Raw genomic sequence first — 57,671 nt, 5'->3', positions numbered from 1 at the left:
TATTTTTGTGGTCTATTGATGATATTTGCTTTTATATCTTCATGCTTTTCTAAGTTTTCATTAACACAAATATCGATTGTGGTACTAAGATCTATTCCCTACAACTGATAAAATAAGACATTCTCTTTTTCCGCCACCCCACTGCGCGATGCTCGAAGGGTCTGCTCAAGAGAGTTCTTGCCGATTAAAGAGAATACAAATTAAAATGGTGCTGCTCTCGTCGATTTCCTTTTCGCTATACCAGCCTACTCTTTTCTCTACTAGTCAACTTCATTGATGTTTCTCACTTTTACAGCAGGCATCGTCTTGAAAATGTCCTGCATGTATTTTCTATGATTGGCCCCAGCTAGGACTACGACTCTTTTCGCCCCTACCACCTTAGCCCTGTTGACAACATTATGGCACATGCCCTCATTTCTCATAATCCACCAATGTATTTTTGACAACATTTCTTCTTTGGGAAATCCATTCATATTATATAGAACAGGCAAGTAAAAATCTCCCGAGGCGGAAATCTCCGCGGCCTCATCCGTGTTCAACCATTCCGTTACCCTATTTGAAGACTTTTCGATATGAGCATATTTTTCAAACCCCTTGTTAATAGCAATCAAAGCTGATTTTAACTGGCTTTTAGAGGAATCGGCCATATCTTTCCTGAACAAGACAAATTTCGCGTCAAATACTCCCCACGATGCTTGCCAATTCAGATCATAGTCCTGGCAATCCATAGCCATCAGTTCCTCGATGCCTAGCTCCTGCATCATCGGGAAGGCGATATAGGCATACTCAGAAGTTTTTAGCCTTTTCATACTTCGTCCAGTGGTATCTACCCCAGGGCTAAGCAATTTTTCGATATAATGTTCTATTTCAGCATTAGGTTGATGCCGCAGGAAATTATAAACCTGCCAAAATTGATAATGCCCATTTGCCACATCCTGATCAAGATAATAGGCATGCGCTAAATCGGCTTTTACACGATAATCATTGGGTTGCTGATTGGATCGTTTCTTCAAGCTGTCAATAGTATGCTGCAGTAATACCTCTTTTATAGGTCGATTGCTCCTAAGTTTGTTTAGCCGGTTTATATTCGGTTGTTTGCACCAATAATCCATCAGCAACCGCTCGTCTTCGCTACTCAGGAACTCGCCAAAAAAGGCATCGGGCTTAAATTTTCTAATTTTATGATGGATGCTGGAAAAATCCTGGGTCGGATATTTACTATAATCATGGGAAACACCGATTAATAAAACCTCAATATCCTGTGCTTTTGCGTTGATCGAGATTAAGAAAAATAAATAAAAGATATACTTCATATTTTGTGCCTTCTTGTTTCGTTATTGGATGTTTCCTTATTCAGCTACACACTTGGCATTACGGTTTACAAATTAGCTTACAAGCACTTATACCATCTACAGGATTAAAAATACAAATAAATACGTATAGTTTAACCGCATCGGCCTATAATCCTTTTTTACCCGCTAACCAGTAGCCGTGTAAAAAAACATGGCCATTGGTTTTTTGGTTAGCTTCTTGCCAATCCGGGGTATTGACCATTAGTAGCTTGCTGATCCATTCCTCCATGCTGAACGAAAAGTTTTTGGGAAAATATCAGGCAATTTTCCAAGCCCAATAATTTTGGAACATTTTTGTTCTCTTCATCCAATTCATAAAGGAACACAAACTGACATAGAACCTGTTTTCTCCTCTCGGTTTATACGAGTCGGCCTACTGACACTTTTATAGACTTTATATCCAGTTCTCCCATTTCTGCAGGAACGACTTTATTCGGATCTGAAATTAATTGTCCGTCTTTCTTAAATTCTTCGAGTTGCCCTGAGTAACCTGCCCTTGGTATAAAAATGTCATGTTAAACGTATTTGATCGATAAATTACGCTTTAATCCTGACAATCCGCCATCTTCTGCGCCAAAGGGCTGACATAGCACAAAATGGAATGATCGCCAGGATAATTGAACATCAACGAAAAGACGAGAGTCGTGAAAAACAGAGAATATCAACTGTTTTTTGAAATGGAGACCTAAAAAAAAATCCGCCAAAAAAAATATTTGACTATACAACGCTCATTTTTTTTAATAACTTTGTTTAGGATGAAAAAATGGTTTGCTATATGCTTTTTGACGATCTATATCGCCTCGGCTACTGAAGTTGTTCAGTTGCTGCGATTTCCGTTGTTGATAGAGCATTATTTTGAGCATAAAACAAAAAATCCGCAGTTATCTGTCATCGAATTTCTAAAGATTCACTATAATGGAGATCACCTGGAAAACCATCCACATGATGACGACTATGACGAGGATCAGAAACTCCCGTTCATGATGCATACGGCTTCATACTATGCTATTTTTGTCTGCCCGCCAACTGTAGAAGTAGAAATTCACAACAGCTCCATACCAAGGAAAATTAATACTACCACCATACAGAACGATCAGTTTATAGACGATACTTTCCTTAATTCCATCTGGCAGCCGCCAAAATTCTGTTAATACATTCCTCCTTTTATTTTTAGGATAAAGACGTCCGCAGTGAAGCAGCTTTCTTGACAGAAAGTGCCTACAATTTCTGTATAGGAATACGGAAGCATTTTTCAATGTCAATATATTATTGGTCACTCGTGTCTTTGTCAAAACTTACGATTTAACAGAATCAAATTGATATGCTTACGAAAATTATTGAGTTCTCTGTAAAGAACAAACTCATTGTCGTGCTGTTGATGTTGGCTTTGATCGGTGTAGGTGCTTATCAGGTGACGAAATTGCCTATTGATGCCGTACCCGATATTACCAATAATCAAGTGCAGGTCATTACAATAGCTCCATCCTTTGGAGCAACAGATATTGAAAGGCTCGTGACCTTTCCGATCGAACAGGCTAACAGTAATATCGCTGGATTACAGGAAATCCGTAGCTTTTCGCGATTTGGACTATCCTTGGTAACCATTGTTTTTGATGACAATATCGATATCTATTGGGCCCGGCAACAGGTAGCTGAGCGTCTGCAACAGGTACAACAGGAAATCCCGACAGGTATAGGTTCTCCGCAATTAGGTCCTATTTCTACAGGTCTTGGCGAAATATATCAATATGTCGTTCGCCCGCAACAAGGATACGAGCGTACATATAATGTCACTGAGCTCCGTACGATCCAGGACTGGATTGTCAGAAGGCAGCTGCTGGGTGTTAAGGGGGTGGCTGAGGTCAGCAGTTTTGGCGGAAAACTCAAACAATATGAGATCGCTGTAAACCCCGACAGGCTAAATGCTTATGGGATTACCATTAACGACGTCTTTGATGCCCTCAATACCAACAATCAGAATACGGGTGGCGCTTACATCGAAAAAGGTCCAACAGTTCTTTATATCCGAAGTGAAGGATTAGTTGGCACGATTGAAGACATTCAGAATATAGCAATTACAGGAAAGCAAAATGACTTACCGATTTTCATTCGGGATGTAGCCGATGTACGTCCGGGTTTTGCAACGCGATATGGTGCCATGACCTACAATGACAATGGAGAGGTGGCTGGAGCCGTCGTCATGATGCTTAAAGGAGCCAACAGTAGCCAAGTGATTACAGATGTCAAGGCCAAGGTAGAGGAAATCAGAAAAACCCTGCCGAAAGGAGTCATCATCGAGCCCTTTCTAGACCGTACCAAAATGGTCAATAATGCGATCAGCACAGTGCAGACAAATCTTTTGGAAGGCGCACTCATTGTGGTATTTGTACTAGTTCTCTTTTTGGGGAATGTACGGGCCGGATTGCTCGTGGCCTCAGTCATTCCTCTGGCCATGCTTTTTGCGATCTGTATGATGAACCTTTTTGGGGTGAGTGGTAATCTGATGAGTCTTGGTGCACTCGATTTTGGATTAATCATTGATGGTGCAGTCATTATTGTTGAATCCGTCATGCATCAGCTTATGCAACAGCAACGATTCAAAGCCCTACTCAAAGTACCTGCTTCTGAAATGGACGATTTGGTAACTGCATCAGCCGGTCGCATGATGAACAGCGCTGTCTTTGGACAGATCATTATTCTGATCGTTTACCTTCCAATCTTAACGCTACAAGGAATCGAGGGCAAAATGTTCAAACCTATGGCAGAAACTGTTGCTTTTGCGCTATTGGGTGCATTCCTTCTATCGCTCACCTATATACCGATGATGAGTTCATTTGTACTTCGTTCAAAAAGTAACAAACCCTCGCCTTCGGATAAGCTGATGAAAAGACTGGAAAAGTTTTACCTGCACACACTGCTCAAAGTACTGCGGATTCCAAAGACAATTTTTACACTGGTTATTTTACTTTTTATAGGAGCTGTATTGATAATCAGCCAGCTAGGTGGTGAATTTATTCCTTCACTGGAGGAAGGTGATTTTGCAGTAGATACCCGTGTCCTCCCAGGAAGTAACCTGACTACGACCATTGAAAGCACACAGAAAGCTGCCCATATCTTAAAGAGCAGATTTCCGGAGGTAGAAAAAGTAGTCACCAAAATTGGTAGTGGCGAGGTGCCGACCGATCCTATGCCGATGGAGGCCTCGGATATGATGGTTATTTTAAAAGATAAAAAGCAATGGACTTCGGCGCATACCTTTCCTGAACTTGCTACAAAAATGAGCGCAGCATTAGCCGATGTCCCCGGCATTACGGCCGGTTTTCAGTACCCTGTACAAATGCGGTTCAACGAGCTGATGACAGGAGCACGTCAAGACGTTGTCCTCAAAATATTTGGAGACAACCTGGATTCCCTGACCTTACATGCTCAAAAAATAGGTAAAATAATCGAACAGGTCCAGGGAACCCAAAATCTCTACATCGAACCGATTGCCGGGCTTCCGCAAGTTGTCATATCTTATAATCGCCCTAGCATTGCACAGCATCATCTCTCGATTGATGAAATAAACAGAACCATCAATGCGGCTTTTGCCGGGCAGCGAACAGGCTTGGTATTCGAGGGTGAGAAACGCTTCGACATGGTTGTACGGCTTGCTGCCAGAGACCGAAATAATATTGCTGACATCCGTAACCTTTTGATTCCTAATTCCATGGGAAACCAAATTCCACTGTCCCAATTGGCCCGTGTAGAAATTGTACAAGGACCTAATCAGATCCAACGGGAAAATGCGCAACGGCGGATTGTCGTCGGATTTAATATCAACGGTCGGGATGTAGAAAGTATCGTTCATGACCTACAAGCTAGGATTGATAAGGAAATCAAACTTCCAACAGGATACTCCATTAAATATGGCGGTTCTTTTGAAAACCTCAACAACGCCAAGCAGCGCCTGTTGATTGCAGTGCCTATTGCGTTAGCGCTAATTTTCATACTCTTATTCCTTGCATTTAAATCCGTTAGGGAAAGTTTATTGATCTATACGGCCATACCATTATCGATTATCGGTGGAGTGTTCTTATTGGCGCTGCGGGGAATGCCTTTTAGTATTAGTGCCGGGGTTGGATTTATAGCGCTATTTGGTGTCGCTGTGCTCAATGGTATCGTATTGATTTCTGAATTTAACCGGCTTCAAAAAAGTGGCATTCGTAATATTGTGCGTATTGTTGTCGATGGTGGTGAAAATCGGTTGCGCCCCGTTTTGATGACCGCATCGGTGGCCTCACTGGGATTTATCCCTATGGCGCTGAGCAATGGAGCTGGGGCTGAAGTACAGCGCCCTTTAGCAACTGTGGTCATCGGTGGTCTGCTTATCGCGACGCTATTGACCTTATTTGTGCTTCCGCTCCTTTACGTAACCATGGAGCGCGGATTTAAACCTCATAAATTAAAAGGAAAGCATATTGTGCCTCTTTTGATTGCTCTTGCTGTTTTTGCAACAAAAAATTTGACAGCACAGACAAAGATTACTTTGGATCAATCCATTGAACTCGCGCTCCAAAACAACCGAAACATAAAAATTGAAAAACTGCGTGTGGCTTATGCCAAGGCTCTAATAGGGACATCCACTGCTGATATTCCGCAGACGGATATCGGCCTAGATTACGGGCAGATCAATAGCGCTTATCAGGATACTAAGGTTAGTATCAGTCAACGTTTTGGTTTTCCTACTGTCTACAGAAGGCAACGTATGCGCTATACCGAAGAATGGAAAAAAAGCCAGCTGAATGTCACCCTCAAAGAGTTTGAGCTGAAAAAGGCCGTCAGCCTTACCTACTATAACATACTATATTGGCAGCAAAAGGAAAAACTTTTGAGCGAGGCATTATCCCTTTATAGCAGCTTCCTTGACAAGACCATACTCCGTAAAAAGGCAGGAGAAAGCAATGCGTTGGAAAGCTCAACTGCGGCAAATCAAAAGGCCGCAATCACAATCCAATTGAGACAGGTAGCTGATGAAATAAATGTCCTTCAACTGCAATTCCAATGGTTGCTAAATACATCAGAAGCCTACATCCCTACCATTGTGGAAAAGGCTATTTTCGTTCAGTCATCGATGGCCGATCACCCTTTACTCAAAGTGCTTCAACAAGAAAAGATAGTCGCAGCGCACACAACTGCAATGGAAAAATCCCGACTACTTCCCCAATTGCTGCTAGGCTACAATCTGAATAGTTTTAAAGGCGCGGGGCCTGATAACAGAATCTACGACGCGAGTCCAAGATTTCATTCGGTGCAGTTAGGGCTCTCCATACCGTTATTTTCCAGCGGACAGCGTGCTCGGATCGAAACTGCACGTCTGGCAGAAACCATTGCAAGTGATGAGCTTCAAAATGCACAATCTGCGCTTGAAAGACGGGCCCAAGAATTCGCGCAACGCTATCAGACCAGTCTTGCTATTGTCGATCAATATGAATCCGAGGGACTCAAAAATGCAGCAATAGTTTTTGAAACAGCGCAGAAGCAATTTTCCAATGGAGCCATTGACTATCTCGAATTTGTCACTTTAATAAACCAGGCTATCGCGTTGAAAAGTAGCTATACAGATGCATTGTGGCAGCTCAATGAAAATGCCATTCAGCTTCATTACATCATGATAAATCAATAGAAATGAAAACGAAAAATATGATAGTCCAATATATCGTTCTTATGTTGGCAACAACTGGCATCTCTTGCCAGGGCAATAAAGGCGAGGCTTCACCGTCATCAGCAAAGCCAAAAGACGAAACTCTTGTTTCCTTAACGGAAGCGCAACTGCAAAATTCCCAAATAGAGACGGTAACGCTTTCGGACCAGCCGATAGCCAGCATATTAAAACTGAATGGAAAAATTGATGTACCGCCTCAGAATATGGTGTCTGTAAGTATTCCTTTGGGGGGATACCTAAAGAGTACCAGCCTGCTGCCAGGCATGAAAGTATCAAAAGGTGATATTATTGCCATCGTCGAAAATCCACAGTTTATCCAACTGCAGCAAGACTATCTTGCCGCCCAGTCGAAACTACAATTTGCCCAGCTCGACTACAGACGTCAAAAAGAACTCAACCAGAGTCAGGCAAGCAGCGACAAAGTAATGCAGCAAGCACAGGCCGAAATGAACAGTCAGCAGATAACAATGAATGCAATTGCCAGACAATTAGAACTTATTCTTATTCAACCTAGTACTGTTACCCCAGGAAATATCCGTAAAAGCGCACCCGTCTATAGCACGATCGATGGCTATGTAAGTAAAGTCAATGTCAATATCGGAAAATATGTAAATCCTTCGGATATCCTCTTTGAATTGATCAACCCAACGGACATCCATCTAAATCTGAAAGTCTATGAAAAGGACCTTGAACAGCTGCATCCAGGACAAACGCTATTAGCTTACTCCAATGCTAATCCCAATAAAAAGTACTCGGGTAAAATCCATTTGATCGGCAAGGATATCGATCCCACAGGTATGACAGATGTCCATTGCCATTTGGATAAATATGATCCGAATCTGGTACCTGGGGTATATATGAATGCTGAAATCCAAACGACAACGAGCTTGGGACAGGCTCTGCCGGAAGAATGTATCGTAGACTTTGAAGGAAAAAGTTATGTATTCGTCTCGGAAGGAAACAGAAATTATCGTCTGACAGCAATATCCGTTGAGGAGCCCCAAAAAGGCCTAGCAAAGGTTTTGAATGTCCGAGATTTTGTAGGTAAAAAAATAGTTAGTAAAAATGCCTATACCCTATTAATGCAATTAAAAAACAGCGGGGAAGATTAAAAAAATCGCTATGAAAACATTATTAAACACGTTGGTATTAACACTCTTGTGTTATACCATTCATGCGCAGAATCGACTGAATGTCGCAAAGCAGCAGGCGCTAACGCAACATAAACTTATACTGCTCAATTTTTCCGGTTCGGACTGGTGCATTCCCTGTATAAAGTTGCATAAAAACATCATTGATAGTGAGCAATTCAAACAGCTCATAAACGATCAGATCATTGTTTTTCTTAATGCCGACTTTCCAAGAAGCAAAAAAAATCAACTGCCGGTAGAACAAAAAAAAGAGAATGCGAATCTTGCAGATCAGTATAATCCTACGGGCATATTTCCTTATACGTTGTTACTGGATGCCAATGGGAAAATTTTAAAGAGTTGGGCCGGCTTACCTCCTGAAGACCCCGCCAATTTTTGTGATGAGATCAGAACAGTTTACAACCAAATAACACGGCCATGAAAAAAGAATATCGACGTGGACTCAAACTAATGGGCAATCATTTTGAGCTAACAGTGGTTGATGACAATGAGGTGAAAGCCAATGCCCATATCGATGCGGCTATCGCAGAGATACAACGGATAGAGCGATTACTGACCACTTTCAATGAAGACAGTCAAACCAACCTGATCAACCGTCATGCGGGCATCCGTCCTGTCAAAGTTGACCGGGAAATCTACGAAATTATCGAAAGGAGCTTACGAATTAGCCGCCTGACCGATGGTTATTTTGATATTTCCTACGGGAGCATTGATAAGGGCCTTTGGAATTTTGATCGCAGTATGCTATGTCTTCCTGACGCAGAAACTGTTGAACGCAATTTGAGTTTAGTGAACTACAACAATATAGTACTCGATGATGAGGCAGGTACTGTATTTTTAACAAAGCAGGGCATGCGTATCGGTTTTGGCGGTATCGGGAAAGGATATGCGGCCGAAATGGGGAAAAGATTATTGCAGCAGCGGGGCGTAGATTCGGGTGTGGTAAATGCCTCTGGCGACCTTACCGTCTGGGGAAATCAGGCTAATGGAAAACCATGGACCATCGGAATTGCCAATCCGGAACGGGCAGTCCTTCCCTTTTCCTATATGAACATCACGGATACTGCTATAGCAACATCGGGCAACTATGAAAAATTCGTCATGATCGATGGTAAAAAGTACTCTCATACCATCAACCCAAAAACAGGAATGCCCATAAGTGGAATAAAGAGTGTTACGATCATCTGCCCGAATGCTGAGATAGCAGATGCTCTTGCGACACCGGTCAGCATCATGGGCGTCCAAAATGGCATTGAGCTCATCAATCAGATTCAACAGGTTGAATGTATCATCATTGATGATGAAAACCATATTTATTCATCCCATAAAATCAACTTCAAATGAAAAACAAAAGCAATAAAATATACTGTAGCCTCGCTATGATCTTACTATTGGTAATAGCCTCATCCTGCAGTACGGTAAAGGAATACGAAAAAAATAAACTCAACGATGCTGAAATGAGATTGGGCAACCGCCATGTCGAAAAGACTGAACTCAGCTTTCAGTCTTACAGAGAAGGTTCTTCTGGCGCAAACGCCGGAAAGGTTGGCGGCGGCTGTGGTTGCAATTAAAATGACACCTGTTTTTTAACACGTTATTACATGAAAAAAGTATTTCTTAGTGTTGCGGCCCTTCTGGGCCTGCTGCACGCAAAAGCACAGGAAAGCAAACCCACGGAAAAATCTAGGAAGCTTACTTTCGAAGAGGCAAATCTTGTCTCAAGTTATTATCATCAGGACGGTAACAATTCGGCAGTAACAGGCGGTATCGGTTCAGAAAGACTAACAGATATCTCCAATAATATCGAGGTGGTTCTCTTAAAATATGACAAGAAAGACCGGAAAAATAAATTCACATTCAATATCGGACTGGACCATTACACTTCGGCATCATCTGATATGATCGATCTCAAAGCCAATTCCTCTGCTTCACATGCCGACAATCGAATCTACCCTTCAATTTCCTGGTCTCGGGAAAATGAAAAAAAAGGATCAACACTGATGGGCGGAATATCCCTTTCCTCTGAATTCGACTATCAATCCTATGGTGCCAATATTGGTTTTGCGCAGAAAACCAAAAACAGAATGGGCGAATTTACAGCACGATTCCAAACCTACCTCGACCAAGTAAAACTGGTCACCCCTATCGAGTTACGATCCAACACCAACCTTGGTTCAGGTGGAAGCGAACATGAGAACTATGGCTCAAGCGGCAGAAATACCTACGCGCTTTCACTGAGCTATTCACAGATTATCAACAGCAATTTTCAGGTGGAATTTTTGGCTGATGCCGTCCAGCAATCAGGTTTTTTGAGTTTGCCCTTCCATAGGGTCTACTTTACAGATGGTACAGTGCATCAGGAAGCCCTACCCGATAGACGATTTAAAATACCATTAGGTATGCGGGCAAATTATTTCTTCGGCGACCAGTTCATCATGCGTGCCTATTATCGTTATTACACAGATGACTGGGGAATAAAGTCCAACACGGCAAGTATTGAAATGCCGATAAAGCTTTCGCCATTTGTTTCGCTAAGTCCTTTTTATCGGTATTACCGCCAGACTGCTGCCAAATATTTTGCGGCATATCAGCAACACACCGGATTGGACGATTACTACACCAGTAACTATGATCTATCTCAATTCAGCAGTAATTTCTATGGTGCCGGCGTCCGTTTGAATCTCCCCAATGGACTTTTCGGTATCCGTAAATTGGATATGCTGGAACTGCGGTACGGACATTACAGCAAGTCAGTGGGGATGAAGTCGGATATTATTTCGCTAAATCTTAGATTTAAATAATCGTTAGGCTAACATCTTAATTCCAAAATGAGGGTGTCTTAATGGACGCCCTTTTTTAATGGTACCATTCAGAAAAGTAAAGTCAGCAATGGCTTTTCTTTTTATGATTTACCACTATAGATGTATTTATAAAGCTGAAATGCGGCAGTTATCAATATGACGATCAATATAATATACCGAAATGTTCTTTCTGATGTTTTTTGTAATATCAGTTTCCCAAGATAACTTCCTAAAATGCTTATGCCAATCAAAAATGGAATGTAAACTAGGTGTTTGCTGGTAAAATATCCATTGTTTATATATACAACTGCTCGGCTTAGATCAACACCTAGATCAATCAAGGCGGAAGTAGCGATAAAAACATCTTTTGGCAATTGAAAAGCTGCTAAGGTAATTCCCCGAATCGCTCCGCCTGTACCCGCGATCCCGGCTATGAATCCAGAGGTGACGCCACCGAAGTAGAGGTTCGAATTTGATGGTTTTAACGGCCTGTCTGACTTAAATATTAAAAATAAAGCTAGGAAGACTAAAATGATATTCATCCCCAACTCGATCTGTTGAACGGGTAAATACTTGGTGATGATAGCTCCTAATATGACAAATATAACGGCAGGAATGCCCAGCTTGATGGCAATATCCAAACGGATTCCCTTTCTGAATAATGCAATTTTTGACAAGTTGCTAAAAACATGAAATACAGCGGTAATACCCAATACTGTTTTAAAATTAAAGAACAGTGAGGCGATAGGAACAAATAAGATGGATGAACCAAAGCCGGAGACCGTCCCCAATATTTCTGCCACTAAAGCTAAAACGAAAAAAATCAGATACCTTTCCATAAAACTTGATTCTATCAATACCTTGGGATACATCAACCGATGTAAAGGAAATCTGTACTATATAATTGCAACCCGCTCATCTTTGATTAATATTTTAACTGGGAGGTTCAAATCTGTCTGGATCTTTACCCGTAGTGCCTCCAAGGCTGGAGGTTCGCCATGTACGAGCATGATTTGCTTTGGCGGTATTTTATATTTCCCAATCCATTCCATTAGCTCGGACTGATCAGCGTGTGCTGATAATCCCGTTAATTCTACAATATTAGCCCTTACAGGATAATACGAGCCGTGGATCTTCAACTCGTGCGAATGATTTAACAGTGCCCTTCCACGCGTGCCCTCTGCCTGAAAGCCTACAATAAGTATCGTATTCCGGCTGTTTCCTAGATCGTGTTTCAAATATTCAAGAACGCGACCGCCAGTCACCATTCCACTACCTGCAATAATGATTTTACTTCTTTGATCACGAATAATTTCCTGCGTATTTATATAATCTCTGTTAATTTCAACACCAGAGACAATCGAAGTCCATTCAATTTTGTCCACAGCAGTATATTCAGCATAATCGACCATGATGGTTGTCGCAGAAGCAGCCATTGGGCTATCCAATATAACTGGTAGATCTTGGGGGATTTTTTTCTGTTTCTTTAGGTGATAAATCATATAAAGAAGCTCCTGTGCTCTGCCCACGGCGAAACTTGGAATGATAATATTCCCGTGATTTTCAACTGTAAGGTTTATCCAATGCTGAAGGCTATCATACACATTTGTATTATCATGCAATCGGTCTCCATAAGTTGACTCCATAATTAGATAATCGGCTTTGTTAAAAAAATCGTTAATAGGTAAAACCTCACTTTTGTTCCTTCCGATATCTCCCGAAAAGATAATTGTTTTATCAAAGCATGTGATGGCTACTGAACAGGCGCCGATGATATGGCCGCAGGGTTTAAACTCACATTGAATGTGATCGCTCAAGTTGATCGCGGTGTTTTCCTGGACAGTATAAAAATGCTGAAAAGATCGTTCGGAATCGTCTCGCGTGTAAAGTGGCTTTGCGGGATGATGTTTGGAATAAAAGTGGTAATTCGCTTTTCTTGCGTCCTCTTCCTGTAATTTGGCACTATCGAGCAGGATCAATTTTGTGAGTTCAGCTGTAGGCTCCGTCATATAAATCTTACCTTTAAACCCATTTTTTATGAGCAGAGGTATATAACCGCAATGATCCAGATGAGCATGCGTAAGAAGCACTACATCAATGTCTTCTACAGGGACATCTAAAGGTTGCCAATTTTGCTCACGCAATATTTTAATACCCTGAAACAAACCACAATCAACCAATATCGTGAGTTCGGGAGTTTGTAGTAGATGTTTGGAGCCTGTGACTGTTCCGGCGCCGCCTAGAGATTTTAAATAAATGGTTTCCATCTTTTTAGGTTTAAAGGTACCTTCACTTCTTATTTTTGTAATGCGTTTTTTTGATAGCAATATGAAGCAGCCCGTCTTTATAATTGGCCTTTATCTGATTCAAAGCAATATTGTCCGGTAGGTTAAAGCTGCGTGTAAAAGAGCTTGTAGAAAATTCTTTTCTCAGATAATTTTCATTCTCTTCTTTTTTTTCTATACGATGTTCTGCAGTAATAACTAAATCGCCTGCCTGTACTGTTATGTTAAAATCCTTTTTTCTAAATCCTGGTGCCAGTACCTTAATTTTGTAAACACTTTTTTTTTCAATAATATTGACTGTAGGTAACAGTGTGTCCTGATGCTCGGACGATTTATCATTAGACCAAAAGCCATCTCCTGTAGGTACGAGTGGAGGTTGCTTGGCTTGGCCTTTAGGTTTTGTAATTTTCATCATAAATATATTTAATGGTTTTACTCCTAAAGTTAGGCTTATGCAAATTATTAGATCATGATTTCAGCAATATTAAAAAATGATGCTGGTCACTTTCCATATAGCTATTAAATCATATAATTTAGTGTTAATCGGATTCAATCACGTAAAAAGCGATATTTACCTCCGCTCGGTAAACATCGCTAGCAAATTATCAAGTCCGTCTTCAGCGTGCAATATTTCAGTGTTTTGCAACGTATCTTTTGTTACTGCTGCCGCCCTTGCCTGCATTTGTTTTTCGTAATTTGAAATTGCAGTCTGAATATCCGGAAAATGGTCGCATGTCAGATTCTCGGCCAATTCAAAAGCATCCTGCATCGCCTGGTTTACACCCTCACCGGCATATGGCGGCATACGATGAGCTGCGTCACCAAGCATGGTCAAGTTTGATAATGTTGTCCAAGTCTGGTCTAACGGAAAGTGGTATTGTGGTCGCGGCATAAACCAAATTTCATTACTTGCAAAAAGTTCATGCCATTTTTCGCTCCAGGAGGAGAACGCGACTTTAAACCAATCAAAAACCTGTTGCTTGTTATTAAAGTCAATTCCGCTTTCCTGCACCCAATTTTCGGGAACTTTACAACCGGTATAAAACGATAAACTGCCCTCTCCTTTTGCACTTAAAATAATGGATTGTCCGTTTCCAAGCGCAAAGACTTTTCCGCCTTTTGTTATTTCCCAAAGTTTCGGTGTGTTTTTTTCGGCCTCGTAGATATTCCCTTCAACAATTGTAACGCCAGAATAAATCGGCTTAATATCGGTTAGGTAAGGGCGAATTTTTGAGTTTGCACCGTCGGCTGCAATGACAAGGTCAGCGTAAAAAGATTTTCCGTTTTTGAAATGCAGAAGCCAGCCATGATCCTGTTTTACCATTGAAATAAACTGACTGTCCCAAACAATGGTATCTTCATGCAATGCGTTTATTAAAATATCACGCAATGGGGCACGATCAATTTCAGGGCGATCTTCCTGATCCTTATCTTGAAGCTCGTGCTCATCCATTTTGATGATGGCCTGCTCGTCCAACACCCTTAAACGTCCCGCGTCGGGTCGAAAGCTAGCTTTAAATTCGTTCATCAAATTTGCTCTTCGAAGAGCTTCCAAACCACTTTCTTCGTGCAGATCCAGTGTGGCTCCCTGCTGGCGAACTTCTTTATTGCTATCACGTTCATATACGGTTACATTTACTCCTTTTAATTGTAAGAGTTTGGCTAATGTGAGTCCGCCAGGACCACCGCCAACAACGGCAACTTTCTTGTCTTGTAATTTCATATCCAGTAAAATTTATTTTTTTTGACTGAACAAAATTACGTGGGCCTGAGCGTTGAAAATTGTATAAAACGCTCATTTTGGTTCTTCAACAGTTCTTTTGGGGAAACACCAGCAAGTTTCTTGACTTCTTTAATAAAATGGGATTGATCGGCAAAGTTTTGTTGTGGAAACAATTTGCCTTCTTTGATATGCTGAAAGGAAGCACGGAAGCGGATAATATTGCAATATGCTTTTGCCGTAAGTCCAAACTGCTGATCGAAATAACGGTTGATTTGTTGCCGACTCCAAAACGATTGCGCGGCAAGTTCTTTAATTGTAATCGCCCCGTTTGATGCATAAATGAGGTCGAACAGTGTCCGTTTCCTGTTGTCAACTTCAAGCGGCAAAAGCGACTGTATTTTTTTTGTCGCTTTCGCGCAGAACAAATCAAAGTTATTCAGGTCGTCGGCACTAAAGTTCCAAAAATTAGGAGGCAAGAGACTCGCCCTGTCCACCAAGTTGGCGATGCTGGTCTGAAAAACAGATTGGACTGCAAGCGGGTTAAAACTGATGGCGTAAGTCTGTCGCAAAGGCGCAATGGTCGCCTGCCCCGGCTGAGTTTGGATACCCAAAAGCGTCACGTGGAAAGGCTCTGTTGCAGATTGCGTGAAAAATAGATCAACTCTTCCGTCTGGCAATACAACAACCTCTCTATTACAATCCGATTGGTTTTGTAAAAGCCAAAAGCTTTCAACAAAATCCGCTAACGACTTGTCAGGTTTTATTGCCTGGTATTTTAATTCATTTTCCATTGTTTTAGTCCGTTTATAAGCCATGACCTTCCCCTCAAAATTTACTACGGCACGTCCGGTTAAAAGTCACACACCTCCAATCAAAATTAAGGATTATTGTATAACCAAATATGAAACAGATCAAATACTAAGCCTATTCGGATGAGGGTGGCGGCGATCCTCGTTTTTCAATGACAAATGCTTTAAGCTCTGCCATTTTTCCATCTTCGAATCGCCAAATGTCGCAATAATCGAAATGATCATATTTCCCTTCCTTATTTCTCAACCGGATTTCTCCGGTCACCATAACAAAATCACCTTCCTCGATAGATTTTTCAACATTAAAAACTGGCGGTTCCTGATAGAACTCTTTCATATAAGCGCGAACTTCTTCTTTCCCATGGAGAATACGCTCCCCTACAAAAAACCATTTCGTCTCTGCAGTACAATAAGCTAAGAAGCTTTCATAATCTCCTTTTGCAATAAATTCATTGGCTGTGTGTAAAATCGTTATATTTTTCATTTTCAGCAATTTGTTTTGAATCATTAATTTTTGTCGGTCCACACGCTTTAAATGTTATAGTGGATCAGTATGATACGCCGCTACGTTCATAAAACCACCCAGGGCAACAAGTTGTTTTAAACGATGAAATAAGATATATTTAATGCTACGACGAACTACGGAGATCAGGATTTAAGTAACTACTTCTCTTTCCTAAAAACAAATATCGAGCAAATCGCTGCCAGTAAAAGGCACCCGCCGAACACCTGGAATGCGCTTTCCAGACCGATATTGACAATCAGGCTCAGCAAAAGGCTCCCAAGGCCATAACCCGAGAAAAGAAAGAATGCAAAAAGCCCTGTCGCCGCTCCTTTTTGCGCACTGAATGTGGTGACAATAGCAGCAAACAAAGGATGCGAGAGGTCAAATCCGAGTGAAAGTAAAGCCACTAAAACACAGGATGCTGCAAGATTTAGATTTTGGCTGAGCAGCAATACGGTAAGTGCTCCCAAAAATAAACCTAAAGGTATTATTCTCTGTCTTCCATAGTGGTCCGCAAGCTTTCCGAGTAATGGACCTAGTAATAGGCCCGGAATACCATACCCCAACAAGGCTAGCCCAATCTGTAATTCGCCGAGGCCATAGTTTCTATAAAAAAAATAAGCCAGCCAGGCAAAAATACCACCATGGAACATACCGTTAAACAAAACATAGAAATAGGTAAACCTAGCTCTTCCGCTTGACAGTATATTGCAGAAGACGAGGAAAATGTTCTCCTTAACTCCATGGACCGTCTCATTTACTTTAAATATGTTCTTTTTATAAATAACAATCAGCAGCAAGATAAGCAGCGCAATGCTCGCAACGCCAATAAAAAGCCATTGCCAACCGACTAGTGATGTGATCAAAGCGCCTGCGCTGGATCCGAAAGCTGTGCCACCTGCCATGTTACCAAAGAATATCCCAAGCGCGTGCCCCCGTTTTTCGTACGGGTACCGATCGCTGATCCAGCTAATGGTTGTGGGGGCAATACCGGCGGCACCGATGCCGGTCAGCAAACGAAGGAAAATCATCTGGTTAATTCCATGGGCGTAAGCGGTCAGTAATGTCAATACGGAAAAGATAATTAGGCACAGCGTAATTATCCGGAACCTGCCAAAGCGATCACTTAGAGGCGCATATACCAATGTAAACAATCCATAGCCGAGTAGGTAAGATGGTTCAATAAAACTCACATGCCGGGTAGTCGTACCAAACTGTTCGGATAGCAGTGGAAGCAATGGCGCGACCATGAATCCCTGGAAAAAAACAATGAAAGTTGCCAATGAAAGAATATAAACCGGAAACATAGATACGTCTGTGGCCGTTCTGTCATTTGTAATTAATTTGTACATTTCTATTATTTGTTAAATGATACAAATTTCAAGAATGTTAGCCGCAGAAGACTTATACGGATTGAGGCGATAATTGGACTTTTTATCGATTTAAATAGTAAGTGGACTTTTCATAAGCTGCAAAGCGTCTTGACGGTATGCTGTAGGGGTTAGACCCGTCATCTTTTTAAAAAACCGGTTAAAATAATTTGCTTCATTAAATTGTAGTAGATCAGCTATTTCTGACACCTGCAGATCGGTGTGTGTTAAAAGACTTTTTGCTTCCAGCACTAGCTTTTCATTAATATGAAACAACGCCGTGTGCCCGGTATATTTTTTTACTAAAAAATTCAAATGGCTAGCTGTGAGATTCAGTTCATCTGCGATTTTTCGAACCGTTGGCCTTCCTTCTTTTCGTATATCGGGGGCGTCAATAGCATAAGCATCGAGCACTTTTCTAAACTTGACCATCAGGGAGGCCTGTTTTAACTGAAAAGGAGTTTTTACCTCCTTATCTTTATAATACAGACGACGGATTTGGATAAGTAATACCTTTAATAAAGTTTGCATCATTTCAAAATTATCCTCCTGTCCCGATTTCATTTCAAGAAGCAGCGTTTCGGCTGTATGCGATACCTTGTCCATATCTTGCTGCGAAAGCCTCAGAAGTGAATTGGCTCCACGCATAAAAAATGGGTAATCTTTTTCAAATTTGGGTTTTAGAGGGTCTATTCCAGCAAATTCAGACGTAAAACAAATGAGATAGCCATAAATCGTTTCCTCACGCTGCCAGCTTTCCATTTTACCGGGATATGCGAAGTAAATACTGTTAGCTGACGTATAGATGGTTTCGTCAGGAAGCAGGAATCTGGGTCCCTGTGTCTTGCAGATTAAAATACGAAAAAAATTACCTCGGAAAAGCGGCATGAAAAGCAATTTGCCTTTTGCCTGGTCTTCAATCCGCATGACGTTAAATAAATCATTCACAGCTGTGCCAATCCTAAAAGTATCGAAAAATTGACTAATGGTATCGAGCCATGGAATTAAATCCTGTGTTTTTTTGTTTTTCATGCATTAAAGAAATCTATCAAATTTAGCCAATAGCGCGCTATAAAATAAAGAAATTATCAACTTTGACTTAGCGACAAGTTTAAACCTCGTTAACCCGAATAGCCATTATTAACTAAATCATAAACAAGTCTTTCATACCTAGTTATTGCTGTCATTTATCAACCATTTTCTCAAAAGCTCCAGCAATGTTTCTTTAACAAAAGGCTTCACGGCAAAATCATCCATTCCACACGAAATGCACCTTTCCTTTTCGTCCTTAATATTACTGGCTGTCAATGCTATAATTGGCGTATGTATCCTCCCCTCTTCATTTCTTCTAATCAATCCAGTTAACTCATAACCATTCATTTCAGGCATCTGTATATCCATGAAGACCAAATCAGGCCTATTATCCTTGAACAATTCAAATCCCATTACCCCATCGACCGCCTCTATGATTTCCACATTGGGAAGAACATTCTGTACAATGGTTCTAGTAAGCAACATATTAAATTTGTTGTCTTCAATAATTAAAATCTTGTATTTTCTTTCCAAAAAGGCCGTTTCTTTTTCGGCATATTTGATCGTTTCTTCATCCTGCTGTAATGCAGCAACTAATGTTGAATACAGTTGATCTACTTTAACTGGTTTATTAATACAATGAATAATATGGCTGCTTTCAGCAATACGGGCTGGGTTGGTCTCAAGGACGGATAACATTAAAACTACGGGCTGTCCAACTCCTTTGTAGAGTAACTTTTCCCTAATTTTTTTTATCGTATCGATACCGTTCATTATAGGTAGATCATTATCAATAATAATCGCATCATACCGCTCACCTTTGGCCAACATTTGAAGAACTTCAAATCCGTTATCGGCCAATGAGACATTAACTTTCTTCATATGCAACATCAATGCAATATTAGCTCGATCGGCATCTTGTCGGGCAACTATCATAATCTTTAAGGATTCTAAAAGTTTCCATTCATACACATCACCTTTTTGCGACCTTAATGTAATTTCAAAATAAAATTGGCTCCCTTTCCCATATTCGCTTTCCAATTTTAGTTTACTATCCATCATTTTTAGCAATTGATTTGAAATACTAAGTCCAAGCCCTGTTCCGCCAAATCTCTTGCTTATTGAAGCATCTTCTTGAGAAAATGCTTCAAATATTTTTTGCTGTTTATCTGGTTTAATACCTATTCCGCTGTCCGTTACACTGAAGCGCAGCGTGGTGGAGTTTTCGTCCGAGGATAGTACATCGACATGTAGTGCAACACTTCCCTTGTCCGTAAATTTTATTGCATTACTTAAAAGATTCATGATCACCTGTTTGAGTCGAAGTGAGTCAACCCAAACATAATGCGGTAGCGATTCTGATAAATTTACCCGAAAATCCAATTTTTTGGCCTTCCATTGAAAGTCAATCAAACTTGTAACCTGAGCAAACATCTCATACAAATCATTTTTTTCGATCGAAAGCTCCAATTTGCCAGCTTCAATTTTAGAAAAATCAAGTATATCGTTTATGATGCTCAAAAGAAGATTAGCAGACTGATCGACAATAGAAACATATTCTTTTTGTGTATCGTCTAGTTTTGTTCGACTCATCAAATCCGTAAAACCTATAATTCCGTTAAGAGGTGTACGAATTTCATGACTCATATTGGCGAGAAACTCTGACTTCGCCACGCTACCCTGGTCAGCAAGCTTTTTAGCTTTCTCTAATTCTTCTCTTTGAAGAACAATCTTCGTGATGTCTGTGGCAATGCCAAGATAACCTATAATCTGACCAGAAATATCGCGCATTGCAGTAACAGCAAGAGATACGTAAAGTCGCGTAAAATCTTTTTTTATATAAATCCATTCTCTTTGCTCGGATCCGTAGCGCTCCGCCATCTCGACGAACACCCTAAATTCACTAATCGGATACCCAAATTTACTTTCAAGTTCCTTCGCTCGATCTTTAACTTCCCTACTGCTATGAAATAATGTCGGCGTAATTTTACCGATCACTTCATCACCTTTATACCCTAATAAATTTTCTGCGCCCCGGTTGAAAAGGGTTATCAACCCTTCTGCGTCAGTTGCAATGATAGCGACTGCAGTAGTGGCATTCAATACATCTTCGAGCATTTTCTTAGAACGAATCGATTCCGCCTCAGAGCGTTTACGTTTATCGATATCCTGAAAAGTGCCATATAGTCGAACGCACTTCCCTTTTTCAAAAGTTGCTTTCCCTAGTGCTCTAACCCACAAGCTTGTACCCTGATAGGTATCAATTTCTAATTCAAGGTCCCATGAAGCTCCTGTAGCGATTGCACTATTGATAGCCTGAACAATTTTAATCCTATGTTGAGGATCTTTGTAAAACTCAATTGCTGTTTTAATAGTTGGACGATAATCCTTTGGAACCCCATGAATAATCTTCGTCATTTCAGACCAATCGATATAATCATCAAGTAAATCATACTCCCAGCTCCCCACTCTGGCCACCTGACTGGTCATGTCTAGTGTAGATTTCGCATATTCCAATTTACTAGTTAACTGGAGGTGCTGGTTTTTCTCTTGAAGTAAGCCAAGAACTTCTGTGCACAATAATGAAAGAAGAGTCCGTTGATTATCAGAAAGCTTGTTTGAGCTACTATCCATAACGCTTAAAAAACCAACTATTTTTCCTTCGTGATTGATGAGTGGTGCTTCATAATAATACAGTATTCCAAAATTCTGGAAAATCACTGAATTGCGCTGCGAAGGAAGTTCATTGCTAAGGTCTGGAAACTCTAGCGTGCCGTTGTCATCAAACACATAGTCCAAAAATACTTTATCGATACTTATATTTCCATCGACATCATGAAAATAGGTCCGCACAAAATTTTGACTGTTGTCGAATAAAGTCAACACCGCCATTTCCGTATTACAAATCAATTTCGCTTTAAGGAGCACTCCAAAAAGATCTTTCTTAATCATGTCAGCGACTAACTTATAATCATTATCCAAGATGAGATGGTCACTGTTATCGTTTTTAGGGTACTTTTGATTATGCATAAAGTTGTAATATGCTATAGATATTTAACGTTTATAACAAAACAACAATTTTATTTGAATAGTTTTTTAATAAAAAAAGAATTAATTCAAATTAAAATATTTTGGAGAACTAGGCATACGCGGAATCACAATAACAAAATAGGCAATTGTGACCATTGAGAAAACTATTCCTAAAAGTATATATTGCATTTATGCGGTCGTTTTAAAATTTCAATACAATCTCCATCGGAAGGAATAAATATTTTTTAACTCAAGGTAGATCGTAGGACTTCGATGCAGCGGGAAACAAGTTATACTGGCCCGGACACTTAGCACTTATCTTACAATACCGCTGGCCAATAACTTTGCGATCAATTTAGTTACTGAACCACAGCCTAACATAGAAATGATTAACAGTGTGGCCAGTATGGCAGACGAACTCAGAAGGCCTATGATGCTGATTGTGTCAGCACAAAAAAGGCCGGAATAAACCAGCCCTGATATATATAGTTATGATCCCAATAATGGGATAGTCGGTTTCAAAAAATGCTGGCGTGACAAGTGCAAATCAAGCCAGCAAAAGCAATAGTCTCATTTTTCGTATAAAGGACAACCGAAATATAATACTCGTTTGAAAAAAATAAAAAAAACCTTGAGGAGGGGGATCTCAAGGTTTCACTACCTATTATTAACCTAATTTATGAAAAGTACCATTATAACAATGGTTAGTTCGCTTTCGTTTCATCTTTTAGAAAAAAGTTGAATTTTCTGAGGTTCAATTTTTTTACGACGTCGAATATAAGGATCACCATATTTCCCCCACCTTCCTTACGTGCTACTTTTCACAAATATTTTTTAGTCGAAACAGCATGGGTTTTGATATTGTTATCTCTTAAAGATTTATAAAATGTGGAAAGTTTGATATTCGAAGCTTATCAATAGCATGAATTACAAACAATAAAAAATATTACTATGTCATTATTTTCAAACGATTTGAGCAAAGACCCCGTATTTGACGGCATTGGTTATGAACCTTCTTTTTTTTCAAGAAAGACGATGGTTACGACCAAGACAAATTACAGCAAAAAAAAAGTACAGTGATATCAACAAGGACACCAGGAAAAAGATTCTTGTGCTTTGCACAGAAGAACGGTATATGACAATGAAAAATGGAAAGAAATTTTCAACGGGCAATCATCCGGTCGAAACACTGGTTCCCATTCTTCATTTCGAACGGGCTGGATTTGAGGTTGACTTCTACACGCCAACAGGTGCTCCTGTAAAATTTGAGATGTGGGCTATGCCGTATGAAGATGAAAACATCGGTAAAATCCTCGACAAGTATAATACTCAATTTTCAAACCCGCACAACTTGAGAGATTTTATAGCTGACACGAATAAGGGATATGTTGATTACGTTACCGTTTTTATCCCAGGCGGGCATGGCGCAATGCTCGGACTACCTGAAAATAATGATGTAAAAGAACTTATCAAATGGGTAGTAGCGGAAGATAAATATCTATTGGCAATCTGCCATGGTCCGGCAGCGCTCTTAAGCGTAGCAGATTGCGGAGCCACCGAGTTTCCCTTTAAGGGATATAAGATCAATTCGTTTCTTGATGAAATGGATAAGACTTTGCCAGAAAGTGGATACCAGCCCGGCGAGATGCCCTGGTTTTATGGCGAAAAACTCAAACAGCTTGGGATTGAAATTTTGAATAAAAAAATTGCCGGCGATTGTCATGTTGACAGAAAACTGATTACTGCTGATAGCCCATTAGCGGCCGATAAATTCGGGAAACTCTGCGCAGATGAACTTCTTGCCTATGAAAAATCAAAAGTGGAAAATGAATAGGTAGCGGAAGCCATGCGGATCAAAAAAGGCTCCCTTATTAACCGATAAGGGAACCTTTTTGGCTAGATGTCTGCTTGAGCCAAATATTAACTACATTTGGGCTTTGCTCTAATTTAACGTTAGGTATATTTTTGAATTTCAGCTTATTCTTTCGTTAATAAAAGGGCTATCTCCTGTTTTGCAAGCACACGGCCTTTATGGACAATTTTACTCTTGACACAAATTACCTCTGATCCAGGCACTCGGTAATCATCTTCGAAACCTTTCAATTATTATAGTGAAGTGTATTTACTTAAACTACTTGAAGATGAAAATTTATACCTCAAAAGACGGCTTAGAATATCGTGATCGCATATAAAAAAAGCCTCCATTGGAGACTCTTTCATCTTATTATCTGGTTTTTATTTTACCAATTGTCATTCGACTTACTCGTATTTATACTATTTGTAATCGCTCTAATATAATTATTGATAAACTTTTCCAATTCCTGCTTCGCTGCTTCTCGTCTAACTTTACCATCGGTATTGAAAAGGGCTGTTTTTACCCAAAGATTACTTTTTTTGACTAATGGATATTCAATTCCATTGTAGTTTTCAAGGTATTTATAATTTGGAGCAAACCTCAGCCGTCCATCCTTAAAATCCATGGTAATCTTATAAAAAAAATCAAGAGCATTACCTCTACCCCAAGCCGTTGCTTTTTGTTCCATCGCATCAATAACAATCTGCTCATCTTCGATCTTGGTCGCAACTTTCTCTGGGTTATTGTAATGCGAGTTTACAAATTTCAGCACTGCTTTGTACAAATCACTTTGCGATTTTCCTGCAAAATTCAGAACGATATAATTCTTCGATTCGTCTGCAGCATCTACAAAGTCATTCGGAGTCAATTTCATCGATTGCGCATTTGCAAATGTTGTTGCAACCAAAAACAGTAAAACAACCGAAAGGCTCTTTATCATTATTAAGTGTGTTATCTAAATAGAACTTATTACATCAATATACGCTGCTAAGGCAACAGATATTGTGCCAAAATTATATATTCGAATATTTAAATAAGTAAATCCCCAACGCTTATTGGATTTTTATAAACTCAAAAGGAATTTTCCCCTCTCATTCTCGAGAATCTGAAACAGAATTATTTAACTAGCAACCACGGACTTGACTGAACAACTGGACACGATCTTTTTACCTAAATCAAACTCCGGAGGTCGTTATCTTCAATCAAACGTTTCTGATCTGCCAAAACAAGAAATCGGTTATAGATATTTTCAAAATGTTCAGCAGGGAAATCTATTTTCATACTTTTTAACCGATCTTTTAATGCTGCACGTCCACTCCTTGCGGATAAAAACAATTCAGGCAACTTTCCTCCTATGATTTGGGGATCAATAATTTCGTAGTTTCTACGGTCTTTCAGCACGCCATCTTGGTGGATGCCAGAAGAATGCGCAAAAGCATTTTTCCCAACAATGGCCTTATTGGCCTGTACAGGATTTGACATTGCCCGTTCTACCATACTACTTAGTTCTACAATATATTTTGGATCAATTCCAGTCGCAATCCCTAGATTTTCCTTTACAATAAGTGTCAAAATAATTTCTTCTAAGGCAGCATTTCCCGCACGTTCTCCCACACCATTAATCGTTCCTTCAACCTGAAGTGCACCCGCCATTAGCCCAGCTATGCTATTCGCTGTAGCCATACCTAAATCATTATGACAGTGGACAGAAAGGATTGCGTTCTCTTTTTCCCTTCTATTTTGATTCACATAGGCTATCTTTTCAAAGTACTCAAAGGGTGTACAAAAACCGTTGGTATCAGGAAGATTCACAACTTTCGCCCCCGCTTCGACCACCGTATTGGTCATTTGAACCAAGAAATCATTGTCTGCGCGGCCAGCATCTTCGGCAAAAAATTGTACTTCATCACATTTATCCGACGCATAAGCCACCATTTCATAAGCTTTCGCCAAGATTACCTCACGAGTGGTATTAAACTTATGTTTAATATGAATGTCCGATGTTCCAATTCCGAGCTGAATCCGTGCCACCTTTGCCTTAACCAAGGCCGAAGAGGCTTGTTCAATATCTTTCCTATTGGCCCTAGCTAATGCACAGACTGTTGCCTTTTTCACCAGTTTACAAACCTCTGTTACAGCTTTAAAATCTCCAGGAGAACTTATTGGAAACCCCGCCTCTATCACATCTACCCCCATTGCATCGAGTTTTTCAGCAATTTCTAATTTATAATTAAGTGTCAGCTGGCAGCCCGGTCCCTGTTCTCCATCACGTAAAGTAGTATCGAAAATCTTAACTTGTTTCATATTCAACTTATTTTTATAGTTCAACAGTACTCGAACTACAGAATTTAATATATTTGAAAATAAAACAATTGTTATTCAATAATGCCAAAATCCAACATTCCCTTCGTTCAATGTGCCAAGAACTTCCGCGATGGCACAATTGAATTACGTAACTATGGACAGTTCAATACAGAAATGCACGCTCATGAACAAGTACAGGTACTTAGCCCAACAAATGGTACCCTCTTTATCTATACAGAAAAAGCCAGTTTCTGTGTACCAAGTACTTTCTATGTATATATCCCAGCACATGTCCCACACAAACTCATTTCCCGTTCCCAGCAACTGTCACTAAAAACCATTTTTGTGGATATGAACAATATGCATGAGGAAGTTAAGGTGTATCCATCAAATGAATTGTTGAATCATTTTTTGATTTTTGGCCAGCAACATTGGAAGCTGAAAGACCACGACACGCTTACGACATCTACTTTGGAGGCCTTCAAGTCTATGCTCCCCATACTATTGGCTAAACCGATCCTATTGCAAATCACGCCGGCAAAAAGTGAATTGATGATCCAGGTATGCACGTATATCCTTCAACACCTCGACAATAAATTGTCAATTGCTGAGATTAGCGCTAATTTTTTTCTTTCGGAGCGAACACTTTTCAGACAGTTTAAGGAAGAAATGCAGATCACCATATTCCAGTTCATAAAACAGCATCGACTTCTAAAGGCGCTTCAATTATTGGAAAATAAGGATATGCATATCGCTGAAATTGTCTATCAAATTGGGTATGAAAGCGTACCTAACTTTTCCAATCTATTCAAAGAATATTTTGGACTGTCACCTCAGCAGTATAGAGCAAGACTATAATAATAAATACTATATAATTATTAACTCTATTCTCGTCAAGACCGAACGAGTATGACCTGAAGATATGAATGAAGATAGATCCTACATTTTTCGATAGTTTTTAGTATTTTGTATCGTAATTTGTTAACCCTATCTAAATATGAAGAATCCTTTAGGCATCAAGGATATCGCCAAGATGCTCAAAATTTCGGTATCGACAGTTTCGCGGGCTTTTCGGGATACCCACGATGTCAATCCCGAAACCCGAAAAAAGGTGCTGGCACTCGCCAAGAAATTAAACTTTAAGCCTAATAAAAATGCTTCCGCCTTAGCTTCCGGTTCAACAAAAAATATAGGTGTGGTCATTCCCTTTATCACCAATTATTATTTTTCGATGGTGATTTCAGGTATTCAGGAAGAAGCTTATGAACGCGATTATAATGTGATTCTCTATGTCACCAACGATCATGTCGCACGGGAACAGAACCTATTGGAAAACCTATCAACGAGCAGTCTAGATGGACTTCTTATTTCGATCTCTTCCGATTCATCCACAAACGATCATTTTGAACAATTGATGGCGAAAGGAATGCCAATCGTATTCTTTGACCGTGTACCTAAAGATATAAATGCCTCCAAAGTTGTCCAAGATGATTTTGCGGGAGCCTTACAGGCGACCGAATACCTAATCCAACAAGGCTATACGCGCATTGCTCATATTGCCGGCCCCGAAAATCTGCAATTCACACAGCAACGGCTAAATGGTTATCTGCAAGCACTGGAGCAGCACAATATGGCTATCGATCAGCGTCTTATTGTATATTCAGGTTTTTCACAGGCTCACGGCGCCACTGATGCGTTGAAGTTACTTGCCCTCCCTGATCGTCCAGATGCGATCTTCGCTGCGAATGACCGCAAAGCCGTTGGTGCCATTCAGACAATCAAGCAGCAGGGGCTCCGTGTAGGCCAGGACATTGGCGTCATCGGATTTACCAATGATCCTATTGCTACTGTGGTAGAACCCAATTTAAGTACGATTGAAGAACCTGCCATGGAGATCGGCAAAAGGAGTTGTGCGCTACTCATCCGTCATATAAAAAATCGGGATTTTGAAATTCAGGATATGATATTGCCTGGAAAATTAATCGAACGGGATTCTACCAAACGATCCTCTTAGTCGTCTTTATTTACTGTACCGTAATTCACCAGCAACAAAACTGTGATGAATGACCACATTATCATCAAAAAGCACAATATCGGCTTCCATTCCTGTAGCTATTGCTCCAATCTTATGATCCAACCCAAGTAGTCTTGCGGGGTTGATCGTCATCATCTGCACGGCTTCTACCAAACTGACGCCTCCCTTGTTGACCATGGTGCGGACAAGGCGATCTGCCGTAGCCACACTACCTGCAAAAGAAGAACGATCGGTCAGCTTGGCTACCCCTTCCTCAACGATTACTTCAGTTCCGTTACGCAAGCTTCCCAACACGCTTTTACCCTCGGGCATACCAGCTGCACGCATTGCGTCAGTAATCAGGATCATTTTATCCGCGCCTTTCACTTTATGAATTAGCCGCAGAAAAGGCTCGGGCAAATGGACACCATCTGCTATAATCTCCACATCGATCTGGTCCAATAGAAAACAGCTCTCAATAACTCCGGCATAACGATGCGCGTGAATGCGCTTCATACCGGACATACCAGAGTAGAAATGGGTTGCCAGGCGATATCCAACTTCGACCGCAGGTAATATCTCCTCATACACTGCATCGGTGTGTGCCAGAGCCAATAAGATATCATGACTACGCACAGCCCGTCCAAAGTCCAGTGCTCCGGGCAACTCAGGAGCCGCACTCCATCGACTGATGAGATGGTGATAACGTTCAAGTATAGGCATGTATTCTTTTGGATCCGGATTACGGATATACTTGGGATCCTGCGCCCCCCGTTGATTCATCGCAAAATAGGGACCTTCGAGATGCAAACCCAAAAATCGGCTTCCTTTGATATTCTGCTCTCTGGCTGCTTCATAGACGGAGAAAAGTTCCAATAGCTCCTCGCTTTCACTGGTCAAGGTGGTCGGCAGCATGGCAGTGGTACCATGGCGTAGATGCGTTTCGGCAACAGTTAAAAATGCAGACACACTGTTATCCATAAAATCAGCGCCGCCACCGCCATGGACATGTATATCAATAAAACCCGGTGCAAGATACAGCCCCTCGGCATCCATCCATTGGGCAGCTGACCAACCTTCTTCGACAGCTTCTTTTGCCAAATAGCCTTCGCTAATATGCACAATTTTCCCCTCGGCAATCCATACTGTCCCATCCGCGATCACGCGGTAAGGTGTTATAATATTGGTATTTGTTATAATCCACATATCAATTCGTTGATTTTTTTGTTTGTCCTGTCCATGTCTGAATCCGATACCCTTTAAAGGCGTAAAATAACAGGTATAAAAAACATGGCGTCAATATCCAATAGGCTGATTTAGGATCGATCGTATCGGCCAGTACCCCATAGAGGAGCGGAAGTAAAGCATTGCCACATAGTCCCATAATTAATAGTGCTGATCCTTGTTTGGCCAATGGACCGAGCCCTTCAAGCGCCAATGGCCATATGCCTGCCCAGATAAGTGCATTAGGAAACCCAATTAATACAATAAACCAGATAGAAATATCCAGATCCATATTAAACAGGAAAACATGTCCATGAGTCGACACGACTAAGATAGACAAAATCAGACCAACAACTGTACTGAAGCGCAACATAGTGCGTTGACTGAACACTTTGGAAATCAAGACAATTCCCGACATGTAGCCTAGTATTGTAGCCGTTAGCGTATAGGAAGGTAGTGCTTTGGCTTCCAGTAGGGAGAGGCCCATCGCCCCTGCATAATTGATGATCGTATCTATCGCGATAACCTGTGTACCTACATGGAGGAATATTGCCACAGCCCCCAGAATAAGGTGTGGGTATTGAAAAATACTTTTCTTGATTTCCCTACTGTCATTCCCTACTCCATCTTGTTGTTGATCCAATTCGGGAAGAATAGAAAACTTAACAAACAGCCCAATCAATAGTAAGATAATTCCGACCACCGTATAGGGGCCAACCACGCGTAAGATCAATTCATCCAAAGCCAATGTACGAGCCGTTTCTGTCATCTGTGGAAGCTGCTTAAATAGCTCATTGTCCTGGGGGCGCAAAATAATATAGGAAAATAGTAAGGGTGCAAGTATACCTGCTCCCTTATTACAAATGCCCATCATACTAATCCGTTGCGCTGCTCGTTCCTTTTCACCGATCAGGGTAATGTATAGATTGGCGACTGTCTGTAACAGGGCTAATCCACTTCCCAACGTAAATAGACCAATCAAAAAGATCGGATAGGCCCTATTATAGGCCGCAGGGACAAATAAAAATGCCCCCAATGCCATAATCCAAAAGCCTACCATAATTCCATTTTTATATCCTATTTTTTTGAGCAAATACGAGGAAGGCATTGACATCAGCAAATAAGAGATATAAAATGCAAAAGCGACAAGGTATGATTGAAAATTGCTCAGTTCACAGGCTATTTTAAAATATGGAATGAGAATGGCATTGATCCAGGATACAAATCCAAAGATAAAAAACATTGTTCCAATAATGCCTATCGATACCCAGGTAGTTTTCCTATCGCGTGCTGATGCTGTCATAAGATACCGTCATTTTAAAAGCGATGCAGATCCCGCATCCAAGTAGCAGGTGCAGTCGTCATGCTGCTGCAGGATACTCGCTGGATTCAAATTGGAAACAGGTTGCGTGAGGCAATTTTTCACAGCAAGTGCTTTACGTTCATCCGGCACAGCGCAGATTATTTTCCGAGCTGATAGAATCTGTTGTATGGACATACTGATAGCTTGCAACGGCACTTCGGCGAGTGAGCCAAACCACCCTTCTCCCAACTGCTGCCGACGACACTGCTCGTCCAGATTGACAATTAGATAAGCATCTTTTACATCAAAATCAGCAGGAGGATCATTAAAAGCCAAATGACCGTTCTCTCCGATCCCCACAAAGGCAACATCGATGGGGTGTGCTTTAATCTTGTGGTGCAGACGTTCACATTCTGCAGCTGGATCCGCTTCACCATTAATCAGTACAACTTCCTTCAGTGTCGCCACCTGGGTGATAAAACGCTCGGTTAAGTATTTCCGAAAGCTGGCTTTATGGCTAATTGGCATGCCAATATATTCATCGAGGTGGAACATGCGCACCTTGCTCCAGTCGATATTGCCAGTAGCCACCAGCGTTTCTAGTGTTTCGAACTGGCTCTGTCCGGTTGCTAAAATAATGTTGGCTTCTCCCCTCGCCGCAATAGCAGCATTAATAGCTTCAATTCCTGCAGCTCCTGCATGTTGTCCCAGCTCTAACCGGGTGTTAAAAGTTTTAATGTTCACGTCTATTGATTTAATTATAATATTCTCGTTCTGTTTGTTTATGATAATACAGTGCTCTTTTCACCTGCCAGCTCAATATCATGTACCTGATTATTTTTCCAATGACCAGCAGTAAAATCAGGCACCTCGATTGGCTGGGAACCATTGGCGACCGACCATTCACTTAAAGGGCCAATGACACTCCAACTGGCGGCATCATAGACATCCATGTCCATCGGTAAACCATTGCGCAGACAATCGATCAGGCGCCAGTCCATCATAAAATCCATGCCACCATGACCTCCGATCTGCTTAGCCAGTTCTCCGATCTTTTTTACAATACCCGGTGTATATTGCTGTTCCAGTTTGGTCATCTCTTCAGCAGACAAGAAATCGGCATGGCCAATAGCGATTTTGCCGGGCAGAGGATATTTCTGCGCAAAGGCCTTGGTACCACTAATCAGATGGAGGCGTGAATAAGGCCTTGGCGAACTCACATCATGCTGTAACATTATCGTACTGCCGTTATTGGTGAGGATATTGGAAATATTCATATTGCCCCGGAAGGGTTTGTCTATATAAGATTCAAATTGCTTATCAGTCGCAGCCATTTCTTTGGCTTTCTGCCCGAGCATAAAATCTTTTGAAGACATCGAACTCATATACTCCATCTTATTACCGCGGTTGACCTTCAGAATCTGGCAGATCGGTCCCAGACCGTGAGTGGGATAAAGATTTCCGTTGCGCGTCGCATTTTCCTTTAAGCGCCAAAAATCAAAACGTTTTTCGGCATCAAAAAAACTCTCCAGAATGTCGTGGATATAAGCCCCTTCGCAGTGGACAATATCTCCAAAAAAACCTTGTCTAGCTAGGTTTAAGGTCAGCAGTTCAAAGTAATCGTAGCAACAATTTTCCAGCATGACACAATGTTTTTTGGTCTTCTCGGAGGTTTGTACCAGTCGCCAGCAGTCTTCCACCGTTATCGCTGCAGGAATCTCCAAAGCGACATGCTTCCCGTGTTCCATGGCATATATCGCCATCTCGGCATGCAACTTCCAATGGGTTGCAATATAGATCAGATCATAATCCTCCTGTTCACACATCTTTTTCCAGTGCTCGGCATTTTCTGTAAATAACTCCGCGCGGTGACCCGCTGATTTCATCCTTGCCTTTGCTTCAATCGCCTTTTCAGCCCGTACATCACAGATGCCGTTGATCGCAACACCTTCAATCTGGCTCATACGTTCCACTGCAGCAGATCCCCTATTGCCGACACCGATAAAACCGACCCTTACGGTTGGTATTTTGGGGGCCGCGTAGCCCGACATATTAAATGTAGCTGTATATTTCTTTGACGCTTCCAGCCGGATATGATCCAGATTTGTCTTTGCTGAAGCCTTATTTTCCTGTCCACAGCCAGCCATCAATCCAATTCCGGCTAGCCCGGACAGTTTTAAAAATGATCTTCGATTTGTTCCCATAATATTTAATTGATAAGGAGTGTTCCTTGGTTCTTTAATTGCTTCTTATAGTGCTGCACTTTGTTTTTTAATTGCTCTTTGTTCGCTATTTCGCAAGGCTTACCGTCCAACTGGTAGAGTCCATCGATCATGACTCGCTGCTCATTAAGCGCAAGCAGCATTGGAATATCGCCCCAATGGAGAATACCGGGAATATGGATCGCCATATTGTACCTATCCAGCGCTCCCGTTGCGCCCGGCAGATAACTGATGGGGAGCTCGCGTAGCAGTAATTCCTGTTCTAAGGGATTCAGCACATTGCTGATCAATGCTGCTATGGCCGTCTCACGGTCCGCAACCAAGGTCCGCTTGCTGGACTTATATTCTTGCTGCAGATAAGCATTGATAAGCCCAATTTCAGACGCCCAAATCCCCATCATGCTACGACCCATCCAGAGCAGTGAGCGCGAAAGTGTATGAAAGCGCGGTAACGCTCCATCGATTTTATCAGCAGTAGTTGAAGAGCGCTCTCCGAGCCCAAAGAGATCTATGAGCACCACCCCCTCACCTTTGTTGCGAAGGGCCTCAATTTCCTGCATAGCGACCTGTTGCTTACCCATCGAGGGGAAATAGACATGTAGTGTATTTGAGTCGGTAAGAGGCGGGCTAATCAATAACGGAATCAGCTGTCGCCTCGATGTCTCCAACATAACCCGTTGCCAGCCCTGCTGCGACTCCAACGTCTGAACACGCAGCAAACTATCGGTACCGCCTGTATAAAGTAATGCCCGCAGTTGTTTTTTATAGTCCATTTTATCCAGTGTGGATGTCGCAATCCGTGATTCAGTCCGACTAAATTCACGGCTGATAAAATCCGGTATACTGAGGATCAGCTCTTGCTTAACCCCATGTTTCAGTACTGCAAGCTCATTTGTATCCAAGAGAAGCACATTGTCCAACTGCAACCCTTTCTCGCGCGTCGCTCCAAATGCCCCATCAAACCATTTTATCATACTTATATTCATTTCTGTGGTATAGCTATGTGGTTCATCAAAAAGCTCATAATCGATCCGTTCTGGTACCCCTTGCCGCGCAAAAGCTTCCTTGGCAATACGAAAAGACTTGAGCATCTGATGGGCGTTGAAAGCAGCGTTACCATCTTTAAGTGCCGAAATAATCTTAATAGCCTTAGGAGCCATTGTCTGTAACAGTTGTCCTTCTTCAAAATGCAGGAGCCCATTGGGATGGAGTTCGCAGACACAATTGCTGTTCATGATATACGCGCGGAAAGTTCCGACGCTGACTACAGGAACGGCCGCTTTGATCCGCGGATCCATAGCCGCGAGCCACATCGTCTGATTGCCACCACCACTGGCTCCGGTAGCCCCAATCCTTTCGGGATCTACCTCAGGTAAACTACAGAGCAGGTCAATGGCACGACTGTTTTCAAGTAGCTGTATACCCATCAGAGGTGTCCCCAGATCGAGCAGTGCCGACCCAAGATTAGCTCCATGATACTCATGCTCATGCTCACGTCCGCGCTCGCCCGACCCCATGGCATCAATACAAAGACATACATAGCCGTTGGATGCCAACATATGGGCCGTACGCTGAACAATTTCACTTCGCCGCCCCGGTGGCCAATGCCCGTGGCTATTGAGTATCGCCGGAAATGGTCCGTTGCCTTTTGGCACATATAAACTTGCAGGAACATATAGCCCAGGCAAGCTCTGAAAGATCAGGCTGTGAACGGTATAGTTGTCCTGCTCAATTGACGAAATTAGCTGCATGTCCAGCGGCGGAATAGCATATCCGTCCAGTTTCAGGTTTTTTCTGACCAACTTGTTCATATCTTGCGGATTTGCAGCTTTCTCGCAATCCAAAGCCCCGATAAGCTGTTCCGCTTGATCTTCCACCATAACCTTTATCGGGTCTATCTCAGCAGGTATGGCCAATACGCTGGGCAACGCCGCTCGTCGTTGTTGTTGTTGTTGTGCTTGAATGCTCGAATTTAATCCCATAAGTATACCGAAAGAAACTAAACAGATCTTGAAGTCTATCATTGTAATTTACCCAATTTAGTCCACATCCCACCAGAGTTTGGTTGCCGCATTGTCTGTACCGCCAAGCAGTGCACGTCCTTTGCTCAGTTCAACAAGATTGTCTGTCGCCTCGGTCAGTGGATAAGGCAATCTTTTAATAAATGTCCCAATAGGCAGGTCTGGGTTGTCGGAGTGGATCAATGAATACATTTTTGGGAATCCTGTACGCCTATATTCTGCCCAAGCCTCCATACCATTGGGATAGATCGCTAACCACTTCTGTACGCCGATCTGTTCACGCTGTTCGGCCACGGTTGTTGCCCATTTGACGGGGATACTCGCTACAGCTGGCGAATTATGATAATCGCCGGGAGCGACAGGCTCATGGTTTGATGCGATATAATTACTGATCTGCGTCGCATCTGTAACGCCCCATTGTTCCATACTCGTTTTGATGCCTTCCTCGTACAGCTGCTTAGCCTCACCACCCATATTCCAGCCATTCAATGCCCCTTCGGCTCGTAAGAAAAAAGATTCTGCAGCACACATCACATGGAAATTCTGGGTAAAATTTCCTTCAATAGCCACGCCATTGTAACGTACCCAATAGGTGCCCACATTGGAATTGGAGCCTGACTGATTACGTACGTTCCCTAGATCCGTGGCCGTAGCACCATTTCGCACACTATTGAATGTTTTTCCAATATAACTGGGTTGAAAATAAATGCCTAAACGTGGATCGGCATAACCTTTTAGGTATGAAGCAATAGTGGAACTCATTGAAAATTCGTTCCATACGGCAACTTGTGCCAATCCATTGGTATCATTTCCAGAAAGGGATTTGAGCATACTGGCATTGTGCGTATTGCTAGACATCAGACCGGCAGCAACAGCTGCTTCTGCTTCGACTTTTGCTTGATTTGCATATACCTTAGCGATACGCAAGGCCAACCGCAAGCGGAGCGAATTAGCAAATCTGATCCAGTTTTCGGTGTTTCCATCGAAGATCAGGTCGTATCCCTGAAAGATTTTCGTTCCCGCTGGCAAGGCCTTCAGATTGGCTACCGCTGTAGTCAATTTTTCAAAGAAATCTGCATAGATCTTATCCATGGAGTCATAAGGAATAACATCGTTGGCCTCGGCAGCACCAAAATAAGGGATCGGTCCAAATTGATCTGTTAGCCGATGAAAGGCATATACCCACATGATATTGGCCAATGCGGCCTCACCTGATTTGGATTCTGTATTTTCGAGAATGCTTTTGAGCTGTGGTGCGGTATCAACATAAATAACTGTCCAAAACCGGCGCTGCCAATCTGGAGTAAGCAGATAACGGTCCGTACTAAAGGAATTCGTAGTAAGTGCAAAGTATTGGGCATATAGATCCGGCCCCAGGTTTTGCACTGTTTGATAAAAAGATCTATTCATTGCAGCCGAAGACTGTGCCTTGGCAAACATAAAGGGCAATTCACGCTGTGTGATCACCATGATATTGTTGGGATCGGTATTGATATCCTGAAAGTCCTTGGTACAGGACAACAAGCTTAGTACTAATAGCGAAGTAAATAGGGTACTTTTATTCATTGTTCAAGGATTTAAAAAGTTAACTTAACATTCAGTCCAAAGGAACGGACAGCAGGCGGCAACCCCACTTCAATTCCCTGAAAATTACCTGCTCCCAATGCCGCCTCAGGATCTATGGGGTTGTCTGTTTTGCCTATTCCCGGAATATCCAATTTGGATTTCCCTCGATAAAAGAAAAATAGGTTACGGCCTGTCAGCATGAGCTGTGCACTTTTGATCGCAGCGGTATTTTTTAAGTTAAATTTATAACTGACAGATAGTTCACGTAAGCGGACATTGGTCATATCATAGGTAAAGAATTCTCCCCAGGCATCGCGTCCGTTCTGCGATACACGGGTCCAAAGCTGCTGAGCAGTGATAGCCTTGGTATTAGCCGCGCCGCTCACGTCCACCGCATCCAGCACAAGCCCCCCTTCCCGGTAATCTGCGGTATAATCCGCTACTCCGAAAGCCGCTAGATAAGCTGAGGTACCCGATACGATCTCACCACCAATACGTGTATCAATCAAGGCATTGACCGTAAAATTCTTATAGCGGACCGAATTTGACCAACCCAATAAGGCCTTAGGGTTAAAATTTCCCAATTTTTGATTCGCTTCTACCACTGGCAACCCGCTGTCGTCAACCACATATTTCCCTGTCGCCGCATCCGTTTTCCATTTATAACCGTAAAGATCACCGTATTTCTCTCCTTCATTGACGACAACTGAGGCATATTTGGTATTTTCGGTAATCGTTGCTCGTTTTGTCCGTTCGTGCAGTTCAATCACTTTATTGGTATTGGCTGCAAAATTGAAAGTGGTCTGCCATTCTAGGTATTCTTTTTTTATAGGCGACGCAGTTAATTGGACCTCAATTCCCTTATTTGCTATATTTCCCGCATTGATGTATTGCCTGCTAAAACCGCTTGCCATTGGCAATCCAAGAAACAAAAGCTGATTAACTGTATTACTTTTGTACATCGTCAGATCAAATCCTAATCTGTTGGCAAAGAATTTCATATCCAGTCCCGCTTCATAGGATTTGGTCAACTCAGGTTTCAATTCTGGGATTGCCTTTATTGGTGAACGAGAGATAAATCCTTTTCCCGCACCTAGCCCAAAAGAATACAATTGTTGAAGCAGATAGGGATTCGCATCGTTACCGACCTGCGTATAGGAAGCCCTTAGTTTTCCATAACTGATCCAGCTTGGCAACTTGAGCCATTCATTGAAAATAGTAGATACACCGATTGAGGGATAGAAATAACTGTGTGGAGATTTTAAGGTTGAGGTCCAGTCGTTGCGTGCCGTCATATCGAGAAAGGTATGATCAAAAAAGGCCAGCTGTGCACTTCCATAGACCGAATTTAGACGTCGTTGGTAACCATTGATCAGTAGAAATTCTGGCGTGGTAGCCATCGTTAGGCTAAACTCATTCGGTACGGACAGGCCATTGGCCATATTCTGAAAGCTACTGTACTCCCGATTTAAGGAACTTGCACCAACATTATAGCTAATTTTGACCGCCTCGTTAAGTATATTATTTCCATTGAACAACAAATCAAAGTTGCGTTCCTGATAGCGCGCATGGGTTTCATAATATTTACCTCCAGGACGCACATCGCCAAGAGAAACAGTACCTGCGTAGAAGGCCCCTGTTGTCTTATCGATGTATTTATCATAACTTAACCTTCCCATTACATTTAGCCAATCCGTCAATTGATAGGTTGCCGAACCCAATGCGGTAATGCGATCGCGCACTTCATTGACCGAGGTGCGGTTGGTACTCCAATACGGATTGTCGTATACAGCAGAACCGGACCAGTACTTCCGCTGCGGCTCACCGGTAACCGGATCAATATCCTCAAAGTCTTTAAGTTCAGACTCATCCATATCCCGCGGCATCACGTACACTTCCACGGGGATTCCCATATCGCCTAAACGCGGACGATTGTCGATCTGCTGGTTAACGTAATTGAGTTTTACATCTGTTTTTAGTTTTGGGATCAGTTCCGTATTTACGCGAAGATTCAAGTTATTACGTTTCAAGTCATTGCCAGGAATAATGCCTCCGATTTTATTGTTTGTATAAGAAACATAACCCTGCACTTTTTCCGTCCCTCCATAGGTGCTAATGCTATTGTTGAAGGAGGTCGCATTTTCAAAGAAATCGCGGACATTATTTTTATAGGTTTGCCCTTGTGGTCCCCAGCTCTCACCGACATTCGTACCACTGACACCTCCATTTCCCCGCCCGTAGGTATTCTGGAATTTACTGAGCAAGTTGACCTGATCCAAGGATGCACTACCATTGTAATCAATATTATACCGACCAGCCTTACCTTGTTTAGTTGTAATCAATATGGCACCATTTGCGGCCCTGCTACCGTATAGCGCAGCAGCCGAAGGGCCTTTGAGCACATTGATGGATTCTATATCGTCCGGGTTGATATTCGCAGCGCCATCGCTCGTCCCATAATTGTAGGTTGTTCCGGTAGCTTGTTGTGCACTGGAATTATCATAAGGTATACCATCCACCACGATTAACGCATTGTTATTACCGGAGATGGACTTGTTGCCCCGCAAAACCACTTTGGCGGAGGCACCGGGTCCCGTAGCCGCTGTAGTCACGACAGCACCAGCGACTTTACCCGTCAGACTACTCATTACGTTGCCACTGTTGTCGCGGGCATCATTGACTGCACTTCCATCCAGCTGTTGTGTCGCATAGGTCAGCCCCCTGGTCTGACGTTTGATACCCAACGCGGTAACCACCACCTCATCAATCTGTTGACTTTCTTCCTTAAGAGCTATATGGAGATTACCTGTTGAGGGAACAGCAATTTCGAGTGTCTTAAAACCCAGCAACGAAACTTTGAGCCTATCCCCTGCATTCGCTCTGATATTAAAATTCCCCTGATTGTCTGTCCGTGCTGCAACAGGCATACTCAGATTAGTGATCGTTACACCTTCCAATGCGGCATGATCGGTAGCATTGGTGACACGTCCCTGTATTGTTGTAGTCTGTGCCGTAGCGAGACCTGTCCAAAGGAAAAGACAGCTCAGCATCGTGCCTACTGAAAATGTTGGATTACTGTGGATACGAACTATCATAATTTATCCATTTAGGGTTAAGATTTTTAGTTTATTCAATTGCGTTATAATCCAAAGAAAAACCTAAAAGCCTAAAAATCCAACACTTTCACCGGATAAAGTAGCGGTAACGTTATCGAAAATCACAGTCCCTGTAGCACCCAACATGGCACTTAATTAGGAACACATTTCCCATCAAAAAACTTACAATATAATTTTAGGAAGTTTGAAATTTCCGCTTAACGATCAACCAATTCCTTTACAGATTCTCCATTTTGGTCGGTAAATTTAGCCTCAATTTTAAACAACTGATACCATTTTCGGAACGTGCCTATAAAGACAAGCAGCATCAACAACATGGCCAAGATCGCTAAGAACGCTAATAGCAGCTGTCCTTTGGGCAAATAAATATCAATGACCTGTAGATAGCCCGCCCAAAAGGTAATTCCAGCCATAAATACGCCCGGAATTGCCGTAATTAAGGCATATTTCCCCCGATTCATCCGAATAAGCATCGTCGTACAAACAATAAGCCCACAGGCAGCTAACAGCTGGTTGCTGATTCCAAATAGCGGCCAGATACTGCTTACATTTCCCGTAAAAACAAGATAGCCTCATGAAAAAGTGAAAATAGCGCTACATAACCAAACGCCGGGTTTCCAATCCTTGTCTTTAAAAGCGGGAAAAACACCACCCAGCATTTCCTGCAAAAAGAATCGTCCAACTCGTGTACCAGCATCGATAGCTGTAAGGATAAACACGGCTTCAAACACTATGGCAAAATTATACCAATAAGCCATCACATTGTCCATAAAGGGAACCTTATCAAAAATATGGGCCATCCCGACAGCCAAGGACACGGCGCCCCCGGTACGGCCGTGGAGGTCTACTCCTATACGATCTGAAAAATGCTGCAAATCTACCGCTTTTAATTCGGGATGTTGTGCCAAAAATCCTGCGTAGTCACCGACTGGTGTGTTGATCGCAAAATAGTCGCCCGGCAGTAAGGTACAGGCAGCGATCAATGCCATTAAAGCGACAAATCCCTCCACCAGCATTGCACCATACCCTACAAAAAGAATCTCCCTTTCGGTGCCCAGCATCTTAGGCGTCGTTCCGGTCGCGATAATCGCATGGAAACCCGAAATTGCACCGCAAGCGATCACGATAAAGATAAATGGCAGCACAGGTCCGCCGATCACTGGCCCACCTCCATGGATAAAATCGGTCAGCGCTGGCATCTGTATGGTCGGATGCACAAAGACAATGCCTATGGCCAGCATCAGGATCGTACCGATCTTGAGATAGGTGGAAAGGTAATCACGTGGCACCAGAAGCAGCCAGATGGGTAAGACTGATGCTAAAAATCCGTAAACAGCAATCGCGATTGAAATGGTCTTGACATCCCAGTCGAACAGGTTATGTACGCCCGGAATCTCCATCAAACGATGCCCTGCTATGATGCCAACAATCAATAAAATACCCCCCAATACACTTGCCAACGTTACAGATCCTGTTTTATACCGCATCAAGAGTCCCATAAATATCGCAATTGGCATGGTCAGAATAATAGTAAACAGGGACCATGGGGCTTCGTGCATGGCACTGATGCAGGCCAGTGACAGTCCGGCCAAGGTCAGGATTAGAATAAACAGAACGGCTATACCGGCTATCCCACCAACAACGCGGCCGATCTCCTTGGACGCAATGGTAGCAAGACTTTGCCCTTTGTGCCGTACAGAAGCAAACAGGACAACCATATCATGAACACCACCGCCCAAGACACAGCCGATCAAAATCCAGAGTACCCCTGGAAGATAACCAAACTGTGCCGCCAGCACCGGGCCGACCAATGGTCCTGCCGCTGCTATTGCGGCAAAATGATGCCCAAACAAGACCTTACGATCCGTCTTAACGTAATCATGCCCATCAGCAAACTCGACCGCTGGAGTCGCTACCGCATCATTGAGCCGTAGCACTTTCTGCGCCATAAAAATTCCGTAAAAGCGGTATGCGAGCGCAAATATCAAAATCGACGCAAAAACCAGTGTGAGGGCATTCATATTAGCTAAATCCATCATATATCTAAGTCTAATGCTAGCACCATATATTATTTTTGCTCCAATACTTGTCCTACTTTCAACAGTTGCTTTTTTAATAGCCCGTAGTCGACATGCTGCACAACATGATCATTATCAATCGCTAGGACTGCAGCGGCACCAGCACTCTGCCCCAACACCATAAATACGGGTTCCATACGAATGGAACCAAAGGCAATATGTGAGCTGGATACGCAGACAGGGACTAGCAAATTTGTACATTCATCGCTCTTCGGGATGATTGATCCATAGGAAATGGCATAAGGCTTGGGTACCTGAACGCCAATATCGCCTTCATTTTGAACATACCCTTCTTTGGTCACATAGCGTTGTACATTGTGGGAGTCCAACGTATACGAACCCATGCCGATCGGATCTTCTACCCTGCACTTTCCTAGAATATTATGCTCAGTCGTCACATACTGCCCTATCATCCGCCTTGCTTCGCGGATATACAGCTGAAAAGGCCAGTTATCGTTATCCTTAAATTCGTCTTTTGCCACCCCCCATTCGGCCATCCTTGTCCTTATTGCGAAGGGAACAGTGGGATCATTTGCCATAAAGTAATATAGACCCTGCTGATAATGATGATGGGCCTCGATAATGGATTTTCGCTCGGCATAACTCGCTTCGGGATAGTTATAGTTCATCCCGATAAAATCGGTGCTGAACGGACCATGGTTGTTGGCATCGGTTTTATGGTTGGGCACCAGATCAAATTTTTGAAAGGCTTCGTCCCAACCGGCACGAAATAAACGTTGTAGTAAAACGTAATGTTGTGGATCGTAATCGCGAGGTTGGGCGAAGGGCTTCCGATTGCGGGCATCATTGGTCAGGCACATGCGGAAGCAATAGGCCTGCAGCTTCTGATCTGCTGTGCCATATTGCCCGGGATCTTCTGCAGAAACGCCGAATACCAGTCCACTGTTGGTGTCTCCCTCGCGTTTATAGGGGCTGATCTTCGCGATAAAGTGATGCCGGTGCTGAAAGACTCCGGTCTGCACACCGTTCCACCGCTCCCCATAAGTCTTATTGGCCTCCCGCCCGATCGTATAGCTTACTTTGGCCAGCGCCATCAGATCGCCTTCATAGGTGGCATCAATAAATATCTTCGCCTCGTACACTGTTCCGTCTAAGGTCTTAATCGATTTGATGGCTGTACCTTCTTTTTTAATGGCACTTTCCTGCCGATCTAAATAGGCCTCGCGCACCACATCAATCTGATAATCCCGCACCCATGTATCAAAAATACCCTCGGCGACATGGGGTTCGAAGATCCACATCGTCCCATGCTCACTATCCATTGCCACAGTGCCCTGCCCTCGATTGCCAAATGAAGCCCTCGATTGCCAATTCCAGCTCGATCCCTGCGAATAATGATCGTATACGTCCTGATAGAATTTTTTGGCAAAGCCACCGATAACGGCTTTATTGCCCGTGTCTGTAAAGCCGAGCCCTCCAGAACTCAGGCCTCCTAAATGTCGATCGGGCGATAAGACGACAACAGACTTGCCGGCCTGCTTTACCTCCAATGCAGCTGTAATCGCTGCCGGGGTACCGCCGTAAATCACGACATCTACCTTTTTGGCTACGTGCTGTGCTTCGACCTGCATAAAAGCGAAAACAAGTGCTAATTTTAAACCTATTTTTATCTTTTTCATACGTTTAATTTTGATCGGTGACCGGAACCCACAATAGCGCATTTGCCGCCATAACGCCTTTTCCGGATGACATAATCTCCACATAAGGTTTGTTACTTCCTTTCTCAAATTCGTATTCACCGAGCGCTACCCAGGTACTGGTTGTCTGTCCCAAAATATGGACTTCCTTGAAATTTATATCTTTTTCGATCCTTGTCTTTCCGGTATGGATAATGAACTTTCCAGATTCCGTGCTTTCGGCCGTTTTCGGAAAATAGCTGTAAAGCTTATATTTCCCCGCGGTAAAATCCTTTCCAGGAGCAAAACGTGCTACAGCAGAAAGATCATTATCCACTTCCTGATAACTCATACCATAACCCTTTTTTGACGATTTATGCCAAGCTCCCTTCAACATAACCTGATCCTTATCATCAACATGAATGATATAATCGGCCTTACGGCCATCCGCTTTCGGGTTGTCTCGCAGTATTTTCTCCACGCGTTTAATATCAACATCCTGAATAGCTATTTTGTTATCGATCGCTTCGCAGGCAGCCACCGCACCGGATTGCCCCAATACCATAAATACGGGCTCCATGCGAATGGAGCCAAAGGCAATGTGACTTGCCGACAGGCATACGGGAACAACAAGATTGTCGATTTCCTCTTTTTTGGGCACAATAGCCTTATAGGAAATCGGGAAGGGAGAAAATCCGCCAACCTCAACGTTCCCTTCATTTTTGACCATGCCATTGACGATCACACGGTCACAATTGTGCGAGTCCATGGTGTATGCAGCATAGCCTACGCCATCGGATACAAGCGCACGACCCTGACAGTGGTCTTGGGTCATAACGACATCTGCAATCATCCTGCGGGCCTCCCGAATATATAATTGTGGAGACCAATGGCTATTGTCGGGATATTCGTCTTTGGGGTATCCCCATTTTTTGAATTCGCTTCGTATCGCCTCCGGTACCGAAATATCGTTGGCAACAAAATATAAGAGACCCTTGGTGTAATCTTCGTGGGCCTTGATAATCTCCTTCCGCTCGAAATAATCGGCTTCGGGATAACGCCAGTTCATGCCGATCATATCTGTTGAAAATCCATTCCTATTATTGATATCGGTCTTTCCATTGGGCATAAGGCTCCAAATAAATACGTCCTGGATACTCTTCCAAGGCTGTATTTCTTTTTGGCGCTTTAAGAGTTCATAATTGGTTGCGTCGTAATTATCCGGTTTGGTGATTTCTATTCTGTTTTCAGGGACATTGGTCAATGTGATCCGATAATTATAAGCTTGAACCTTAGCATCTCCCGTTCCATTTTGTTTTAAAGGCTCCGTATTGATCCCCCATAAAATACCACTCTGAGGATCACCTTTTATCTTATAGGGATCTACACCCTCGGGAAACTGATGGCCATCAAGCAATTGAACACCATTAATCGTCTCTCCATAGGTACTGTTTGACTCTCGCCCAACGTGATAGGACACACCAGCTTTGGCCATGAGGTCACCCTCGTAGCTGCAGTCCATAAATATTTTGGCTGCTACAGTTATTTTTTTTCCATCCCCCTGCTCACTTGGAAGCAGTGAAATGGTTTTAATCGATCGATTGTCAGTCTTTACGGCTACCAAACGATGTCCCATTAACATTGGTGTGTTAGCATGTACCAGATAGTCCTTAAAAATAGATTCGGCTACCTTGGGTTCAAAAATCCATTGTTCAAAACTGCCATAGTGCTTGCCCATTTTGCGATAAAAATCAAGAGCGAGCCCTGTGACGACATATTTGTTTCCGATATCCGTTTGCCCTAATCCACCGGAGCTGAGCCCTCCTACCCGTGTACCAGGATCGATCAGTAAGACGGATTTTCCGGCCTGTGAAGCGGTGTAGGCGGCTATTACACCGGCTGAGGTTGCACCATAAATACATAGATCTACCTGTCTGTCTGTTTGCCCTTTGACTAAATGCCAAAACATCGTCAAAAGTCCAATGATCATTACGAGTGTCTTCTTCATCATCTTAGGATTTAATAGCCTGGATTTTGTTCCAGGTTTTTATTCGTTACAATTTCAATATTCGGGATCGGCCAAAGATAATTCTTGCTGGGATCGAACTTTCGGAGCTCGATAACCCGCATGTCTTTCTGATTAGCGACATTTTTATAATTCACGTAATTATCCCCATCGATCGTCGGCGCATTGGCCAGCAAACCTTTTGGAATACGGCCATAGAGCGTTGAATTCATAAATTTATCGGCCAGTTTCCACCGTCTCAAATCGACTAAGCGAAAGCCTTCATTGGCTAATTCGTAAAGTCTTTCTTTCCGTATGATCTCGCGCAGCTCAGCTTGCGTTTTATTACTCGCGATTGCCGGCATATCGACGGTAGGGCGCTGCCTGATGCTGTTGATTGCGTCATAGACGGTTTTGTCGATCGTATTGTTTTCGACCATCGCCTCGGCGTAAATCAACAACACTTCGGCATAGCGGCTCTGAATAATATTTAACTCCGATTCCATGGTAAAATCTTTGTCCTTTATATCGACATATTTTTTCCAACAATAACCAGAAAAGGTCGCATAAGCATTGATCGCATCCTGATTTTGGATACGTACTGCGGTAGATGTATTGTATGTATAGTTCCAACAGGTTATACTATCCTTATGGGTCTCAAACTGAAAACCAAAAAACGTGCTACCGGGAAGTGCAATGGTATATCCCAGACGCGGATCTCGATTGGAGAATGGTTTTTTAGGATCAAATCTGGAAGATTTGTCAATGGCAAATCCATCGGTGCAGAGATAGCTATCAACAATGGATTGCGATGGGATTTTGTTGGAAGTCCCTTGCGCGTTGCGCGACAGAAATCCGCGCGTAGCACTGTGGGTCTTTGTTTTTTGTAATCGCAGATATTGAAAAGCAAAAATAATCTCCTTGGAAGCCTGCCCATCGTACGTAAATAATTGGCCGAAATCGGCGTGTAAGGCATATACGTTTAGGTCCATGACTTCTTTGGCCGAATGGGCTGCTTCATCCCAAAGTCCGTTATTAAGTGCTGCCCGAGCACGTATGGCCAATGCTGCCCCTTTGGTCGCACGCCCAATATCTGCCGAACCATAGCTTACCGGTAAAATAGCGGCAGCTTCATCGAGTTCTTTGAGGATGAAGCTAGCAATTTCAGCCTTAGACGTCTTCGGAACATTGGCATCAGCAAGGCTTAGGCCGCTCGTAACCAAAGGTACTCCTCCAAAGTAATCGATCAGATATTGGTAAACATAAGCCCGGATAAACTGTGTCTCGCCTTTATAACGCTGTTGGAGTTTGGCATCCATCTTTCCATCCAACTTCTGGATATTGTCCAGGATGAAATTACATTTGCCAATGACCTTATAAGAATTGGTCCAGATATTCCGGATGTAGCCATTGTTGCTGTCGTGATCTCCCCTTCCCACAGCTTGTAAATCAGAGGTATTACGGTCCCACCCAATATCGGTGGCATCATCAAGGGTAAGGTTAATAGGCATGTCGTCCGTGGGATGAAATGCCAGGGCACTGTACAAACCATTGACAACCAATGTCAGCTCATCCTGATTTTTGAAATAATTTTCGTCCGAAGGGCCATCCAAGGGCGATCTGTCCAAGTATTTTTCGCATGCCCCCACCAAAAGGAGAACTGCAATCGATAGCATATATAACGCGAGTTTATTTAGAGTTTTCATACAAGCCAAGTTTATAATGTAATATCCAATCCAAAAGAATACACCTTTACCTGTGGGTAAAAGTTACCATAGCCTACTGGTGCTTCGACGTCATAACCGTCCCAAAATTTATCTACGCTGAATAAGTTTGAACCATTAACAAATACCCGAAGTTTATTCAGCCCGATGGACTTTAGTAGCTCAGCCTGAAAGGTATAGCCGAGCTGCAAATTTTTCAGGCGAAGATAGGCGGCATTTTTCATCCAAAATTGGGAAGACTGCTGGTTGTTATTCTGTCCGAAAGCCAATCGGGGATATTTCGCTGTAGTATTATCGGGTGTCCATCTATCTTTATTATCCTCACGAATTGTTCCACCAATTGCCCCGGTCGTCGTAAAGGGCTGAATACCGGCCCCGTATAGGTAGCCATCTGCTTTGCCTACACCTTGCAAAAGAAAACTGAGGTCGAACCCCTTGAAACTAAAATTGGAGTTGAGCGAATAGGTATATCGTGGAATGGTACTACCAATGATAACCTTATCGGACTCATTAATCACTCCGTCATCATTCTGATCACGGTATTTGAGATCACCTGGTGCTAAGGTACCAAACTGTGTGGCATGAGCTTTTACCTCCTCCACTGTTTGGAAATAGCCATCGGAAACATAGCCAAAGATCGAATTAATGGGATAGCCTTCCCGATTGACCGTTAGACCAGTCTGATTGATTCCGCGCATATCCAACACTTTGTTTTTGACATCAGAGAGGTTGAGTGTAAAATTATATTTAAAGTCTTTGGCCGGATCGCTTCGATAGCCCATGGAAAGCTCCCAACCTTTATTCTCGACGACGCCTGCATTTTGATAAGGCTTATTTAAACCAATGATGAGCGGGATATCCAGCTGTAATAATATATCACTGGTTCTTCTATTGTAAAAATCTGCTGTAATAATCCATCGTTTAAATAGGGTAAGATCAATACCGATATTTTTCTCCTCGGTAGACTCCCATGTAATATCAGGATTAGACATATCATTTAGCGCTGCCGTATTGACGATGCCATTGCCTAATGTGTACGAACCTAGGTTTAAAGATGCCACGGCTGGATAGGTCCCAATATTCTGATTTCCCAGTTTACCCCATGATGCCCTGATTTTCCCCTCAGTAAGCCATCCCTTGGATGCGGTTAGGAACCGCTCCTCGGAAAAACGCCATCCGGCGGATGCCGATGGAAAAAAACCATAGCGATTACCTTTGGCAAACCTGGACGAACCATCGTAGCGTGCATTGAGTTCTAAAAGATAACGATCTTTGAAAATATAATTGATCCGGGAAAATAAAGATTGTAATGCCCACTCTGAAGCACTTCCTGTCGCTGACTGATTTAATGCCGAACCCGCATTGAGCACTTCATAGTCAGGGAGAACGTAGGTGTCCCTAAACCCCTGGGAGTAATCAATCTTGTAGTCTTCCTGCGAACCACCAACCAATGCTTTCAACTGATGTGGACCAAAATCTTTGTTTAACGTAAGAGTCGCCCGCATATTATTAAAAAGTTCTTGGCTATTGTATTGAGTAAGTGCTGTACGCACAGGGACCGAGAAGCTCGGCGTACCATCTGGGAAATAGGACTGCACTGCTTTCCGGAAATTCTTATTTACCTGCGTCGCATATTTAGGTGCATAATTGACCTCAGCGGTCAACCATTCTTTGGGTCTATAGATCAATGATGCATTGATACTTCCAAATGGACTTTTGTTGGTAGAAACACCGCCATCAGCGGCGGCGGAGACAGGATTATTACCATTCCAGCCCAGTCCCCATGTACCATTGGAGTTTCTGAAGGATTGATTGGCAGGAATACTGCTCATCCACTGAAAAAGTTCTTCGATGCTCGCTGCTGGTGAGGTGACGATCGGATTGACGTATTGAAAGTCAAATTTAACGGCGAGCTGATCTGAGAATTTAACATCCACGTTGTTGCGGATGGTATAGCGCTTAAACGAGCTATTTAGTGTCAAGCCCTTCTGGTCGAAATAACCGACCGAGGTCAGCATTTTTACTTTGTTGGTGCCAGCATTGACCGTCAGAAAATGGCTTTGCTGAAATCCATTCCCCTGCAAGGACTCCTTTTGCCAATCGGTATTGGGATACTCGTCCGAACTGTCGTTGCCCTGATTACGATAGGCGGCAATGATATCTTCTGGATATAATGGACTCGCACCAACATTGGTATACGCTTCATTCGTCAGCAGCATATGATCCAGGGCATTGACGATTTTGGGCATATTAGTCGCAGACTGCCAGCCGAAATAATTATTGTAGGCAATAGCGACTTTATCAGAACTTCCTCTTTTGGTCGTGACTAAGATAACACCATTGGCAGCTCTCGAGCCATAGATCGATGCAGATGCGGCATCTTTTAATATTGAAATATTCTCTATTACATTGGGGTCGATATTATTGATAGAACCTTCGATCCCATCAATCAACACTAACGGCGCTGCGTTGCCAAGCGTACCGATACCGCGAATACGGATATCCGCACCGTCCGCTCCCGGCTTACCAGAACGCTGCGTCACGGTTACTCCAGAGGCCATGCCCTGAAGGGCCGACGAAGTTTGCCCAATGGGTCTATTGTTCAGATCTTCACCCGATACGGCGGAAACAGCACCCGTCAAATTGACCTTTTTCTGAACACCGTAACCGACGACAACAACTTCGTCTATTATTCCAGTGTGTGATTTCAGACGGATAAGCACTGTATTTTTGCTGGTAGCCGTTGCCACAAAATGCTTAACAGAATCTGTATCGTAGCCGAGATGGTGGGCATAGATCGTATAATTTTCGCCAGCAACAAGTGGAGTTAAAACAAATAATCCGTTGTTATCGGCCACAAAATGGTTTTTTTTACTGCTCTTCTCGTGGACAAGATCAATAGTTGCGCCGGGTAATGTATTACCTTCGTTGTCAACTATTTTACCATTTACTTTCAGGTTTGATTGCGCAAATCCTACAGAAAAGTATGGAAATAGCAATCCCACGAGCATTAATTTGATTAGAATATGCTTCATAATTGTTTACAGTTGGTTATTCTGATTTATATATTGGTTTATTTTTCTGCGTTGGGTTGATTCTCTCCTACTGTACGTCCTCCTTTCTTCCCGAATTACTGATGTTGACAATACCATTGTTCACTTGGAATGTACAACCGTTCAATTGACAGAAGCTGTTCAAAAAATTGGCTAGCGATTCTTTGCTATTTAAACTTCCTGTAAATGAACTGTTGAGCAAATCAGGATTATCACATATAATCGAAACATCATAAAGGCTTTCGATTACTCTTAAGAGTAGAACGTTTTTGGTTTGGTTAAATTTGACAGACTGATTGGTCCATTCGACATTGGCAGTTAGATGTGGAATGAGTTTTCTTAACTCCTTATCCACACGATCAGGCTGAGATTTTGTCAATTCAGGCTCCGAAAACTTAATCATCTGTTGCAGTTTTAAGTTGACCAATACTTCCTCTTTTGGTTTGAGGTATATTAAATCTCGACTTTCCGCTGTAACTGATCCGACCGAGATTTTGCCCTTCATTAGTTTTATCAGTACATGATCGGCATCCTTGGGATCTACGCTAAATATTGTCCCTAAGGCAGTGGTCAAATATCCTTTGTAATTGACTTGAAATGGTGCATTTTTGTTTTTGTGCACGTTATAAATAACTCGCCCTTGCACCTGATGTACATCGCGGTGGCCTCGGCCACTATATTCGAATCCAATTTTTGCATGTGGATAAAGGATAACGGTCGTGCTATCAGGAAGCTGAGCATTGATTGTATAAGCATTTTTATTTTCATACCAGGTAACCTGTTCTTTTGTTGAGGTCGAGAAATTTTTCAAAAAGAGAACCGACAGTACGCAAATTAGCACGGCGGCACAGGAAGCCCAGGCCCACGGGCTTATTCTCTGAATTAGCATAGGTTTGGGCGGATCTACGGCATAAATATGATCGAGTACTTTCCGATGAACCACGCTTAAATCTGGTAACGGAATTTGTTGTAATGCTTGTCCTTCATCCTGATCTAGCATCTCAGTGATCCATAACTCCAGAATTGCAGTATCCATCTCGGCCATTTCGTCAAAAAATGACTCATAATACTGCGCATCCAAGCGGTTGTGGATATACGCCAACAATTGATCTTTAAAGGATTGCTCTTTCAAAATTTACTATAATTAGTTCAATACATTGCTGTATTTGTTACTCTATACGTTTGACAAAGAGAATCACACTATTACTTTTTTTATTTTTTTTATAGCTTAAATAAAAAGGCCGCAAAAAGACTGATTATATACTCATCTCGGTAGTTTTCTTGAATATATTTTTTGATATCTTTGAGTGCACTCACCAATTGATTACTCACAGTAGATACTGAGATACCCAGTAAATCAGCTATTTCTTTATAACTTTTGTCTTCAAATTTATTGAGGATCAGAATCTCCTTTCGTTTGGGGCTCAAGGAGTCGATTGCATTGGTCAACATCTGTTGTTTATCTTTGAAAAACAGTTTTTCTTCGGTATGATAATACAATTCTATAGCTGAAGCCCATATTTCCAATTGAAGAGCCTTGTCTCTCTGCACTTTTCGAAAAAAATCCATAGCCAAATTATCCGCAATATGATTGAGAAATGAGACAAATCCCTTATTAGGGTCAATCTTTTCACGTTGGAGCCATATTTTGGTAAATACTTCTTGTAAGATTTCTTCTACAATAGTTTGATTTTTCACCAATTTGATCAATCTAACATAGATCTTTGGCGAATAATGGAAATAAATTTCATTAAACGAATTTAGGTCTCCATTTTTAAGTTTTTCCAGTGTAGCAGCTTCTTTAGGAGATTTCATTTGGCAAATTCTGATAATTGGTACGAACGACGAACTTAATATAGTGATAAATTTACTAAATCAAAATCATTGGTACCCACAATAAAATTTTATATTTCCTACTAATTGACCTCCCTCCGCAAAACAGGATATTTTAAAAGTAGAGAATTCGGGCCATATCTTCCCTAGTTTCCTTAATTAAAAATTGATTTACCATATCTTTCGTTTTTATGAGTAAAGCAAAAATATGAATGTAGAACTCGCTATCTATGGAAAACAATATCTATCTAAGCGATATGAAGGAGATATCGAAAAGTCTGTTAAAGGATGATGTTTTCTTTAATTGAGATGAGGCAACCGGTAAAAGACATTTTTAGTTAGTAGCAGGATTCTTTCCCTACCTGTAACGCATAAAAATCGAACATTTTAAAGGAGGAGCTATTATACTCTATTTTGAAATAAAGATAGAAGTTTCTGAAAAGGTGTTACCAATTCCTAAATTTCTTAATTTAGGAAAATAACTAAACAATGAAAATCTCCATTAAAATAAAGACCAAAAACGATGAAATACCTTATTTTACTTCCATTTCTATTAATTTTTAGCAATACTTTTTCACAGAAAAAAAATATCAAAAAAGAAAAATGGCATTGGAATAACAACAAAATGAAACAGGATACAACAGCAGGATATTGTCAAGTTTTAAAAGTTGATAACGTTCTTTATATATCTGGCGCCATAACGACGGATCTTTCTCCTAAAGGAATTCAAGCTGTTTACAATGATTTAAAAGCGTCTTTGGCCAGTTTTGGAGCAACATTTCAACATGTGGTAAAAGAGAATTTATACACGACAGACATTGAAGCAATGAAGAAATATAATGATGTAAGGAAACAGTTTTACAATAATGACTTTCCTGCCGCTACCTGGATACAAGTACAAAGATTGTATATGTCAGATGCTAAATTAGAAGTCGAATTGATTGCACACTTACCTAAATGAAAAATAGAGAAGCTGTAAATTTGCCTCTGACCTCTCCCCGAAAAACCGAAACATTTAAATATAGTTTTTGAATTTGGAAGGCTATGAAAAACAGTAAACTTTCAGAAGTTCAGATCATCAAGATTTTATCTGAACAAAATCAAGCCCTCAGCCCTCAACAAATCCCAAAATGTCTCAAGGCTGGCATTCCAATACTTTACAGATTGCTTCCAATATGCTAAGACCTTACGCCAATTGAAATGGTTCTTAAGCTATTTAATGCAGTAAATTACAGTGTTTATACCACGAATACCTTTATTGATGCTTAAAACTTTATACCTACTTATCTTTCCCCTAATATTGTACGAAATAAGAAATAAAACCACTCATACAGAATTAAACAAATGAAAAATTTATTGATCAAATCGGTTGCAATGATTGCCTTAGCCGCCACCTCTTGTTCTGCTCCATCTTACTTTGGGAAAAGTTATGCTCCAACCCAGCATGTGGATGTTTTTTTTGATGTAAATGACATTAAAAAAGGATACGAAGTAATGGGAACAACGGATATAGGCAAAGGTTTTGGCTCCATAGAGGCCGCGCAGCAAAAGGTAATAACACTCGGCCAATCTAAAGGTGCGGATGCTGTGGTCATGAAACTCACCGAGGAAGTGACGGGATCATCAAAATCAGACTTTGGAAATCTACAGAACGGCAAAAAGAATAATACTTATACAGGCGGTTCGATTACAAATAATATCAAGGTTAAAAAAATTGTAGCGACATTTGTCAAATATAAATAAATCGCATCCCTGTAATTTTATGCTCATCGTGCTAATACAGCTGTCAGGTCTTCAATTAATTTTATAGTTACTCAATTAATATCCGAGCGTGCAACAATTTAACAAATACATGATTTCCTAATGTATCAATTTCCGGTCCTTGTACTTGGGGCCGGAAACTATTATATTAATATCACCATTGAACGACATCTAGCCACCTGCCCGATATCGCTTGTCCGTTTTGATGTAACCAATAGTACCGTTCGTGCCTATAATCTTATTGTCAATAGATAAAACTTTCAATCATCATCCATTTCAACTAATTTTGTTTAAAAAAAGAACAGCAATAAGTTATTCGAGGTTTAAATGTCATTAGCATTCAGGATAAAGTGGAAGGAGTTTTTGGTTATTTTCCTGATTTATGGAATATGGAGTGTCGCCGTATTTCTCTTTCTGGTACAACTTCAGGGCTTTGATAAAACAGTTGATCAATTTGAAGGTGGAATTAATCTCTATGTAAGTTTTACTCATACAATCATAAAAGGCACGGTAGTTTTCTACGTGCTTATATATCATTTTGCTATACCCGCGATTATGGATCGACGCTGGGGAAAAGTATCAGTCCAGGTCATCGCCTTCTTCACCGTGCTAACTATTTATGAATATTACTGGACATTTTTCGTGCACAGAAGCGATCGAGAAAGCGCCGGAAACCTAAGTCCGGATTCATTTTTTATAACAACAACAATACTAAATATTGCCTCCACCGTTATATCCTATTTTGTGGCCGTTGCTATTTGTTCAAACGTGATTCGCAGGATTAAAGAACAGTTGGAGCGTGAAAAATTAAAAGCGGAATTGGCGGCAATAAAATATCAGATCAATCCTCACTTCCTTTTTAATTCATTGAGCTTAATTTACACAAAAACGTATAAGAGCAATCCTGAAGCGTCACAGGCAGTCCATCTGCTATCAGAAATAATGAGTTACGCATTGGAGGATTGGGGTGAACAGGGAATTGTACCGTTAGCTTTAGAAGCTGAGCAAATAAAAAAAGTTATTCAGATGAACCAAATCCGGTTCAATAACAACATAAAAATAAGCTACAGCGAAGATATTCAACTTAAGGACGCTAAAATCCCTACCTTAACTTTAGTCACGCTGGTTGAAAACGCATTTAAACATGGTGAACTTCATGATGCAAAAAATCAGGTCTCAATTGAAATTATGGCCCGAAACTCCAAAATAAACTTCTTGATAAGTAATAAAAAAAGAAATGGTCCAAAAGAATTATCAAAAGGTATCGGCGTAAATAATGTGCAACAACGCCTGAATCTGATGTATGGCAGCACACACACATTTACAATTAAGGAAGACGAAAATTATTACATAACCGAAATAGTTATAAATATCTAACATATGATAAATTGTATCGTAATTGACGACGAACCACACAATATCGAACTGCTGACACTACATATTGAACAGATTCCCTATTTAAATTTAGTGGGTACTGCAGCCGATCCAATAGCTGCATTACAGTTACTTAACAACACGGAGGTCAATCTGTTGTTTTTGGATATTCAAATGCCGGGAATAACTGGATTGGAATTTTTGAAGATGTTGAATGAAAGATATAAGGTAATTCTCACGACCGCATACAGAGAATATGCCCTTGAAGGATTTGACCTCAATGTTGTGGACTACCTATTAAAACCCATATTTTTTCCACGTTTTCTACTAGCGGTGGAAAGGGCGCAACAACAGCTTTCGATCGACGCTAAACAAGAGGAAGAATTTATATTTGTCAAAACAGAATATAAAGGGAAGCTGGTCAAAATTAAGCTTAACGAAATCGTATACATTGAAGCTAAAGCAAAATATGTCTGTTTTTACACCGCTGATGACAAAAGTATTATGGTCCAGCTCAACATAAGTGCTTTAAACAATATATTACTGCCTGATCGCTTTATGCGAATCCATAAGTCTTTTATCATTGCTACTCCATTTATTGTAATGATCAATGGGAATATGGTTCAATTAGAACATTATAAAAATGCCGTACCTATCGGACAGACCTATCGAGATTCGTTCATGAGCCGGATGACAAAAAAAGTTCTCAATAATATGGTAAAAGATCCGCTCAACTCAGCTATTTCAAAAGACTAGTGTGAACCTGATAAGAGCTGCAATACTTACACGATAGTTGTCCTTGTTCTGTCTGTCAGCAAGAATGTCTTCGTCAATGTGACTTAAATGTGAAATTAATCAATTCGACTTCTAATTTAGCATCTGACATATACAATCTTTGTAAAAAAGAATCCGATCAATATGAAGATAGAAATGCAAGCTTATATTAGTGTTCTGCTTGGCTCGAATATTGCAATTTTGCAGGAATAAAAACCTGAAATCTTACTTGTAAATTAGTTTTGATGGAAAAACACCAAATAATAGAGCAACTGAAGGAATTTTATCCGACTGATATTTCACTGGATGATATTGCTGCCTATGCTAATTCGGAACCTTATAAGAAAAAGAAGAGCTATATCGATAGCGCATGGTCCGACCGTAATCAATGGGATCTATTGAAGGCTTCCTTATCTGATCTATCAACTGAAATTTGGGACTACTCCTTTATGGGCGGAAGCCCCTGTTATCACTTTTCCTTTATCCAAGAAGAAAATAAAGAGATTTTGTACTCTTTATTTGTTAGTGTAATTTTACCATATTATGCAATCAGGATTATGAATATATCCAATCTTGATAAATCTTTTGATCCTATAAGTGCTATCGAATCTCGGGTATTTGAGAAACTGGAAAATAAAGTAAAAAATGTCTTCCCAAAACATCGGATTATAAGGGATAAAGCGTTGCTACAGACAAAGGTTGATATTTTCGAGGCTGATGGTGAATATCCGCCATCGATACAACATCTATTGTTCTCGACAATTGAAACGTAAGGATCTTCCTACTTCAGTCGGTGTCGGGGGCTATCTAGGACAAACAAGGTGTATGTAAGCGGTACGCGGGAGATACCGAAAAGTCTTCAAAGGTTAACAATAAACGTATTCAATAACTTAAAATAGCAGAATTAGTACTGAAGAACTAAAGATCACACAGCCCAATCATCGGATCGGGCTGTATAGATTACAAATTGAAAAAAAATTGATATAACAGTATTTAATCATCACTAAATTTTGAAATCAATTTTTCCTTGATATCGATAGAAAAATATAAGTGGTGTATTTTATAGCTGTTATTCTCATAATACTGCTTTTTAAACTCCTCATATTTATCATTTTTATAGATTACTATACTTTGATATCCGACTATGTTGACAGCTTTATCTTGACCCGAATATAGCACAAAATCAGAATTTGCATGTTGCTTGTCAATAACAATTGTTACCAAATTGTCATTGGTCGTTTCAATATATTTAGACGGCTTGAAAATTGAATAATGTTTATCAAGTGTGATGATGCATTTATTACCTAATCTTTTCCAAACGGTAATATAATGACTATCATCAAGCCTATATATAGACCTTGACTGATCAAATACTAGAAGTAAAAGAGCAATAAAACCAATGATTTTAATAATTGTTCTCATTTTTTATTTATCATACATAAAAGTTCTTTGTCTAAAAAGACTTATTCCTGGTTTGTGCCCAATAGATACCCTTTCTGCCTGCAATAAATCCCGCCGAGTAATTTCCAACATCTCTCGCACTAACAATATTCTCTAAAAAATCTATGCTGCGATAAAGATATGTAATTGTCATCTCCTAACTACCGCCGCCATATCGTTTAAAGTCATATTTTTCCCTCTTTTTGTCCCATTTACCATGGAAGAAAGGATGCTAGGAGCTTCATTCTTTATATATTGATCACACAATGCCCAAAGATCAAATCCGAGATGAGATAAAATCACTCAAACATCTTTTCAGCTTGAAAATAAAACCAGAATAGATACGTATTAATTATTACTTTTGACGACATTACTCCTACTGCACCATGATGAGCTATCTGCATAAAGTTAAACCAGTCGATCAAAGATTCCACGAATGGGTGGATAACATCAACAAAACTGAAAGGATTGATAAATCTATAATTGCGTTCAATTTCGGGCTTTTCGAATCAGAAGAAGGTTTCACCATGTATCTCACTGGCTCAAAAGTTTTCGATAAAGATGATGACGATTGGGCTACCAATAGGAACTTTGAGCCTAAACAG

At 41.5% G+C, this 57,671-nt stretch carries 44 protein-coding genes and 1 pseudogene; 18 read left to right on the top strand and 27 right to left on the bottom strand.

The window, feature by feature from the left end; translation table 11 throughout:
* Nucleotides 1-260: 260 nt before the first annotated feature.
* Entirely contained in the window at nucleotides 261-1,313 is a 1,053-nt protein-coding gene (locus tag GVK91_RS26120; RefSeq protein WP_153845585.1) for a DUF5694 domain-containing protein, read from the bottom strand.
* A 794-nt stretch (nucleotides 1,314-2,107) separates the two neighbouring features.
* Between GVK91_RS26120 and GVK91_RS26115 the strand changes: the two genes are divergently transcribed.
* The 7 genes from GVK91_RS26115 to GVK91_RS26085 all read left to right on the top strand — a co-directional run bounded on the left by GVK91_RS26115 (nucleotide 2,108) and on the right by GVK91_RS26085 (nucleotide 11,008).
* The gene (locus GVK91_RS26115; protein WP_153845584.1) at nucleotides 2,108-2,503 is read left to right on the top strand and encodes a hypothetical protein; all 396 of its coding nucleotides are present in this window, start codon (nucleotides 2,108-2,110) and stop codon (nucleotides 2,501-2,503) included.
* Nucleotides 2,504-2,673: 170 nt separating this feature from the next.
* The gene (locus tag GVK91_RS26110; RefSeq protein WP_153845583.1) at nucleotides 2,674-7,017 is read left to right on the top strand and encodes a CusA/CzcA family heavy metal efflux RND transporter; all 4,344 of its coding nucleotides are present in this window, start codon (nucleotides 2,674-2,676) and stop codon (nucleotides 7,015-7,017) included.
* 2 nt (nucleotides 7,018-7,019) lie between these two features.
* Nucleotides 7,020-8,168 carry an efflux RND transporter periplasmic adaptor subunit gene (locus GVK91_RS26105; protein WP_159732293.1) on the top strand — a complete coding sequence of 383 codons (1,149 nt, stop codon included), beginning with the start codon at nucleotides 7,020-7,022 and terminating at the stop codon, nucleotides 8,166-8,168.
* A gap of 10 nt (nucleotides 8,169-8,178) precedes the next feature.
* Entirely contained in the window at nucleotides 8,179-8,628 is a 450-nt protein-coding gene (locus tag GVK91_RS26100; RefSeq protein WP_153845581.1) for a thioredoxin family protein, read from the top strand.
* Nucleotides 8,625-9,551 (top strand): FAD:protein FMN transferase, encoded by a 927-nt coding sequence (locus tag GVK91_RS26095; RefSeq protein WP_153845580.1) that lies wholly within the window; start codon nucleotides 8,625-8,627, stop codon nucleotides 9,549-9,551. Before GVK91_RS26100 ends, GVK91_RS26095 begins: the two co-directional genes overlap by 4 nt.
* The gene (locus GVK91_RS26090) at nucleotides 9,548-9,778 is read left to right on the top strand and encodes a DUF4266 domain-containing protein (protein ID WP_200845710.1); all 231 of its coding nucleotides are present in this window, start codon (nucleotides 9,548-9,550) and stop codon (nucleotides 9,776-9,778) included. Before GVK91_RS26095 ends, GVK91_RS26090 begins: the two co-directional genes overlap by 4 nt.
* A gap of 30 nt (nucleotides 9,779-9,808) precedes the next feature.
* Nucleotides 9,809-11,008, top strand: coding sequence for a DUF3570 domain-containing protein (locus GVK91_RS26085; protein ID WP_153845579.1), 1,200 nt, complete (start codon nucleotides 9,809-9,811; stop codon nucleotides 11,006-11,008).
* 101 nt (nucleotides 11,009-11,109) lie between these two features.
* Here the strand turns inward: GVK91_RS26085 and GVK91_RS26080 are convergent, their stop codons facing one another.
* The 9 genes from GVK91_RS26080 to GVK91_RS26040 form a co-directional block, all read right to left on the bottom strand.
* Nucleotides 11,110-11,847 carry a sulfite exporter TauE/SafE family protein gene (locus GVK91_RS26080; protein ID WP_153845578.1) on the bottom strand — a complete coding sequence of 246 codons (738 nt, stop codon included), beginning with the start codon at nucleotides 11,845-11,847 and terminating at the stop codon, nucleotides 11,110-11,112.
* Between the two features lie 57 nt (nucleotides 11,848-11,904).
* On the bottom strand, nucleotides 11,905-13,275 hold the full coding sequence (locus GVK91_RS26075; protein ID WP_153845577.1) for an MBL fold metallo-hydrolase RNA specificity domain-containing protein: 1,371 nt from the start codon (nucleotides 13,273-13,275) through the stop codon (nucleotides 11,905-11,907).
* Nucleotides 13,276-13,297: 22 nt separating this feature from the next.
* The gene (locus GVK91_RS26070; protein ID WP_088161246.1) at nucleotides 13,298-13,708 is read right to left on the bottom strand and encodes an Hsp20/alpha crystallin family protein; all 411 of its coding nucleotides are present in this window, start codon (nucleotides 13,706-13,708) and stop codon (nucleotides 13,298-13,300) included.
* A 156-nt stretch (nucleotides 13,709-13,864) separates the two neighbouring features.
* Complete coding sequence (locus tag GVK91_RS26065; RefSeq protein ID WP_153845576.1) at nucleotides 13,865-15,016, bottom strand: NAD(P)/FAD-dependent oxidoreductase; 1,152 nt, start codon at nucleotides 15,014-15,016, stop codon at nucleotides 13,865-13,867.
* Between the two features lie 35 nt (nucleotides 15,017-15,051).
* A complete protein-coding gene (locus GVK91_RS26060; RefSeq protein WP_153845575.1) occupies nucleotides 15,052-15,807 on the bottom strand; it encodes an AraC family transcriptional regulator in 756 nt (251 codons plus the stop codon).
* A gap of 133 nt (nucleotides 15,808-15,940) precedes the next feature.
* Nucleotides 15,941-16,309: a nuclear transport factor 2 family protein gene (locus GVK91_RS26055; protein WP_153845574.1), complete on the bottom strand. Its 369-nt coding sequence runs from the start codon at nucleotides 16,307-16,309 to the stop codon at nucleotides 15,941-15,943.
* 179 nt (nucleotides 16,310-16,488) lie between these two features.
* A complete protein-coding gene (locus GVK91_RS26050; RefSeq protein WP_153845573.1) occupies nucleotides 16,489-17,682 on the bottom strand; it encodes an MFS transporter in 1,194 nt (397 codons plus the stop codon).
* A 90-nt stretch (nucleotides 17,683-17,772) separates the two neighbouring features.
* Complete coding sequence (locus GVK91_RS26045; protein ID WP_153845572.1) at nucleotides 17,773-18,732, bottom strand: AraC family transcriptional regulator; 960 nt, start codon at nucleotides 18,730-18,732, stop codon at nucleotides 17,773-17,775.
* Between the two features lie 138 nt (nucleotides 18,733-18,870).
* Nucleotides 18,871-21,762: a PAS domain-containing hybrid sensor histidine kinase/response regulator gene (locus GVK91_RS26040; protein WP_153845571.1), complete on the bottom strand. Its 2,892-nt coding sequence runs from the start codon at nucleotides 21,760-21,762 to the stop codon at nucleotides 18,871-18,873.
* Nucleotides 21,763-22,713: 951 nt separating this feature from the next.
* Between GVK91_RS26040 and GVK91_RS27680 the strand changes: the two genes are divergently transcribed.
* Nucleotides 22,714-22,842: a hypothetical protein gene (locus GVK91_RS27680; RefSeq protein WP_262886227.1), complete on the top strand. Its 129-nt coding sequence runs from the start codon at nucleotides 22,714-22,716 to the stop codon at nucleotides 22,840-22,842.
* 55 nt (nucleotides 22,843-22,897) lie between these two features.
* Nucleotides 22,898-23,596, top strand: coding sequence for a DJ-1/PfpI family protein (locus tag GVK91_RS26035; RefSeq protein ID WP_235032999.1), 699 nt, complete (start codon nucleotides 22,898-22,900; stop codon nucleotides 23,594-23,596).
* A gap of 406 nt (nucleotides 23,597-24,002) precedes the next feature.
* Here GVK91_RS26035 and GVK91_RS26030 read toward each other — a convergent pair whose 3' ends face one another.
* Both GVK91_RS26030 and GVK91_RS26025 read right to left on the bottom strand, forming a co-directional pair.
* The gene (locus GVK91_RS26030) at nucleotides 24,003-24,557 is read right to left on the bottom strand and encodes a DUF4468 domain-containing protein (protein WP_159732290.1); all 555 of its coding nucleotides are present in this window, start codon (nucleotides 24,555-24,557) and stop codon (nucleotides 24,003-24,005) included.
* Nucleotides 24,558-24,787: 230 nt separating this feature from the next.
* Nucleotides 24,788-25,921: a 2-isopropylmalate synthase gene (locus tag GVK91_RS26025; protein WP_153845568.1), complete on the bottom strand. Its 1,134-nt coding sequence runs from the start codon at nucleotides 25,919-25,921 to the stop codon at nucleotides 24,788-24,790.
* An 81-nt stretch (nucleotides 25,922-26,002) separates the two neighbouring features.
* Between GVK91_RS26025 and GVK91_RS26020 the strand changes: the two genes are divergently transcribed.
* Both GVK91_RS26020 and GVK91_RS26015 read left to right on the top strand, forming a co-directional pair.
* On the top strand, nucleotides 26,003-26,779 hold the full coding sequence (locus tag GVK91_RS26020; RefSeq protein WP_153845567.1) for an AraC family transcriptional regulator: 777 nt from the start codon (nucleotides 26,003-26,005) through the stop codon (nucleotides 26,777-26,779).
* Nucleotides 26,780-26,918: 139 nt separating this feature from the next.
* Nucleotides 26,919-27,935: a LacI family DNA-binding transcriptional regulator gene (locus tag GVK91_RS26015; RefSeq protein WP_153845566.1), complete on the top strand. Its 1,017-nt coding sequence runs from the start codon at nucleotides 26,919-26,921 to the stop codon at nucleotides 27,933-27,935.
* Between the two features lie 6 nt (nucleotides 27,936-27,941).
* Here GVK91_RS26015 and nagA read toward each other — a convergent pair whose 3' ends face one another.
* The 14 genes and pseudogenes from nagA to GVK91_RS25945 form a co-directional block, all read right to left on the bottom strand.
* Nucleotides 27,942-29,141 (bottom strand): N-acetylglucosamine-6-phosphate deacetylase, encoded by a 1,200-nt coding sequence (nagA, locus tag GVK91_RS26010; protein WP_153845565.1) that lies wholly within the window; start codon nucleotides 29,139-29,141, stop codon nucleotides 27,942-27,944.
* Between the two features lies 1 nt (nucleotide 29,142).
* Complete coding sequence (locus tag GVK91_RS26005) at nucleotides 29,143-30,462, bottom strand: sugar MFS transporter (RefSeq protein WP_159732287.1); 1,320 nt, start codon at nucleotides 30,460-30,462, stop codon at nucleotides 29,143-29,145.
* Between the two features lie 9 nt (nucleotides 30,463-30,471).
* On the bottom strand, nucleotides 30,472-31,206 hold the full coding sequence (locus GVK91_RS26000) for a glucosamine-6-phosphate deaminase (RefSeq protein WP_200845709.1): 735 nt from the start codon (nucleotides 31,204-31,206) through the stop codon (nucleotides 30,472-30,474).
* 38 nt (nucleotides 31,207-31,244) lie between these two features.
* Nucleotides 31,245-32,666, bottom strand: a complete 1,422-nt coding sequence (locus tag GVK91_RS25995) for a Gfo/Idh/MocA family protein (protein WP_159732284.1) — start codon at nucleotides 32,664-32,666, stop codon at nucleotides 31,245-31,247.
* A 5-nt stretch (nucleotides 32,667-32,671) separates the two neighbouring features.
* Complete coding sequence (locus GVK91_RS25990; RefSeq protein ID WP_159732281.1) at nucleotides 32,672-34,708, bottom strand: S9 family peptidase; 2,037 nt, start codon at nucleotides 34,706-34,708, stop codon at nucleotides 32,672-32,674.
* A 15-nt stretch (nucleotides 34,709-34,723) separates the two neighbouring features.
* Complete coding sequence (locus GVK91_RS25985; protein WP_159732278.1) at nucleotides 34,724-36,271, bottom strand: SusD/RagB family nutrient-binding outer membrane lipoprotein; 1,548 nt, start codon at nucleotides 36,269-36,271, stop codon at nucleotides 34,724-34,726.
* Nucleotides 36,272-36,282: 11 nt separating this feature from the next.
* Nucleotides 36,283-39,366, bottom strand: a complete 3,084-nt coding sequence (locus GVK91_RS25980) for a SusC/RagA family TonB-linked outer membrane protein (RefSeq protein WP_159732275.1) — start codon at nucleotides 39,364-39,366, stop codon at nucleotides 36,283-36,285.
* A gap of 218 nt (nucleotides 39,367-39,584) precedes the next feature.
* Nucleotides 39,585-41,408: pseudogene (locus GVK91_RS25975) on the bottom strand (carbon starvation protein A).
* Nucleotides 41,409-41,455: 47 nt separating this feature from the next.
* Nucleotides 41,456-43,105 carry an FAD-dependent oxidoreductase gene (locus GVK91_RS25970; protein WP_159732272.1) on the bottom strand — a complete coding sequence of 550 codons (1,650 nt, stop codon included), beginning with the start codon at nucleotides 43,103-43,105 and terminating at the stop codon, nucleotides 41,456-41,458.
* Nucleotides 43,106-43,109: 4 nt separating this feature from the next.
* Nucleotides 43,110-45,113: an FAD-dependent oxidoreductase gene (locus GVK91_RS25965; RefSeq protein ID WP_227550136.1), complete on the bottom strand. Its 2,004-nt coding sequence runs from the start codon at nucleotides 45,111-45,113 to the stop codon at nucleotides 43,110-43,112.
* 8 nt (nucleotides 45,114-45,121) lie between these two features.
* On the bottom strand, nucleotides 45,122-46,813 hold the full coding sequence (locus GVK91_RS25960; RefSeq protein WP_153845558.1) for a RagB/SusD family nutrient uptake outer membrane protein: 1,692 nt from the start codon (nucleotides 46,811-46,813) through the stop codon (nucleotides 45,122-45,124).
* A gap of 11 nt (nucleotides 46,814-46,824) precedes the next feature.
* Nucleotides 46,825-49,866, bottom strand: coding sequence for a TonB-dependent receptor (locus GVK91_RS25955; RefSeq protein ID WP_159732269.1), 3,042 nt, complete (start codon nucleotides 49,864-49,866; stop codon nucleotides 46,825-46,827).
* A gap of 67 nt (nucleotides 49,867-49,933) precedes the next feature.
* Complete coding sequence (locus tag GVK91_RS25950; RefSeq protein WP_159732266.1) at nucleotides 49,934-51,016, bottom strand: FecR family protein; 1,083 nt, start codon at nucleotides 51,014-51,016, stop codon at nucleotides 49,934-49,936.
* 89 nt (nucleotides 51,017-51,105) lie between these two features.
* Nucleotides 51,106-51,699, bottom strand: a complete 594-nt coding sequence (locus GVK91_RS25945) for an RNA polymerase sigma factor (RefSeq protein WP_153845555.1) — start codon at nucleotides 51,697-51,699, stop codon at nucleotides 51,106-51,108.
* Between the two features lie 541 nt (nucleotides 51,700-52,240).
* Between GVK91_RS25945 and GVK91_RS25940 the strand changes: the two genes are divergently transcribed.
* The 6 genes from GVK91_RS25940 (at nucleotide 52,241) to GVK91_RS25915 (ending at nucleotide 56,399) form a co-directional block, all read left to right on the top strand.
* A complete protein-coding gene (locus GVK91_RS25940; RefSeq protein ID WP_159732262.1) occupies nucleotides 52,241-52,678 on the top strand; it encodes a RidA family protein in 438 nt (145 codons plus the stop codon).
* Nucleotides 52,679-53,061: 383 nt separating this feature from the next.
* On the top strand, nucleotides 53,062-53,460 hold the full coding sequence (locus GVK91_RS25935) for a hypothetical protein (protein WP_200845708.1): 399 nt from the start codon (nucleotides 53,062-53,064) through the stop codon (nucleotides 53,458-53,460).
* A 120-nt stretch (nucleotides 53,461-53,580) separates the two neighbouring features.
* Nucleotides 53,581-53,733: a hypothetical protein gene (locus GVK91_RS25930; RefSeq protein ID WP_159732259.1), complete on the top strand. Its 153-nt coding sequence runs from the start codon at nucleotides 53,581-53,583 to the stop codon at nucleotides 53,731-53,733.
* A 72-nt stretch (nucleotides 53,734-53,805) separates the two neighbouring features.
* Nucleotides 53,806-54,855, top strand: coding sequence for a sensor histidine kinase (locus tag GVK91_RS25925; RefSeq protein WP_159732256.1), 1,050 nt, complete (start codon nucleotides 53,806-53,808; stop codon nucleotides 54,853-54,855).
* Between the two features lie 3 nt (nucleotides 54,856-54,858).
* Entirely contained in the window at nucleotides 54,859-55,608 is a 750-nt protein-coding gene (locus GVK91_RS25920) for a LytTR family DNA-binding domain-containing protein (RefSeq protein ID WP_153845551.1), read from the top strand.
* A 263-nt stretch (nucleotides 55,609-55,871) separates the two neighbouring features.
* On the top strand, nucleotides 55,872-56,399 hold the full coding sequence (locus tag GVK91_RS25915; RefSeq protein WP_159732253.1) for a hypothetical protein: 528 nt from the start codon (nucleotides 55,872-55,874) through the stop codon (nucleotides 56,397-56,399).
* A gap of 220 nt (nucleotides 56,400-56,619) precedes the next feature.
* Here GVK91_RS25915 and GVK91_RS25910 read toward each other — a convergent pair whose 3' ends face one another.
* Nucleotides 56,620-57,048 carry a hypothetical protein gene (locus tag GVK91_RS25910; RefSeq protein ID WP_159732250.1) on the bottom strand — a complete coding sequence of 143 codons (429 nt, stop codon included), beginning with the start codon at nucleotides 57,046-57,048 and terminating at the stop codon, nucleotides 56,620-56,622.
* Nucleotides 57,049-57,452: 404 nt separating this feature from the next.
* Between GVK91_RS25910 and GVK91_RS27570 the strand changes: the two genes are divergently transcribed.
* The coding region (locus tag GVK91_RS27570) for a hypothetical protein (protein WP_235032998.1) at nucleotides 57,453-57,671 on the top strand (219 nt) is incomplete at its 3' end.

It is taken from the genome of Sphingobacterium sp. 18053 (genome assembly GCF_902706145.1).
Classification (GTDB): domain Bacteria; phylum Bacteroidota; class Bacteroidia; order Sphingobacteriales; family Sphingobacteriaceae; genus Sphingobacterium; species Sphingobacterium paramultivorum.
This window is presented reverse-complemented; position numbering and strand designations above follow the sequence as displayed.

Excerpts from the sequence above, each read along its gene's own strand:
- GVK91_RS25960 (WP_153845558.1), bottom strand. The coding sequence starts at position 46,813 with ATGAAAACTCTAAATAAACTCGCGTTATATATGCTATCGATTGCAGTT.
- GVK91_RS25935 (WP_200845708.1), top strand. The coding sequence starts at position 53,062 with ATGAAAAATTTATTGATCAAATCGGTTGCAATGATTGCCTTAGCCGCC.
- GVK91_RS25930 (WP_159732259.1), top strand. The coding sequence starts at position 53,581 with ATGTATCAATTTCCGGTCCTTGTACTTGGGGCCGGAAACTATTATATT.
- GVK91_RS26120 (WP_153845585.1), bottom strand. The coding sequence starts at position 1,313 with ATGAAGTATATCTTTTATTTATTTTTCTTAATCTCGATCAACGCAAAA.
- nagA (WP_153845565.1), bottom strand. The coding sequence starts at position 29,141 with ATGTGGATTATAACAAATACCAATATTATAACACCTTACCGCGTGATC.
- GVK91_RS25925 (WP_159732256.1), top strand. The coding sequence starts at position 53,806 with ATGTCATTAGCATTCAGGATAAAGTGGAAGGAGTTTTTGGTTATTTTC.
- GVK91_RS26040 (WP_153845571.1), bottom strand. The coding sequence starts at position 21,762 with ATGCATAATCAAAAGTACCCTAAAAACGATAACAGTGACCATCTCATC.
- GVK91_RS25970 (WP_159732272.1), bottom strand. The coding sequence starts at position 43,105 with ATGAAAAAGATAAAAATAGGTTTAAAATTAGCACTTGTTTTCGCTTTT.
- GVK91_RS25910 (WP_159732250.1), bottom strand. The coding sequence starts at position 57,048 with ATGAGAACAATTATTAAAATCATTGGTTTTATTGCTCTTTTACTTCTA.
- GVK91_RS26095 (WP_153845580.1), top strand. The coding sequence starts at position 8,625 with ATGAAAAAAGAATATCGACGTGGACTCAAACTAATGGGCAATCATTTT.
- GVK91_RS25965 (WP_227550136.1), bottom strand. The coding sequence starts at position 45,113 with ATGATGAAGAAGACACTCGTAATGATCATTGGACTTTTGACGATGTTT.
- GVK91_RS26045 (WP_153845572.1), bottom strand. The coding sequence starts at position 18,732 with ATGAAAAACAAAAAAACACAGGATTTAATTCCATGGCTCGATACCATT.
- GVK91_RS26020 (WP_153845567.1), top strand. The coding sequence starts at position 26,003 with ATGCCAAAATCCAACATTCCCTTCGTTCAATGTGCCAAGAACTTCCGC.
- GVK91_RS25955 (WP_159732269.1), bottom strand. The coding sequence starts at position 49,866 with ATGAAGCATATTCTAATCAAATTAATGCTCGTGGGATTGCTATTTCCA.
- GVK91_RS26030 (WP_159732290.1), bottom strand. The coding sequence starts at position 24,557 with ATGATAAAGAGCCTTTCGGTTGTTTTACTGTTTTTGGTTGCAACAACA.
- GVK91_RS26090 (WP_200845710.1), top strand. The coding sequence starts at position 9,548 with ATGAAAAACAAAAGCAATAAAATATACTGTAGCCTCGCTATGATCTTA.
- GVK91_RS26035 (WP_235032999.1), top strand. The coding sequence starts at position 22,898 with ATGACAATGAAAAATGGAAAGAAATTTTCAACGGGCAATCATCCGGTC.
- GVK91_RS26080 (WP_153845578.1), bottom strand. The coding sequence starts at position 11,847 with ATGGAAAGGTATCTGATTTTTTTCGTTTTAGCTTTAGTGGCAGAAATA.
- GVK91_RS26115 (WP_153845584.1), top strand. The coding sequence starts at position 2,108 with ATGAAAAAATGGTTTGCTATATGCTTTTTGACGATCTATATCGCCTCG.
- GVK91_RS25940 (WP_159732262.1), top strand. The coding sequence starts at position 52,241 with ATGAAATACCTTATTTTACTTCCATTTCTATTAATTTTTAGCAATACT.
- GVK91_RS25980 (WP_159732275.1), bottom strand. The coding sequence starts at position 39,366 with ATGATAGTTCGTATCCACAGTAATCCAACATTTTCAGTAGGCACGATG.
- GVK91_RS26050 (WP_153845573.1), bottom strand. The coding sequence starts at position 17,682 with ATGTACAAATTAATTACAAATGACAGAACGGCCACAGACGTATCTATG.
- GVK91_RS26075 (WP_153845577.1), bottom strand. The coding sequence starts at position 13,275 with ATGGAAACCATTTATTTAAAATCTCTAGGCGGCGCCGGAACAGTCACA.
- GVK91_RS26005 (WP_159732287.1), bottom strand. The coding sequence starts at position 30,462 with ATGACAGCATCAGCACGCGATAGGAAAACTACCTGGGTATCGATAGGC.
- GVK91_RS26110 (WP_153845583.1), top strand. The coding sequence starts at position 2,674 with ATGCTTACGAAAATTATTGAGTTCTCTGTAAAGAACAAACTCATTGTC.
- GVK91_RS26060 (WP_153845575.1), bottom strand. The coding sequence starts at position 15,807 with ATGGAAAATGAATTAAAATACCAGGCAATAAAACCTGACAAGTCGTTA.
- GVK91_RS25920 (WP_153845551.1), top strand. The coding sequence starts at position 54,859 with ATGATAAATTGTATCGTAATTGACGACGAACCACACAATATCGAACTG.
- GVK91_RS26025 (WP_153845568.1), bottom strand. The coding sequence starts at position 25,921 with ATGAAACAAGTTAAGATTTTCGATACTACTTTACGTGATGGAGAACAG.
- GVK91_RS26085 (WP_153845579.1), top strand. The coding sequence starts at position 9,809 with ATGAAAAAAGTATTTCTTAGTGTTGCGGCCCTTCTGGGCCTGCTGCAC.
- GVK91_RS26070 (WP_088161246.1), bottom strand. The coding sequence starts at position 13,708 with ATGATGAAAATTACAAAACCTAAAGGCCAAGCCAAGCAACCTCCACTC.
- GVK91_RS25985 (WP_159732278.1), bottom strand. The coding sequence starts at position 36,271 with ATGAATAAAAGTACCCTATTTACTTCGCTATTAGTACTAAGCTTGTTG.
- GVK91_RS25915 (WP_159732253.1), top strand. The coding sequence starts at position 55,872 with ATGGAAAAACACCAAATAATAGAGCAACTGAAGGAATTTTATCCGACT.
- GVK91_RS25945 (WP_153845555.1), bottom strand. The coding sequence starts at position 51,699 with ATGAAATCTCCTAAAGAAGCTGCTACACTGGAAAAACTTAAAAATGGA.
- GVK91_RS26100 (WP_153845581.1), top strand. The coding sequence starts at position 8,179 with ATGAAAACATTATTAAACACGTTGGTATTAACACTCTTGTGTTATACC.
- GVK91_RS26065 (WP_153845576.1), bottom strand. The coding sequence starts at position 15,016 with ATGAAATTACAAGACAAGAAAGTTGCCGTTGTTGGCGGTGGTCCTGGC.
- GVK91_RS27680 (WP_262886227.1), top strand. The coding sequence starts at position 22,714 with ATGTCATTATTTTCAAACGATTTGAGCAAAGACCCCGTATTTGACGGC.
- GVK91_RS25990 (WP_159732281.1), bottom strand. The coding sequence starts at position 34,708 with ATGATAGACTTCAAGATCTGTTTAGTTTCTTTCGGTATACTTATGGGA.
- GVK91_RS26015 (WP_153845566.1), top strand. The coding sequence starts at position 26,919 with ATGAAGAATCCTTTAGGCATCAAGGATATCGCCAAGATGCTCAAAATT.
- GVK91_RS25995 (WP_159732284.1), bottom strand. The coding sequence starts at position 32,666 with ATGGGAACAAATCGAAGATCATTTTTAAAACTGTCCGGGCTAGCCGGA.
- GVK91_RS26105 (WP_159732293.1), top strand. The coding sequence starts at position 7,020 with ATGAAAACGAAAAATATGATAGTCCAATATATCGTTCTTATGTTGGCA.
- GVK91_RS26055 (WP_153845574.1), bottom strand. The coding sequence starts at position 16,309 with ATGAAAAATATAACGATTTTACACACAGCCAATGAATTTATTGCAAAA.